At 64.2% G+C, this 56777-nt stretch carries 55 protein-coding genes (2 of these 55 running past the window's edge); 32 read left to right on the forward strand and 23 right to left on the reverse strand.

Annotated features, from left to right (window positions below):
• A protein-coding gene (locus tag CK230_RS19640) for an SRPBCC family protein (protein WP_095818796.1) crosses the window boundary here: on the forward strand, nucleotides 1–33 show its end. Its footprint begins 447 nt before the window's first position; the window shows 33 of its 480 coding nt (coding positions 448–480); its start codon lies off the left edge, out of view; the stop codon is at nucleotides 31–33.
• Nucleotides 34–131: 98 nt separating this feature from the next.
• On the opposite strand, the gene CK230_RS19645 is transcribed toward CK230_RS19640, so the two are convergent.
• The 8 genes from CK230_RS19645 to CK230_RS19680 all read right to left on the reverse strand — a co-directional run bounded on the left by CK230_RS19645 (nucleotide 132) and on the right by CK230_RS19680 (nucleotide 8831).
• Nucleotides 132–485 (reverse strand): SnoaL-like domain-containing protein, encoded by a 354-nt coding sequence (locus CK230_RS19645; RefSeq protein ID WP_095818797.1) that lies wholly within the window; start codon nucleotides 483–485, stop codon nucleotides 132–134.
• 264 nt (nucleotides 486–749) lie between these two features.
• A complete protein-coding gene (locus CK230_RS19650) occupies nucleotides 750–1727 on the reverse strand; it encodes a 2-dehydropantoate 2-reductase (RefSeq protein WP_095818798.1) in 978 nt (325 codons plus the stop codon).
• The gene (locus CK230_RS19655) at nucleotides 1727–3256 is read right to left on the reverse strand and encodes an acyl--CoA ligase (RefSeq protein WP_095818799.1); all 1530 of its coding nucleotides are present in this window, start codon (nucleotides 3254–3256) and stop codon (nucleotides 1727–1729) included. Before CK230_RS19655 ends, CK230_RS19650 begins: the two co-directional genes overlap by 1 nt.
• A 49-nt stretch (nucleotides 3257–3305) precedes the next feature.
• Nucleotides 3306–4892, reverse strand: coding sequence for a gamma-glutamyltransferase (gene ggt / locus CK230_RS19660; protein ID WP_095818800.1), 1587 nt, complete (start codon nucleotides 4890–4892; stop codon nucleotides 3306–3308).
• Between the two features lie 21 nt (nucleotides 4893–4913).
• Entirely contained in the window at nucleotides 4914–5714 is an 801-nt protein-coding gene (locus CK230_RS19665) for an ABC transporter permease (RefSeq protein WP_095818801.1), read from the reverse strand.
• Nucleotides 5711–6634, reverse strand: coding sequence for an ABC transporter permease (locus CK230_RS19670; protein ID WP_095818802.1), 924 nt, complete (start codon nucleotides 6632–6634; stop codon nucleotides 5711–5713). Before CK230_RS19670 ends, CK230_RS19665 begins: the two co-directional genes overlap by 4 nt.
• Nucleotides 6631–7713 (reverse strand): ABC transporter ATP-binding protein, encoded by a 1083-nt coding sequence (locus tag CK230_RS19675; protein ID WP_095818955.1) that lies wholly within the window; start codon nucleotides 7711–7713, stop codon nucleotides 6631–6633. Before CK230_RS19675 ends, CK230_RS19670 begins: the two co-directional genes overlap by 4 nt.
• A gap of 77 nt (nucleotides 7714–7790) precedes the next feature.
• Nucleotides 7791–8831 (reverse strand): ABC transporter substrate-binding protein, encoded by a 1041-nt coding sequence (locus CK230_RS19680; RefSeq protein ID WP_095818803.1) that lies wholly within the window; start codon nucleotides 8829–8831, stop codon nucleotides 7791–7793.
• A gap of 228 nt (nucleotides 8832–9059) precedes the next feature.
• On the opposite strand from CK230_RS19680, the gene CK230_RS19685 reads away from it, so the two are divergent.
• A complete protein-coding gene (locus tag CK230_RS19685) occupies nucleotides 9060–9761 on the forward strand; it encodes a GntR family transcriptional regulator (protein WP_176480152.1) in 702 nt (233 codons plus the stop codon).
• Between the two features lie 17 nt (nucleotides 9762–9778).
• On the opposite strand, the gene CK230_RS19690 is transcribed toward CK230_RS19685, so the two are convergent.
• From CK230_RS19690 to CK230_RS19715, 6 genes are all read right to left on the reverse strand, one after another.
• Nucleotides 9779–10864, reverse strand: coding sequence for an ABC transporter ATP-binding protein (locus CK230_RS19690; RefSeq protein WP_095818805.1), 1086 nt, complete (start codon nucleotides 10862–10864; stop codon nucleotides 9779–9781).
• A complete protein-coding gene (locus CK230_RS19695) occupies nucleotides 10854–11462 on the reverse strand; it encodes a cupin domain-containing protein (RefSeq protein WP_095818806.1) in 609 nt (202 codons plus the stop codon). The genes CK230_RS19690 and CK230_RS19695 overlap by 11 nt, the downstream gene beginning before the upstream one ends.
• A gap of 206 nt (nucleotides 11463–11668) precedes the next feature.
• Entirely contained in the window at nucleotides 11669–12739 is a 1071-nt protein-coding gene (locus CK230_RS19700) for an ABC transporter substrate-binding protein (RefSeq protein ID WP_095818807.1), read from the reverse strand.
• Nucleotides 12740–12766: 27 nt separating this feature from the next.
• Entirely contained in the window at nucleotides 12767–13585 is an 819-nt protein-coding gene (locus tag CK230_RS19705) for an ABC transporter permease (RefSeq protein ID WP_095818808.1), read from the reverse strand.
• Entirely contained in the window at nucleotides 13582–14469 is an 888-nt protein-coding gene (locus CK230_RS19710) for an ABC transporter permease (RefSeq protein ID WP_095818956.1), read from the reverse strand. The genes CK230_RS19705 and CK230_RS19710 overlap by 4 nt, the downstream gene beginning before the upstream one ends.
• 112 nt (nucleotides 14470–14581) lie before the next feature.
• Nucleotides 14582–15865: an FAD-dependent oxidoreductase gene (locus CK230_RS19715; protein WP_095818809.1), complete on the reverse strand. Its 1284-nt coding sequence runs from the start codon at nucleotides 15863–15865 to the stop codon at nucleotides 14582–14584.
• Nucleotides 15866–16059: 194 nt separating this feature from the next.
• On the opposite strand from CK230_RS19715, the gene CK230_RS19720 reads away from it, so the two are divergent.
• The 5 genes from CK230_RS19720 to CK230_RS19740 all read left to right on the forward strand — a co-directional run bounded on the left by CK230_RS19720 (nucleotide 16060) and on the right by CK230_RS19740 (nucleotide 21414).
• Complete coding sequence (locus tag CK230_RS19720; protein WP_095818810.1) at nucleotides 16060–17217, forward strand: fumarylacetoacetate hydrolase family protein; 1158 nt, start codon at nucleotides 16060–16062, stop codon at nucleotides 17215–17217.
• A 270-nt stretch (nucleotides 17218–17487) separates the two neighbouring features.
• On the forward strand, nucleotides 17488–18420 hold the full coding sequence (locus CK230_RS19725; protein WP_095818957.1) for a substrate-binding domain-containing protein: 933 nt from the start codon (nucleotides 17488–17490) through the stop codon (nucleotides 18418–18420).
• 126 nt (nucleotides 18421–18546) lie between these two features.
• On the forward strand, nucleotides 18547–19533 hold the full coding sequence (locus CK230_RS19730) for an ABC transporter permease (protein WP_095818811.1): 987 nt from the start codon (nucleotides 18547–18549) through the stop codon (nucleotides 19531–19533).
• A gap of 4 nt (nucleotides 19534–19537) precedes the next feature.
• Nucleotides 19538–20332, forward strand: a complete 795-nt coding sequence (locus tag CK230_RS19735; RefSeq protein WP_095818812.1) for an ATP-binding cassette domain-containing protein — start codon at nucleotides 19538–19540, stop codon at nucleotides 20330–20332.
• A 59-nt stretch (nucleotides 20333–20391) separates the two neighbouring features.
• Nucleotides 20392–21414, forward strand: coding sequence for a LacI family DNA-binding transcriptional regulator (locus tag CK230_RS19740; protein ID WP_095818813.1), 1023 nt, complete (start codon nucleotides 20392–20394; stop codon nucleotides 21412–21414).
• 353 nt (nucleotides 21415–21767) lie between these two features.
• On the opposite strand, the gene CK230_RS19745 is transcribed toward CK230_RS19740, so the two are convergent.
• On the reverse strand, nucleotides 21768–22556 hold the full coding sequence (locus CK230_RS19745; protein WP_095818814.1) for a methyltransferase domain-containing protein: 789 nt from the start codon (nucleotides 22554–22556) through the stop codon (nucleotides 21768–21770).
• 54 nt (nucleotides 22557–22610) lie between these two features.
• The gene (locus tag CK230_RS19750) at nucleotides 22611–23192 is read right to left on the reverse strand and encodes a TetR/AcrR family transcriptional regulator (RefSeq protein WP_095818958.1); all 582 of its coding nucleotides are present in this window, start codon (nucleotides 23190–23192) and stop codon (nucleotides 22611–22613) included.
• Nucleotides 23193–23440: 248 nt separating this feature from the next.
• On the opposite strand from CK230_RS19750, the gene CK230_RS19755 reads away from it, so the two are divergent.
• From CK230_RS19755 to CK230_RS19765, 3 genes are read left to right on the forward strand one after another with little or no spacing between them, the layout of a single operon-like run.
• Nucleotides 23441–23680, forward strand: a complete 240-nt coding sequence (locus CK230_RS19755) for a hypothetical protein (RefSeq protein WP_095818815.1) — start codon at nucleotides 23441–23443, stop codon at nucleotides 23678–23680.
• Entirely contained in the window at nucleotides 23674–26871 is a 3198-nt protein-coding gene (locus tag CK230_RS19760) for a multidrug efflux RND transporter permease subunit (RefSeq protein ID WP_095818816.1), read from the forward strand. The genes CK230_RS19755 and CK230_RS19760 overlap by 7 nt, the downstream gene beginning before the upstream one ends.
• A gap of 35 nt (nucleotides 26872–26906) precedes the next feature.
• The gene (locus CK230_RS19765; protein ID WP_095818817.1) at nucleotides 26907–28055 is read left to right on the forward strand and encodes an efflux RND transporter periplasmic adaptor subunit; all 1149 of its coding nucleotides are present in this window, start codon (nucleotides 26907–26909) and stop codon (nucleotides 28053–28055) included.
• Nucleotides 28056–28126: 71 nt separating this feature from the next.
• Here the strand turns inward: CK230_RS19765 and CK230_RS19770 are convergent, their stop codons facing one another.
• Nucleotides 28127–29056: a LysR substrate-binding domain-containing protein gene (locus tag CK230_RS19770; RefSeq protein ID WP_095818818.1), complete on the reverse strand. Its 930-nt coding sequence runs from the start codon at nucleotides 29054–29056 to the stop codon at nucleotides 28127–28129.
• Between the two features lie 99 nt (nucleotides 29057–29155).
• Between CK230_RS19770 and CK230_RS19775 the strand changes: the two genes are divergently transcribed.
• From CK230_RS19775 to CK230_RS19810, 8 genes are all read left to right on the forward strand, one after another.
• Nucleotides 29156–29947: a 2OG-Fe(II) oxygenase gene (locus CK230_RS19775; protein ID WP_245429979.1), complete on the forward strand. Its 792-nt coding sequence runs from the start codon at nucleotides 29156–29158 to the stop codon at nucleotides 29945–29947.
• A 96-nt stretch (nucleotides 29948–30043) separates the two neighbouring features.
• Entirely contained in the window at nucleotides 30044–30733 is a 690-nt protein-coding gene (locus tag CK230_RS19780) for a GntR family transcriptional regulator (RefSeq protein ID WP_095818819.1), read from the forward strand.
• A 15-nt stretch (nucleotides 30734–30748) separates the two neighbouring features.
• Complete coding sequence (locus CK230_RS19785) at nucleotides 30749–31852, forward strand: mandelate racemase/muconate lactonizing enzyme family protein (protein WP_095818820.1); 1104 nt, start codon at nucleotides 30749–30751, stop codon at nucleotides 31850–31852.
• 1 nt (nucleotide 31853) lies between these two features.
• A complete protein-coding gene (locus CK230_RS19790; RefSeq protein ID WP_095818821.1) occupies nucleotides 31854–33038 on the forward strand; it encodes a mandelate racemase/muconate lactonizing enzyme family protein in 1185 nt (394 codons plus the stop codon).
• Between the two features lie 242 nt (nucleotides 33039–33280).
• Entirely contained in the window at nucleotides 33281–34942 is a 1662-nt protein-coding gene (locus tag CK230_RS19795; RefSeq protein ID WP_095818822.1) for an ABC transporter substrate-binding protein, read from the forward strand.
• Between the two features lie 70 nt (nucleotides 34943–35012).
• Nucleotides 35013–35966: an ABC transporter permease gene (locus CK230_RS19800; protein ID WP_095818823.1), complete on the forward strand. Its 954-nt coding sequence runs from the start codon at nucleotides 35013–35015 to the stop codon at nucleotides 35964–35966.
• On the forward strand, nucleotides 35963–36853 hold the full coding sequence (locus CK230_RS19805; protein WP_095818824.1) for an ABC transporter permease: 891 nt from the start codon (nucleotides 35963–35965) through the stop codon (nucleotides 36851–36853). Before CK230_RS19800 ends, CK230_RS19805 begins: the two co-directional genes overlap by 4 nt.
• Entirely contained in the window at nucleotides 36846–38879 is a 2034-nt protein-coding gene (locus CK230_RS19810; RefSeq protein ID WP_095818825.1) for an ABC transporter ATP-binding protein, read from the forward strand. The genes CK230_RS19805 and CK230_RS19810 overlap by 8 nt, the downstream gene beginning before the upstream one ends.
• A 6-nt stretch (nucleotides 38880–38885) precedes the next feature.
• On the opposite strand, the gene CK230_RS19815 is transcribed toward CK230_RS19810, so the two are convergent.
• Nucleotides 38886–39794, reverse strand: coding sequence for a LysR family transcriptional regulator (locus CK230_RS19815; protein WP_095818826.1), 909 nt, complete (start codon nucleotides 39792–39794; stop codon nucleotides 38886–38888).
• A gap of 130 nt (nucleotides 39795–39924) precedes the next feature.
• On the opposite strand from CK230_RS19815, the gene CK230_RS19820 reads away from it, so the two are divergent.
• From CK230_RS19820 to CK230_RS19830, 3 genes are all read left to right on the forward strand, one after another.
• A complete protein-coding gene (locus CK230_RS19820; protein WP_095818827.1) occupies nucleotides 39925–41583 on the forward strand; it encodes an ABC transporter substrate-binding protein in 1659 nt (552 codons plus the stop codon).
• A gap of 2 nt (nucleotides 41584–41585) precedes the next feature.
• A complete protein-coding gene (locus CK230_RS19825; protein WP_095818828.1) occupies nucleotides 41586–42476 on the forward strand; it encodes a DUF427 domain-containing protein in 891 nt (296 codons plus the stop codon).
• A gap of 85 nt (nucleotides 42477–42561) precedes the next feature.
• A complete protein-coding gene (locus CK230_RS19830; protein ID WP_095818829.1) occupies nucleotides 42562–43326 on the forward strand; it encodes an SDR family oxidoreductase in 765 nt (254 codons plus the stop codon).
• Between the two features lie 65 nt (nucleotides 43327–43391).
• On the opposite strand, the gene CK230_RS19835 is transcribed toward CK230_RS19830, so the two are convergent.
• A complete protein-coding gene (locus tag CK230_RS19835; protein WP_095818830.1) occupies nucleotides 43392–44750 on the reverse strand; it encodes an NAD(P)/FAD-dependent oxidoreductase in 1359 nt (452 codons plus the stop codon).
• Between the two features lie 314 nt (nucleotides 44751–45064).
• Here CK230_RS19835 and CK230_RS19840 point away from each other — a divergent pair, with 314 nt between their 5' ends.
• A complete protein-coding gene (locus CK230_RS19840; RefSeq protein ID WP_095818831.1) occupies nucleotides 45065–45787 on the forward strand; it encodes a helix-turn-helix domain-containing protein in 723 nt (240 codons plus the stop codon).
• 145 nt (nucleotides 45788–45932) lie between these two features.
• Here the strand turns inward: CK230_RS19840 and CK230_RS19845 are convergent, their stop codons facing one another.
• The 4 genes from CK230_RS19845 to CK230_RS19860 all read right to left on the reverse strand — a co-directional run bounded on the left by CK230_RS19845 (nucleotide 45933) and on the right by CK230_RS19860 (nucleotide 49797).
• Nucleotides 45933–46973 (reverse strand): DUF3445 domain-containing protein, encoded by a 1041-nt coding sequence (locus CK230_RS19845; RefSeq protein WP_095818832.1) that lies wholly within the window; start codon nucleotides 46971–46973, stop codon nucleotides 45933–45935.
• A 9-nt stretch (nucleotides 46974–46982) separates the two neighbouring features.
• A complete protein-coding gene (locus tag CK230_RS19850; RefSeq protein WP_095818833.1) occupies nucleotides 46983–47948 on the reverse strand; it encodes a PDR/VanB family oxidoreductase in 966 nt (321 codons plus the stop codon).
• Entirely contained in the window at nucleotides 47945–48541 is a 597-nt protein-coding gene (locus CK230_RS19855; protein WP_095818834.1) for a dimethylamine monooxygenase subunit DmmA family protein, read from the reverse strand. Before CK230_RS19855 ends, CK230_RS19850 begins: the two co-directional genes overlap by 4 nt.
• A 122-nt stretch (nucleotides 48542–48663) precedes the next feature.
• A complete protein-coding gene (locus CK230_RS19860; RefSeq protein WP_095818835.1) occupies nucleotides 48664–49797 on the reverse strand; it encodes an aminomethyltransferase family protein in 1134 nt (377 codons plus the stop codon).
• 298 nt (nucleotides 49798–50095) lie between these two features.
• On the opposite strand from CK230_RS19860, the gene CK230_RS19865 reads away from it, so the two are divergent.
• The 10 genes from CK230_RS19865 to glnT all read left to right on the forward strand — a co-directional run.
• On the forward strand, nucleotides 50096–50383 hold the full coding sequence (locus tag CK230_RS19865; protein ID WP_095818836.1) for a hypothetical protein: 288 nt from the start codon (nucleotides 50096–50098) through the stop codon (nucleotides 50381–50383).
• 10 nt (nucleotides 50384–50393) lie between these two features.
• On the forward strand, nucleotides 50394–50771 hold the full coding sequence (locus CK230_RS19870) for a hypothetical protein (RefSeq protein WP_095818837.1): 378 nt from the start codon (nucleotides 50394–50396) through the stop codon (nucleotides 50769–50771).
• 36 nt (nucleotides 50772–50807) lie between these two features.
• Nucleotides 50808–50969 carry a hypothetical protein gene (locus tag CK230_RS19875; RefSeq protein WP_095818838.1) on the forward strand — a complete coding sequence of 54 codons (162 nt, stop codon included), beginning with the start codon at nucleotides 50808–50810 and terminating at the stop codon, nucleotides 50967–50969.
• 12 nt (nucleotides 50970–50981) lie between these two features.
• Entirely contained in the window at nucleotides 50982–52388 is a 1407-nt protein-coding gene (locus tag CK230_RS19880; protein ID WP_095818839.1) for an amino acid permease, read from the forward strand.
• Between the two features lie 46 nt (nucleotides 52389–52434).
• Nucleotides 52435–53124: a hypothetical protein gene (locus CK230_RS19885; RefSeq protein WP_095818840.1), complete on the forward strand. Its 690-nt coding sequence runs from the start codon at nucleotides 52435–52437 to the stop codon at nucleotides 53122–53124.
• A complete protein-coding gene (locus CK230_RS19890; RefSeq protein WP_095818841.1) occupies nucleotides 53121–53450 on the forward strand; it encodes a hypothetical protein in 330 nt (109 codons plus the stop codon). The genes CK230_RS19885 and CK230_RS19890 overlap by 4 nt, the downstream gene beginning before the upstream one ends.
• Before the next feature lie 86 nt (nucleotides 53451–53536).
• Nucleotides 53537–54433, forward strand: a complete 897-nt coding sequence (locus CK230_RS19895) for a glutamine amidotransferase family protein (protein WP_095818842.1) — start codon at nucleotides 53537–53539, stop codon at nucleotides 54431–54433.
• A 19-nt stretch (nucleotides 54434–54452) separates the two neighbouring features.
• Complete coding sequence (locus CK230_RS19900) at nucleotides 54453–55184, forward strand: GXGXG domain-containing protein (RefSeq protein WP_176480158.1); 732 nt, start codon at nucleotides 54453–54455, stop codon at nucleotides 55182–55184.
• Nucleotides 55185–55190: 6 nt separating this feature from the next.
• Entirely contained in the window at nucleotides 55191–56519 is a 1329-nt protein-coding gene (locus tag CK230_RS19905; RefSeq protein WP_095818844.1) for an FMN-binding glutamate synthase family protein, read from the forward strand.
• A 35-nt stretch (nucleotides 56520–56554) separates the two neighbouring features.
• A protein-coding gene (glnT, locus tag CK230_RS19910; RefSeq protein ID WP_095818845.1) for a type III glutamate--ammonia ligase crosses the window boundary here: on the forward strand, nucleotides 56555–56777 show its beginning. 1085 nt of this gene lie beyond the right edge of the window; the window shows 223 of its 1308 coding nt (coding positions 1–223); its start codon is at nucleotides 56555–56557; the stop codon falls past the right edge of the window.

Here is a 56777-nt window from a genome sequence, read left to right on the forward strand (position 1 = left end):
GACCAGCTTGCGGCGTATGCGAAGACGATTTGAGATCGCAGACACATGGCGGCCAGGGTATTGTCCAGCCGCCATGCCTGGTCTTTCAATTCAGGTCGCGAAAGCAATGAGCCGCCTGAGGCCGTCCGGCTTCAATAATAAAAGCGCTCTTCGCTAATCTTGCCGTTCTTGACCGTGTAGAGGCCAACCTCGTCCATCTTGACGCGTTCGCCGGTGGACTTGGGCGTCACGTCGAAGCTGAAGCGCAAGGCGAACTGGTCGCTATTGACATAGGGACCCTCGACCGAACCACCGTGAACCTCATGGTTCGCTTCCCACCATTCACCCTTCTGCTTGACGGCCTCCTTGCCGTTGCACACGGCCGTTGGTCCCTCCATCGCTTCGTAGCTGACGATGTCGTCGGCATTGTATTTCGCGGCGGCGCCGTGGCTGTCGCCCCGCTTGAGAAGTTCGGTGAAATCCTTGGCAATGTCGGCAGTGGTCATGATTTCCTCCCGGTTTGGACCAGACCTCAAGTAGGAACCGATCGTTCGCTTGCCACTGCGGGGCCGTTTTGCAGGTGACAATTCGTGTCAGGATCGTCGCGTCTGGAACTATGACGCGGCCATCAGCCGGCCAGCGGTTGAGTTCCCTGCAGATCGTCAGGCCGCAAGCTGTGAATGAGGACGAACTCGCTATTAAGATCTTGTCCAGAACAAAACAGGAACATCGACAAGAGTCAAGGGCGAAGGATCTTCGCGTCTATGAAGTCAATAACATCCGCGCTCGATCGCCAGCCGCCGCACCAACGCCAGCACGCTGTCAATGGTCGGCGTCGGCTGGCCGGTCAGGCGTCCGAGCTCCTGCACGGCCGTGACCAGCGCGTCGATCTCCATAGGGCGGCCGCGCTCGAGGTCCTGCAGCATCGAGGTCTTGTGCTCACCGACATCGCCGGCGCCCTTGATGCGTCGGTCGACGGGGATGAGGAAGCGCACGCCGAGGCTCTCCCCGATCGCCTGCGCCTCCAGCATCATGGCGCGGGCGACGGCGCGCGTGGCTTCGTCGGCGACGATCGCGGCGAGCGTGCTGCCGGTCAGCGCCGAGATCGGGTTGAAGGTGAGGTTGCCCCAAAGCTTCACCCAGATCTCCGAGCGGATGTCCTCGCGCACCGGCGCCTGCAGCCCGGCTTTCACCATCTCGCGGGCCAAGGCGGTGGCCCGCTCGCTCTTCTCGCCCGACGGCTCGCCCAGCGAAAAGCGCGTGCCTTCGACATGGCGGATCAGGCCCGGCGCATCAACCTCGACCGCGGGATAGACGACGGAGCCGATGACGCGCTCCGGTCCAATGCGCTCCCAGATCGTCCCGCCGGGATCGACCGCATCGAGCCGCGTGCCTTCGAGCGCGCCGCCGGCCTTGTGGAAATACCACCAGGGCACGCCGTTCTGCATGGTGACGACGGCTGTCCCCTCGCCCAGCAGCGGTGCTATCTGGTCAAGGGCCGGCGCCAGCGAATGCGCCTTCAGCGCCAGAACGACATAGTCCTGCACGCCGAGGTCCTCGGCGCGCGCAGCCGTCCTCACCCGCGCGACTGTCTCGTTGCCGCCCTCGATCAGGCGAAGCCCATCCGCCTTGATCGCCTCCAGATGCGCACCCCGCGTCACGATCGACAAATCGACCGAGCCGGCGATCGCCAGCTTGGCGGCAAGGTAGCCGCCGATGGCGCCGGCGCCAAAGACCGTGATGCGCATCAGCCGAGCCCGAGTTTTGCGGCGAGACCGATGCGCTGCAGCTTGCCGGTCGCGCCCTTGGGAATCTCGTCGAGGATCACCACCTTACGCGGCACCTTGAAATCGGCGAGCCGGGTGGCGGCGAAACCGCGAATGTCGGCCTCGCTGGCGCTCTGGCCTTCGCGCAGCACGACGGCCGACGCCACCTCTTCACCCAGCTTGTCATGCGGCATGGCGAAGGTGACGACCTGCGCCACCGCCGGATGATCCATCAGCACCTCGTCGACCTCGAGCGGCGAGATCTTTTCGCCGCCGCGGTTGATGATCTCCTTCAACCGGCCAGTGACGCGCAGGTAATTATCCTCGTCGAGCACGCCCTGGTCGCCGGTGTGAAACCAGCCATGGGCGAAGGCGCTGGCATTGGCGTCCGGGTTCTTTTCGTAGCCCGCGGTGACGTTCGGGCCGCGAATGACGATCTCGCCGATCTCGCCAGCCTTGAGCAGCCGTCCGTCCGGCGCCATGACGGCGACTTCCGGGCCAGCCGACGCGCCGACGCTGCCGGGCTTGCGCAGTCCGGGCGGCAGGCGATTGGACGCCATCTGATGCGCGGCCTCGGTCATGCCGTAGGATTCGATCACCGGGCAGCCGAAGGTCGCTTCCAGTTCGGCCATCACTTGCGCCGGGAGCGATGCAGACGACGAACGGATGAAGCGCAGCTTCGCCTCGGCGAGCTGCTCCGGATTGCGGGCGGCGCGCGGCAGGATCGCCTGATGCATGGTGGGCACGGCCGTGTACCAGCTTGGCTTGGCCTCGCTGAGCCACTGGAAGAAACGCAGCGCGTTGAAGCCCGGCGTGCAGAAGACGCTGCCGCCGGCGGCGAGCGAGGAAAGCACCGCAGCGATCAGGCCGTGGATGTGGAACAGCGGCATGATGTTGAGGCAGCGATCGGCCGGCGTCAGGCCGAGCGTCGCGCCTATATGCGCGGCCGAAGCGGCGAGATTGGTGTGGCTGAGTGGAACCAGTTTCGGGCGCGACGTGGTGCCGGAGGTGTGTAGGAGGAGTGCAATGTCGCCGTCCTCGGCCGGTCCGGATGAAACCGGTGATCCAACCGGCTCGCCCTCGATCTTGAAAACGCCGGCCGGCGCGCCTTCCGGCACGACCAAACGCAGCACCGGGATGCCGAGGCGCTCGGCGACTTCGACCGAAGGGCCCTGCTCGTCCTTGCCGACCAGGATCGCCTTGACGCCGATATCGGTCAGATAGAAATCGAGTTCGTCGGCGCGGTAGGCCGGATTGAGCGGAGCGGTGGACGCGGCCGCCGCCAAGGCAATAAAAGCCGTCGCCATCTCCGGGCCATTCGGCAGCACAATGGCGACGCGGTCGCCACGACCGATGCCCAGCACGTTGAGCCGCGCCACAGTATCGCGGATCAGGTTGCGCAGCCCGCCATGCGAGAGGGCCGTCCGTTCGGGCGCGGCGATGGCCGGCGCGTCTTCAGCGCCGGATGCGAGGCGATGGGCGAGATCGGTGGCGTTTTCGCTGTTTATCATGGTTCCAGACTATGTTTCGAACGATCGGCTCATGTCCAGCAAGGCCGGCTCAATATCCGAGCGCCAGGCCGTCCTTGCGCGGATCGGACGCGCCGGTCAGCGTGCCCTTTTCCCAATCGATGAGCACCGCCTGTCCGCCGCCCAACGGGTGATCGGGCTCCACGACACGATGGCCGCGGCGACGCAAGCCCTCGATGGCATCCGCACGCACGCTTCGCTCGGCCTCGACGACGTCGTGGTTGTAGAAGACGCGTGCAGCGTCGATCGCCTGCTGCGGGTCCATGCCGAAGTCGATCATGTTGGTCAAAAGATGCACATGGCCGAAGGGCTGGTAGCCGCCGCCCATGACACCGAAGGGCATCATGGCGCGGCCGTCCTTCGTCATCATGCCCGGCATGATCGTGTGCATCGGCCGCTTGCCGGGCGCGATCGCGTTCGGGTGCTTGGGATCGAGGCGGAAACTGGAGCCACGGTTCTGCAGCACGACCCCGGTCTTCGGGCCGACGACGCCGCTGCCGAAGGAATAATAGGTCGAGTTGATGAAGCTCACCGCGTTGCGGTCGCGGTCGACGACGCTGATATAGACTGTGTCGCTGCCAGGGAGATCGAGACGCGGCAGGTCGGTCATGGCGCGCTCGGGATCGATCGCGGCGCGCAGCCGGTCGGCATAGGCGCTGGAAAGCAGCGCCTGGACGGGCACGTCGACATGATCCTGGTCGGCGAAAAGCGCATCGCGATCCTGGTAAGCGAGGCGTCCTGCCTCGATCTCCAGATGCAGACGTTCGGCGCCCTCGGGATCCAGCCTGCCGAGGTCGAAGCCCGAGAGCACGTTGAGCATCAGAAGCGCGGTCAGGCCCTGGTTATTCGGCGGCATCTGGTGGATGTCGTGACCGCGATAGGACGTGCTGACCGGGGTCCGGTAATCGCCCTTTGTGGCGGCGAAATCGTCGAGCGTGTGCAGCCCGCCGAGCGCACGAAGCCTGCCGACCAGATCGTCCGCGACCGCGCCTTCGTAGAAACCGGCGCGGCCCTTTTTCGCGATGATGCGCAAGGTCTCCGCCAGTTCCGGCTGGCGATGGATGTCACCCGCCTTTGGCGGCTTGCCGCCCGGCAGGAAGATGCGCGTTGCCACCTCGTCCGCCGACAGATCAGTCTCGGGGTCGTGCCAGTCGAAGGCGACACGGTCGTGCACGACATACCCTTCTTCCGCGTAACGAATGGCCGGAGTGAGCGCGTCGGCCAAGCCCTTGCGGCCATGATCCTCAAGCAGCCGGCACCAGGCGTCGACGGCGCCAGGGATGGTGACGGCATGCGGGCCCTGCTTCGGCAGTTCGCTGAACCCCTTGTCCCGGTACAAGTCGACGGTCGCAGCGGCGGGCGCACGACCCGAGCCGTTGAAAGCGATCACCTCGCCCTGCCCTTTCGGGCAATAGAGCACAAAGCAGTCGCCGCCGACGCCGGTCGACTGCGGCTCGACCACGGCCTGCACCGCGGCCGCGCAGACCGCGGCGTCCATCGCGTTGCCGCCGGAGCGCAGCATGTCGATGGCGGCAAGGGTGGAAAGCGGATGCGAGGTCGCGGCCATCGCCTCGGTGGCGCGGACCGGCGAGCGGCCGGGAAACTGGAAGTCACGCATGCTGTTTTAGGTATCCTTGAATCAACGTCCGCGGCCGAAAAGCTGGGCGGCGGACAACAAGACGATCGATAGCACGATCAGGCAAGTCGAAATGGCGGCGATCGTCGGATCGATCTGGTCGCGCAGCGCATTGAACATGCGCCGCGTCAGCGTCGTGGTCTCGCCGCCGGAGATGAACAGCGACACCACCACCTCGTCGAAGGAGGTGATGAAGGCAAACAGCGCGCCCGAGACGATCGAGAAGCGGATTTGCGGCATCGTCACCTGGAAGAAGGCGGAGAAACGGTTGGCGCCGAGGCTCCGCGCCACCATCTCCTGGTTCATGTCGTAGGACCGCAGCCCCGAAAGCACGGTCAGCACGACCAGCGGCAGCGCCTGCACGGTGTGCGCGATGACGAGGCCGGTCAGCGTGTTGTTGAGGCCGATGCGGGCATAGAGGAAGAAAGTGCCGATGCCAATCAGAATGACCGGGATGATCAGCGACGCCGTGAGCAGCGCGTTGATCAAGCCGGTCAGCCGCAGCGTGCGGGCGTTGATGGCGTAGGCGGCCGCGGTGCCGAGCAGCGTCGCGACGATCGCCGTCATCACCGCCGCCTTGACCGAGACGATGGTGGCATCTCGCCATTCAAGCGAGCCGAAATAGCTTTCGTACCAGCGCAGCGACCATTCCTGCGGCGGGAACTCCAGGAGCGAGGAGCCGGAGAAGGACATGATGACGATGATCACCGACGGGGCGATCAGGAACAGCATGACAAGGCCGCCGAGCGCGTAGAGCCAGAGTCGTTGCCGATGCGAGATGGGCAAGGCGTTTTCCATGCTCATCGCCGGCTCCAGACCCCGGTGGCGCGGGCGCCGAGCAGCCAGTGGAAGAGGCCGAGCAGCGCCAGCGTGACGCCAAGCAACACCACGCCGAGCGCTGCGCCCGCGCCCCAGTTGGAATAGAGGCTGGTGGTCTGCTCCATGCGCATCGCCCACATGATCACCTTGCCGCCGCCCATCAGCGCCGGCGTGACGAAAAAGCCGAGGCAAAGCACGAAGACGATGACCACACCCGAGGCCAGGCCAGGCAGCGACAGCGGGAAGAAGATCTGCCGGAAGGTGGCCGCCGGGCTGGCGCCGAGATTCATGCCGGCGCGCAGGCAGTCGACGTCGATGGTCTTCATCGAGGCGTAGAGCGGCAGCACCAGGAAGGGCAGCATGATGTGGGTCATGCCGATGACGACGCCGGCGAAATTGTTGGCGAGCGGCAGCGGCTGGGAGATGACGCCGAGATCCATCAGCCACGTGTTCACCAGCCCCTTGCGCTGCAGGATGACCAGCCAGGCATAGGTGCGCACCAGCACCGAGGTCCAGAACGGCAGGACGACGAAGATCAGGCAAATCGACGCCGCGCGACGCGGCAGCTGCGACAGCATATAGGCCAAGGGATAGCCGAGCAGTATGCAGGCGCCGGTGACGGTGAAGGCCACCTTGAAGGTGGTGACGAAGGTCTTGATGTAGGACGCCTGCTCGAAGAAGCGCGCGTAATTGGCGGCACTGAGCTGACCGCTCTCATCGAACAGCGAAAGCCAGAACAGCCAGCCGATCGGGACGATGATGACGGCGAAGACCAGGAAGAGCCCAGGCGACAGCAGCGCGAGCATGCCGCGCGCTTCCCGTCGCGCATCGGCGTTGAGCGCATCGCCATTGAGCGCCCCGTCGCGGCGGGAGGCATGATCGAGACTGGCGGATGCGAGGCTCATTGGTCGGCCACCAGAACGACGTCCTGCGCATCGATGCCGAGCGTGATCGGCTCGCCCGGCGCCGGCAGTTTCGCCAGCACGTCGGAACGGCAATAGTCGCGCAACGTCACCTGCCGGCCATCCCTGAGCGTCGCGTAGCAGACGAAGCTGTCGCCCTGATAGATGACGTCGCCGACGGTCGCCGGCAGCAGGTTGACGCCGCCGGCCTCGTCGGCGTCGGCGACCAGGCGCAGCTTTTCCGGCCGCACCACCATGAGATGCCGGCCGGCGGACGGCGCGGTCGTGGTCATGCGAAGCTTCCTGTCCTCGTACCAGACGCTGCCGTTGCGGCTCTCTACGGGAACGAAGCTGGACTCGCCGATGAAGCCGGCGACGAACTTGGTCTGCGGCCTGGCGTAAAGAACCTCGGGCTGGTCGATCTGCTCGATGCGACCGGCATTCATGACGGCGATGCGGTCCGACATGGTGATCGCCTCACGCTGGTCGTGCGTGACGTAGACCGTGGTCATGCCCAGCCTGCGATGCAGGTTGCGCAGCTCGATCTGCATGTGCTCGCGCAGGCTCTTGTCGAGCGCCGACAGCGGCTCGTCCATCAAAACGATGCGCGGCTCGAAAACGATGGCGCGGGCCAGAGCCACGCGCTGGCGCTGGCCGCCGGAGAGCTGGTCGACACGGCGCTCGCCAAGGCCTTTCAACTGCACCAGGTCCAATGCCCGCTCGACGCGTTCCGCCGTTTCGGCCGCCGATACGTGGCGCTGCTTCAGCGGAAAGGCGATGTTGTGGAAGACGTTCATATGCGGGAACAGCGCATAGTTCTGGAACACCATTCCGATGTTGCGCTTGTGCGGCGGCATGGTGATGATCTCCTCGCCACCGACCTTGATGGAACCGGCATTGGCCCGCACGAAGCCGGCCAGGATCATCAACAGCGTCGTCTTTCCCGAGCCGGACGGTCCGAGCAGCGTCAGGAATTCGCCCGCCGCGACATCGAGGCTGAGATCGCTGAGGATGGAGACAGCACCGAAGCGCTTCTCGATACCGCTTATGCCGATGGGCAGCGCGGACTGCGCGAGAGACAAGAGCATCTCCTTCAACTCCGGATCATTTTGCGAACGATGCGGAGTGGCGCCGCGAGGACGCCGCTCCAGTACGATCGTCATTGCTGGATCAGGTTGTTGAATTTCTCCGTCGCCTCGACGAGGGTGTCGCGCCAGAAGGCGGGATCCTGCAGCACCTGCTTCTTGACGTTGTCCGGCGCGGAATTGATGTCCTTGATGCGCTCGGGCGGGATCTTGCCGGTCTCGAAGGCCTTCTCATTCGCCGGGCCGTTGTCGACATAGAGCGGCAGGTTGGCCTGGAGGTCGGGGCTGACGAACTTTGCCAGCGCCTTCATGGCGAGGTCCTTGTTCTTGGAACCCTTCGGGATGACCATGCAGTCCGCGGTGAGCACGCCCTGATCGAAGGAGAAGCTGACCGGGGCACCGCTCTTCTTCAGCGTACCGGCTCGGCCGTTCCAGATGCTCGCCATGTCGACCTCGCCATCCTTGACGAGCTGCATGGCCTGCGCGCCGGAGGTCCACCACGCATCGATATGACCCTTGACCTTGTCGACGGATTGCAGCGCGCCGTCGATATCGACCGGATAGACCTTGTCGATCGGAATGCCCTTGGCCAAAGCGGCGACGCTCAGCGTTTCCGTCGCCTGGCTGCCGGAGAGCGCGCGGCGTCCGGGGAATTTCTCGACGTTCCAGAAATCGGCCCAGGTTTTCGGGCCTTTGTCGCCGAAAACATCGGTGCGGTAGATCAGCACGACGGACGTGTAGGAGATGCCGACCCAGTCGTCATGCACGAGCTTCGGGTTGATGCCGGTCTTGTCGATGACGCTGTAGTCGAGCTTTTCGAACAGGCCTTCCTTGGATCCGCGGGCGCATTCGTCGGCGCCAAGCTCAGTGATGTCCCATTTGACGGCGTTGCCGGTGACCTGCAGCCGCACATCGTCGAGGCCGTTGGTGGTGTCCTGCTTGATAGTGATGCCGAGTTCCTTGGCCGTCGGATCGAAGAAGGCCTTGGTCTGCGCTTCCTGATAGGTGCCGCCCCATGAGGCGACGGTGATGGTGTCGGCGGCCGATGCCGGAACGGCGGCCGATGCCAGCAGCCCGGCGAGCGCCAGGCCATTAATGCAAAGTCTCTTCGTCATTTTCGCTTCTCCAACCGGTGTTCCCGTTATCGTTGATTTGGTATGCGAATTTGTATACAATTTTGAGTGTAATTCGCCGAAAGCCGATGTCAACACGGGGCTTCGGTATTTTGATGGTGGAGAAGCAGGGCAGCTCGGAGCGGCCGCGCGTCGCGACAGGGTCTGTTCAAGCAGGCGCTAAAAGGCACTACACTGCGATTCCATGACTGACCGTTGGAGGCGGGACGTTTGAGCAAGGAGAGAAAGAACACGCTGCGCGACTCGGTGTTCGAGAAGCTGAAGGCGTTGATCATCACCGGCCAGATCCCGCCGGGCGGCCGCGTCACGGAAAACGAGATCGCCGAGCGCCTGAAGGTGAGCCGCACGCCGGTGCGCGAGGCCTTCAACCGGCTGGAACGCGACGGCCTGGTGATCGGGCGGCCTCGCCAAGGCTATGTCGTGGCCGAATTCAACATCACCATGTTTCGCGAGGCCTTCGAAATCCGCGAAATGCTTGACGGGCGGGCGACCGAGCTGGCGGCAGCCAACGCGACCGCAGCCGACAAGGCGAGACTGCATGAGATGCTCGCCGAATGCGAGCGGCTGGCGGCGATCCCGGATCGAAGCACGCGGGAAAAATTCGAGGAGCTTCAGGTCGGAATCGACCTGCACCGGGTGATCGCCGAAATCAGCGGCAATGAGATGCTCCACGGCATGCTTTGCGGCATCCTCGACAAGTGCCAGCAATATGTGTGGACCGAGCTTCTGTGGCTGAACGAATGGAAGCTTACCCGCGAGGAGCATGCCGGCATCGTCGACGCGATCTGCGCCGGCGATGTCGCTCTGGCCGGCGAGCGCGCCCGCGCGCATGTGCGCGCCTCACGCGAGAACATCCTGCGGCTGCTGCAGGCCAAGTCCGACTATCAAGGATTCTTCGCCAAGGCCTCGTGAGCCTTGGGCCCTGCCCGTCAGCTGGAAAGCATGGGGCAGTTGGCGCCACGGCGCAGGCTGACATGCGCCACGTCGCCGACGCTGAATTGCGAACCGTCGGCGCGCCGCGGGGCGTCGATGACGATCGATGTGCCCTGCCCGAGCTCGGCATGAAGGCGCAGCGTGCGGCCGTGGAAGACGACGCCGCTGACCCGCGCCGGCGCGGTGCCGTCGCCGGCTTCGCCTGCAACCAGAAGATCTTCCGGGCGCACGCCGATGGTGCGCGTGTCGCCGGCGGCCGGCGTCTCGCCACTGTCTGCGGTGGCCTCCAGCGGCAGCTCGCCGGCGGCGAAGCGCAGGCGCTCGCCATCACGGCCGACAAAGCACGACTGCAACAGGTTCATCGTGCCGATGAAGGAGGCGACGAAACGCGTCGCTGGACGGTCGTAGAGCATTGCCGGCGCGGCGGTCTGCTCGATGCGACCCTTGTTCATGACGACGATGCGGTCGGAGATCGACAGCGCCTCGGTCTGGTCATGCGTGACCATGACGAAGGTGGTGCCGAGCCGCGATTGCAGCCGCTTCAGCTCGACCTGCATCTGCTCGCGCAGATGCGCGTCGAGCGCCGACAGCGGCTCGTCGAGCAGAAGCACGCGCGGCTCGCAGACGATGGCGCGGGCTAAAGCGACGCGCTGGCGCTGGCCGCCGGAGAGTTCCGAGACGCGGGCGCGCAGCTTGTCGGCGAGGCCGACCATGTCGAGCGCGTCGCGGACGCGTTTTGCCTGCTCGGCGCCGGACATTTTGCGCAGCGACAGGCCGAAACCGACATTGGCCGCGACATCCATGTGCGGGAACAGCGCGTAGTCCTGGAAGACGGTGTTGACTGGACGATCGAAGGGCCTCAAGCCCGTGATGTCGCGGCCTTCGAGCAGGACATTGCCGCTCGACGGGCTCTCGAAGCCGGCGATGACGCGCAGGCTGGTCGTCTTGCCGCAGCCGGAAGGGCCAAGGAGGGTCAGGAACTCACCCGGAGCGATATCGAGATCGACGGCATCGAGGCCGACCACGCCACCTGGGAAGACTTTCGAGACTTTTTGCAGTCTTACGAGCGCGTCAGGCGCCATCGCGCACCTCGGACGGTTTTGTCGTGTTGACCCAGAGGATCTGGCAGCGCTCGGCGCCGGGGTTGCGGAAGGCGTGCAGCAGCGTGCTCTTGAAGGCAAAACTGTCACCGGCTTTCAGCACATAAGTCGTGGCATCGACCACCAGCTCGACCTCGCCAGTCATGACGAAACCGAATTCGTGGCCGGCATGGGCGTAGGCTTCCGCTGTGCCGCCGCCTGCCTCCACCGTCACCAGCATGCCGGTGAGCGTCGCCGCAGGTGGCGACAGCAGCGCCTTGGCGATGCCTTCGGATTTCACTGGAATCTGCCGCCGCTTGTCGGCGCGCACGCAATAAAGGTCGTTGACCGCCTCGTTGCCGTCGGTGATCAGCGCGGAAGGCTCGATGTCGAGGGCGGCGGCCAGCGGCCAGATCACCTTGACGCGCAGCGAGGACATGCCGCGCTCGATCTGGCTGAGCGCGCCGATGGAGATGCCGGCTTTTGCGGCAAGGTCGGCGAGCGAGAGGTTACGCTCAAGGCGCAACGCCCGCACGCGCCGGCCGACGCGGATGTCGGCATCGTCTTTCGACCTTTCGGCGGCTTCGTCAAAGACATCCATGCAATGGTCCTCGTTGTCTTTCCACCGACGCGGCGCTGCGCCGCCAGGCTCCCCCTTCTCCCCTTGTGGGAGAAGGTGTCGCCGAAGGCGACGGATGAGGGGTGCTCCAGGGAACGCCAACGTCTCACTCCGCTGGATCACCCCTCATCCGTCTCGGCGCTGCGCGCCGATCCACCTTCTCCCACAAGGGGAGAAGGTAAGAGCGCTCATCCCCCGGCCTTCACTTTCTCGAACATCTTGGCCACATCGTCATTCTGCTTCATCGGGCCGGTGAAGATGGTGCTCTTCAGCATCACGTCCGGGTCCGCCGGCAATTGCAGCTTGTCCAGTTCGTCCTTCGACACGCCGGCGAAAGCCGTGGCGAGCGAGCTGCCATAGCCGTAAGACTGGATCAGGAACTTGCCCGAGTCGGTGTCGAGCCGGCTGTTGATGAAGTCATAGGCGAGATCGACGTTCTTGGCGTCCTTGAGCATGACGAAGCCGCAGGCCCAGGTCAGCATGCCTTCCTTCGGCTTCATGAACTCGACCGGGACGCCCTGCTTCTTGAGCGACGTGGCCGACGCGTTCCAGGTCATGGCGGCGACCAGCTGGCCGCTGGCCAAAGCCTGCTCCACCGAGGTCATGTCGGTGGTGTAGCTCGACAACAGCGGCCGCTGCTCGCGCAGTTTTGCCGCCACCTTGTCCATCTGGTCCGGCGTCATGTCGAAGGGGTTCACGCCCGCCAGAAGTGCTGCGACGATGGGCGTGTCATGCACGGCGTCGATAGTCGCCATGCGGCCGGCATATTGCTTGTCCCAGAGAAGGTTCCAGCTCGCCTCGGGATTCTTCACCAGATCGGTGCGGTAGAGGATCGAGGTGTTGCCCCAGTCCCACGGCACCATCCACACCTTGCCGTCGCCAGCCTGCAGGTCGGGCAGGTTCTTGAACACCGGGAAGATCGAATCCCAGTTCTTGATACGCTTGGTGTCGATCGGCTGCAGCAGGCCTTCCTTGTTCCAGCGCGCCACCTTGTCATAGCAGGGATGCGCGATATCGGGCCGGAAGCCGGCCTTGACCTTGGTGAAGGCGTCGTCGTCATCGCCGAAGATCGACGCCTCGACGCCGTCCGGATGCGCGGCAAGGAAGCTCTTGTTGAAGTCGGGCAATTCATAGCCCGACCAAGTGAAATATTGCAGCTTGTCGGCGGCAAAAGCGACCGTCGACGACAGCGCCATGGCCAGGGCCGCGAGACCCGCCAGGGCCTTGCGGCCGGTTATCCATTTCAGGTGCATAGTCATTTTCGTTCTCCTCTTCTTTGTTGTGCTTCAGGCTGGATTGCGGCGCGCGGCGCCGAGGCCGCGATGGCGCAGGATTTCGGCGGTGCCGGCGATGATGAACGAGACAGTGAGGATCACCGTGCCCAGCGCCATCACGGTCGGCAGCGAGCGCGGAAAACGCAACTGGCTCCAGATGTAGAGCGGCAGCGTCGGCTCGGTGCCGGCGAGGAAGAAGACGACGATGAACTCGTCGAAGGAAATCAGGAAAGAGAGCATGAAGGCCGACAGCACGGCGGGCGCGCTCAGCGGCAGCATGACACGGCGGAACGTCGTCCAATCGGAAGCGCCAAGATCGAGCGCCGCCTCGCGAATGGTTTTCGGAATGGCAGCGAAGCGGCTGCGCATCACCACCACCGTCGTCGGCAGCGCGACGAGGATATGGCCGAGCACGATCGAGATGCGCGATGGGCCGAGGCCGATGAGGTTGACCAAGATCAGAAGCGAAATGCCGACGATGACGCCGGGGATCAGGATCGGCAGCCGGGCGATGGCGCTGATGGTGGCGGCGAGTGGCGAGCGGCCATAGAGGTCCATATAGGAGACGGTGATGCCGCAAAGAGTCGCCCCGGAAGCCGCGATGACGCCGATGACCAGGCTGTTGGCCAGGGCGCCGGAGAGCACCGGATTGCCGTAGAGCGTGCGGTACCAGTCGAGCGTGAAGCCCTGGAGCGGAAACGCCGCCTGGATGGAATTGTTGAAGGAAAACAGCGGGATCAGCAGCACCGGCAGATAGAGGAAGACGAGATAGGCGAGCACGTAAAGGCCGAGCCAGCGGCCGTCGCTGTTGGTGTTGGCCCGCGTGCTCATGTGCGGCTGCCGAACCGGCGGTCGGCGCCGCGCGCGACCAGCACGACGCATAGGATCACCAGCATGACGCAGACCGAAAGGGCGGCGCCAAACGGCCAGTCATTGGCCTTGCCGAACTGCGACTGGATCAGCGTGCCGATCATGGTGCTGGCCGGACCGCCGACCATGGCCGGCGTGACATAGTCGCCGACCGTCGGCACGAAGACGACGAGCGCCGCCGCCAGCACGCCCGGCATGGAATTGGGCAGCACGACGCGGCAGAACGATGTGAAGGGCCGCGCGCCGAGATCGGAGGCGGCTTCGAGCAGCGACTTCGGGATCGTGTCCAGCGCCACATAGATCGGCAGGATGGCGAAGGGCGCGTAAGCGTGGGCGAGCGTGACCACCACCGCGGCCGGTGTGTTGAGGAAGGCAAGCGTCGGCTCCTTCCAAAGGCCGCTTTCGATGAAAGCTGAGTTCAGCACGCCGTTATAGGCGAGCACGATCTTCCAGGCGAAGACGCGCAAGAGATAGCTGGTCCAGAAGGGCAGCGTGACCAGGAAGAGCAAAAGGTTGCGGCGGCGGCCGGCATGGAAGGCGAGGTAGTAGGCGACCGGATATGCGGTCGCAACGGTCGCGAGCGTCACCAGGCCGGCAATCACCAGCGAGCGCAGCGTCACCGTCCAGTAGAGCGGATCGGTGGCGACGGTGAGGAAATTCTGCGCCGTCAGGCCGACGCCGAGCAGCGAGCCGTCATTGCCCCTGAAGGCGAGGAAGACCACAAGGCCGAGCGCGAACAGGATCAGGAAGAAGGTGACCAGCCCGCCCGGCAGCAGCATGGCGAAGCGGAAGACCGGCGAGATGCGGTTTTCCGGCAACGGCCGTGCTGCAACGATGGTCGACATGTTCATGGCCCGTTTGGCGAAACTGCCCATCGGAATTCTGAAATCGCCTAATGTTTTTTCATATTCATGAAACTGTCAAGCTGAATCGCTTGTGCGCTGCACGCGTTCGGCGTCAGCGTTCGAATGCGTCGAGCATCCGGTACCAGGTGATGGCCGCCGCAACGCCGATCTGGCGAAAGGCGTGGAACGGCACCGTCCGGATCGGCGACAGCGGGAACGGCAATTGCCTGGTATCGCAGCTGGCAAGATAGTTCGCCATGCGTTTGCCGAGCGCGCTCATCAGGCCGACGCCCCTGCCCTGGCAGCCGACGACCGCGAGCAGGCCTTTCTCCGGTTCATGCAGATGCGGCAGGTGATCCGGCGTCAGCGCGACGCGGCCGAACCAGCGCTTTTCGATGGCGATGCCGTCAAGCGCCGGATAGAGGCGGATGAGCGCGCGCTCGCAATGTGCCCAGTCGGCCGCGCTTGAGGGCAGCGCCATGCGCCCGCGGCCGCCCAGCACCATGCGGCCATCGGGGCTTTTGCGATAGTAGACGAGGATGCGACGCGAATCGGAAACGGCTTGCCCGCCGGGCAGGATGCTTGCTGCAAGCTCCGCCGGCAGCGGCGCGGTCGCGATCTGGAAGGAATGCAGCGGCACGATTGTTTGCGCGAGGCCGGGCAACAGGCCGTCCGTATAGGCGTTCGTGGCGAGCACCACCGACTTCGCTCGCAATTCGATGCCGCTCTCTGTCGAAACCCTCCAGCCGCCGGCCTCCTTGGCGAGCTTCACCACCCGCTGTTGCTCGGCGATGCCGGCGCCAGCCGCCGAGGCCACGCGGGCCAGTTCGAGCGTGTAGGACAGCGGATCGATGACGCCGGCGCGGCGATCGAGCCAGCCGCCGAGATAACCCCTGGCGCCGGTCATCGCCGCGATCTCGGCCTTGTCGAGCAGCTCGACATTGGCGCCGCGCGTGCGCCATTGGCGATCGCGGTTGGCCGCCGCCTTCAGCGCGGTCTCGGTGTGCGCCGCCTGGATCCAGCCGTTGCGCGTGAACGGCACGGCCAGCTTCTCTTCGCGGATCAGATCGAACACGGCGTCGGCCGTCGAGGCGGCGAACGCGACCAGGGCTTCGCCGCGCTCCTTGCCGAAATGCTCGATTAGCCATTCCGGGTCGTATTTGAGGCCGGGAATGACCTGGCCGCCATTGAGGCCGGAAGCGCCCTGCCCGATCGCACCGGCGTCCAGCACCTGGACCGACAGACCGGCGCGTGCCGCATGCAAGGCCGTCGACAGGCCCATGATGCCGCCGCCGACGATGATCGCGTCCAACGTGCCGCCGGATGACAGTTCGGACCGGAACGCCGGCACCGTTTGGGGTTTTTGCCACACCGGATCGGAGAAGGCTGCGGGCAAAGATCACCTCGGCGCTAGGACTTCGTGAAAATCCTATTGGCGATTTCATGAATTTGAAAGAGCGCTCGATAGGCCAGACAGGTCCTGGCTATGTGACAGCACAGCCATTGGCCCATAAACCTTGGCATCGACGGGATAGACGTTCGCGCTAAATCCGGGGAAAGTGCCGCGCGACAATCGAGAGGAATGATGCCATGACCGATCCGACCCGCCTGCCTGCCGAGGGACTTTTCGTCGGCCGCGCCAGGACCAGCACCGCTTCTCATCCGCTGGTGGTGACGGTGCGGGACGGCGAGGTCATCGACATCACCTCGAGCGCGGCGCCGACGGTGCGCGATCTTTGCGAGTTGAAGGATCCGGCTGACTATCTGCGTTCGGCCAAGGGCAAGGCGATCGGCGCGCTCGCCGACATCGCCGCGAACAGTTTTGAGGCCACGCGTGACGCCACCAAGCCCGTCCTGCTGTCGCCCGTCGACCTGCAGGCGGTGAAAGCTTCCGGCGTCACCTTCGTCGTCAGCCTGCTCGAGCGTGTGATCGAGGAGCAGGCGCGCGGCTCGGCGGAGAAGGCCGACGCCATCCGCGCCGACATCGCCGGGCTGATCGGCCATGACCTCTCCAAGCTCAAGCCCGGCTCGCCGGAAGCGATGGAGATCAAGGCCAAGCTGATTTCGCGCGGCGCCTGGTCGCAATATCTGGAAGTGGGCATCGGCCCGGACGCCGAGATCTTCACCAAATGCCAGCCGATGGCGTCCGTCGGCTTCGGCGCCGATGTCGGGCTGCATCCCGTCTCCACCTGGAACAATCCGGAGCCGGAGATCGCCATGATCGCCGACAGCTCGGGCCGCATCGTCGGCGCCACGCTCGGCAACGACGTCAATCTGCGCGATGTCGAGGGACGCTCGGCGCTGCTTCTGGGCAAGGCCAAGGACAACAACGCTTCGGCGTCGCTCGGGCCGTTCATCCGGCTGTTCGACGAGACGTTTTCCATCGCCGACGTAAAGCGCGCCACCGTGCGGCTCAGCGTCGAGGGCGAGGACGGCTTCTCGCTGGAAGGCGCGAGCTCGATGGCGGAAATCAGCCGCTCGCCGGAAGAACTGGTCAAGGCGGCGATGGGGCCGCATCACCAGTATCCCGACGGGCTGGCGCTCTATCTCGGCACCATGTTCGTGCCCTCCAAGGATCGCGGCGAAAAGGGCAAAGGCTTTACCCACAAGGTCGGCGACATCGTCACCATCTCGTCGGAAAAGCTCGGCGCGCTCACCAATCGCGTGCGCCTGTCGCCGGATTGTCCGCATTGGACCTACGGCGCCAGCCACCTGATGCGCGACCTGGCCAAGGCGGGCCTTATCTAACGCCGCACCAGAGGGCCATTGCCTGGAGGTCAATCCGCGCGGCGGATGAGCCGATGGGGCCGCTTGCCCGCGAAAATCATCGCAGCTGATGCAATCTGATGGGATTGCTGATGGCGCGCGAAGCTGTGCCAACATCCATTGGCGATGGAGCCTTGCCATCGTCTGAAAAAGGGAATGCTCTGGACGTTCCGGTCGGCGCTGGCAGGAGACGTGGACAAAGGCCGCGTCGCGCCAATCCAGGAGGAGAGTTTCAACATGGGAGGAAATCGAATGCTTTCGCGGCTAAGACTGCTCGTGCTTGGCTTGATCGCGCTCATCGCCATTCCGGCGATGGCTGAGGCCAAGACGTTCTACTGGATTTCACATGGCGGTCCGGCCGACCCGGTCTGGACCTATTTCCTGGCCGGCGCCAAGCAATGGGCAAGCGACACCGGCAACAAGGTCAACACGTCGTTCCACAATGGCGACGTTGCCTCGCAGCAGGAGGCGATCCGCGCCGCCATCTCGGCCAAGGCCGACGGCATCGTGACCACCAGCCCCGATCCGGGCAGCCTGATCGAGCTGGCCAAGGAAGCGCGCGCGGCCAACATACCGATCATCAACTTCAACACGCCCGACCCGAAAGCCAACTTCAACGCCTATGTCGGCGGCGACAACGTCACCTTCGGCAAGCACTGGGCGCAATACCTGGTCGACAAGGGGCTAGTGAAGAAAGGCGACTTCGTCTGGATGCCGGTCGAGGTTCCCGGCGCCACCTATGGCGTGCAGGAAGAGGAAGGCATCAAGAGCGTCTTCGAGCCGCTCGGGATCACCTATGAGATCACCGAGGCCACGCTCGACCAGGCCGAAGTGATCAGCCGCATGGCCGACTACCTCACCGCGCACAAGGGCAAGGTGAAGGCGATCATCGGCCTCGGCGACCTCGTCACCGGCTCGATCAAGCGCGTGTTCGACCAGGTCGGCGTCAAGGCCGGCGAGATCCCGGTCGTCGGCTGGGGCAACTCGCTCGACACCACGCAGGAAGTGCTGAACGGCTACGTCAATGCCGCGCAGTGGCAGGACCCGCAGGCGACCAGCTATGTGGCGCTTTCGCTGGCCAACATGGCCGCGAGCGGCATTCCCCCGGGCTTCAACGTCATCACCGGCGCGCTCTATGAAAAGGACACCGCCGGCGTCTACGACAAGATCCTGTCCGGCAAATAAGTCCCCGCGCGATTGACCAGCGCCGCGCTTTCCACCTGAGGCGCGGCGCTGGATGCTACCGCCGCCGGAGCCGCCGCCATACGCGGCGCGTAACCCGGCCAGTTTCAATCATGTCGCGGGTATCTCGTGGAAAATCGTTCCTTCGTCCAGCGCCTGATCGGCAGGTCAGAATTTGGCCCCCTTGTCCTGCTCGTCGTCGAGCTGGTCGTGTTCTGGGCCATCAACCCGGACTTCCTGTCGCCGCAGAACATCTCCAACATCCTGGCCTTCACCGTCGAGCTCGGCCTCATTGCGCTGGCGATGACTCTGTTGATGACATCGGGCGAATTCGACCTTTCCGTCGGCTCGCTGTTCGGCTTCTCGCCAGTGTTGATGTGGACGCTCTACAACAGCGGCGTCACCTCGCTGGAGGTGGGCCTGCTGATCGCGCTGATCGTTGCCGCGCTGATCGGGCTGGTGAATGGCTGGTTCGTGACCCAGCTCAAGATCCCGTCCTTCCTCGTCACGCTCGGCATGCTGCTGGTCGTGCGCGGCACGGCGCTCTTCGTCACCGACGGTTTTCCGCAGCGGACCTGGAGCGCCGAAGGCAGCTGGCTGGCGAACCTCCTGGTCGGAGACTTCTATGTCGGTCCGTTCCGCATCTATGCCTCGCTGTTCTGGTTCATCGGCGCTGCGATCATCCTCGGCTATGTGCTGACGCAAAGCCGGACCGGCAACTGGATCCAGGCCGCCGGCGGCAATCCCAACGCGGCGCGTGCGCGTGGCGTCAACGTCAACCGCGTCAAGGTCGGCCTGTTCGTCCTGTCGGCGGTGATGGCCTCGCTCGCCGGCGTGATCTCGTCGCTGCGCACCTCCGCGGCCAACCCCAATAGCGGCACCGGCTACGAGCTCGAGGTCATCGCCATGGTGGTGATCGGCGGCACGGCGCTGACCGGCGGGCGCGGCACCATCATCGGCACGGTGCTCGGCATCCTGATCCTGCGCGTGATGCGCAACGGCATCGTGCTGATCGGGGTGCCGGGGCTCGCCTACAACATCTTCATCGGCGCGATCATCCTCGGCATGATGGCGCTGCACTCATGGCTCGAACGCCGGCACCAGGCAGGGACTTAAGACGATGGCCGAGCCTCTGATCCGCATGACAAACATCCGCAAGTCCTACGGGCGCGTGCAGGCGCTGGTGGACGCCAATTTCCACGTCAATGAAAAGGAAATCGTCGGCCTGCTCGGCGATAACGGCGCCGGCAAGTCGACATTGATCAAGGTGCTGTCGGGCGCCGTGCCGCTGACCAGCGGCGACATCTTCGTGCGCGGCAAGAAGGTCAATTTCCGCAGCACCAGCGACGCAATCGCTGAGGGCATCGAGACGATTTACCAGGACTCGGCGCTGGTCACACAGCTGTCGATCGCGCGCAACCTGTTCCTCGGCCGCGAGCCGATCAAGGCGCCGCGCTTCCTCAACCGCATGGATCAGGAGGCGATGAACGCGGTGGCGCGCGACCTTCTGCGGCAAGTCGGCATCACCAAGAACATCCCGCCGACGACGCCGATCGGCTCGCTGTCGGGCGGCGAGCGGCAGGCGGTGGCGATCGCGCGCGCCATGCATTTCGACAGCGATCTCATCATCCTCGACGAGCCGACCAACAATCTCGGCGTCGCCGAGACGCAAGGGGTGCTGAGCTTCGTGCGCAGCGCCCGCGACTCCGGTCATTCCTGCATCTTCATCGCCCACAACATCCACCACGTCTTCCAGGTGGTCGACCGCATCGTGGTGATGCGCCGGGGCAAGGTGGTGGCCGACGACATCGATCCGAAGAAGACGACGGTGGCCGAGGTCGAGCGCGTCATCACCGGCATGTCAGACAAGGAAATCCGGGATGCGATCGCCGACGGCCGGGAGTCGCATGGCTGATTTCGGCTGACATTGACTTGGCGTGACAGGGGCTCGCATCCCATCCTATGACTGGACCCATGAAAGCCACCGTAGCCGACATCGCCAGAAGCTGCGGCCTGTCGACCGCGACGGTCGACAGGGTGCTGAACAACCGCCCGGGCGCGAGCGCCGCCAACCGGCAGCGGGTGCTGGAGGCGGCCAAGCAGCTCGGCTATCTGCCGACGCTCGATCAGGTCGTGCTGCCGTCGAAGCCGGCGCATCTGGAATTCTTCCTGCCGATCGGCTCCAACGCCTTCATGGCCGACCTTGCCCATCACATCGAAGACTATGCGGCGCGCCTGCCCCTGGTCGCCTCCTGCCGCATCCACAACCTTGCCGGCATTTCGCCCGGCGCGCTGCAGGGCGCGGTGGAGAATCTGTCGCTCAAGGCCAATGGCGTCGGCGTCATCGCCGTCGACCATCCGCGCACACGCAACATCCTGCGCGAGCTGGTCGAGGCCGGGATCAGGCTGGTCACGCTGGTCTCGGACGTGCCGGCCGCGCCCCGTTCGGCCTATGTCGGCATCGACAACCGCGTTGCGGGCCGCACGGCGGCGCTGCTGATGGGCCGCTTTCTCGGCGGCCGCACCGGGCACCTGGCGATGGTGGTCGGCTCGCGCTCCTATCGCGGCCATGAGGAGCGCGAGATGGGTTTTCGCTCGGTGCTGAGCGAAGAGTTCCCCAACCTCACCGTGTCCAGCGCCGTCGAGATCAACGACGAGCCGGACGCCAGCTACCGCGCGACGATCAAGGCGCTGCACGACGAACCGGATCTGCTCGGCATCTACTGCGTCGGCGCCGGACGCTCCGGCGTCGCCAAGGCGCTGCTAGAAGCCAAGCCGCGCAGGAAGCCGGTCTTCATCTGCCACGACCTGACCAAGGAGACACGGCGCTATCTCGTCGATGACCTCGCCGACGTCGTCATCGACCAGAATGCGCGGCTGATCGCTGAGCAGTCCGTGATCCGCCTGCTCGGCTCGATCGCCTCCTCGGCCCCCTATCTGACGAAAAAATTCATCGAGCCGCGGCTGATCTTCAAGGAAAACGTGCCGGTGCAGTAGACCGGCGACCGGTCCCGGCGGATGGTTCCTCGGATTTGTCTGACGATTGATCTCGCGTTTCTGCACAGCAGCTATGCACGTTTCGCAATTGCCGAATCGTTAGGCACCCCGTATTTATCTGGGTGTCGGCCATCTCCTCCTCCCAGATGTGATGCTGACGCTGAGTGCGGTACACCTCCTCCCGTGCCGTATTCGAAATCAAGCCCGCTGCCACCTCCTCCCGGCAGCGGGCTTTTTCTTTGCGCCCCAAAGGGGGAGAAGCCAGCCCATCTGATGCTGAGCAGGCACGGGCTATCTCTTTGATTTAACGCAATTCCGGGCGGAAAACCGCTCACACTTTTCCTGGAATTGCTCTAGCCTTTCGCTGTCACCAGATTGGAGCTGAGCTCGAAAGCGACTCCCGATCCATCGGCGTAGGATTGCAGCACGGGCGCACTCCCGCTCACGATATCCTCCGCGATGCGCTCGCGTTCGTGAACGGCCATTGCCTTACCGGCAGCACTCATGCCGACCAGCGCCATCGTGTTCAATCGCAGAAGGGGTGCCCGGTCCTCAAAGCGTATCCTGCGCGATATTGTCCTTGATCGAACGTCGTGGAAGCCGGCGTCCCGGAGCAGCGCCTCGAGCAGCGCCGCATTGCCAAAGCTGTGGCGCAGGTCGGCGATTGGGCCGAGGAGCCGCTCGGCGACGCGGCGGAGTTCTCGAAAGAAGGGGATTTCCTCATCGGAGCGCCACGTGGCAGCTGCCAACCGGCCGCCCTGCGCCAAAGCTCGCCGCATCTGCGCAGCCGCGGCGGGCTTGTCGGGAAAGAACTGCAGCCCCTGCTGACAGACGACCACGTCGAACTGCTCTCTGTCGCGGAGCGGCAGCGCACCGGCGTTACCTATGCGCCAATCGATGTCTGGCGCCACGGTGCGCGCGACCGCAAGCATATCCGCGTTGATGTCGATGCCGACAACATAGCCGGCGGCACCGAGCCGTTCCCTGGCAACGCGCGCGACTATTCCCGTGCCGCAGGCGATGTCCAACACGCGGTGGCCTGGAGAGAGCTTCACCTCATCGAAGGTCGCTTCGGCCCAAGGGCGGAAGAGAGGCGCCACGAGCCAGCGCTCATACATCTCCGGAAAACTTGCCTGACCCATCGTCTAGCGCCCGTTTCCGGGACAGCATAACAGAATCAGGACGAGGCGAAGAGATCAGCGCGCCCGGAACGATGCGATCAGGCTTTCGGCCATGCGCACGAATTGCGCGCTCGGGCCTTCGGCGCCGACGCTCTGCATCGAGACGCGCGCGCCTTCGAGCAGCAGCGACAGCGTGTCGGCGAGAAGCTCGGCTTGGCCGATGCCGGCATCGCGGCAAAGCGCAACCAGCTTTTCGCGCTGGGCTTCCTTCAGCTCCTTGATGACGCGCCTGGCCGGGTGATCGGCCTCGGTGAGCTCGACGGCGGCATTGGCCATGTCGCAGCCACGGCTGTCGACGCTGAGCAATTCCGAAGCCTTCTGGACCCAGGCATGCAACTGGGCGAGCTTGTCGCCGGGATGCCTGGCCTCGAACTCGTCCCATATCCTCGAAGCCTTCGCCGCCGTGGCGCGCAGGCATTCGATGACCAGATCGTCCTTGGATTCGAAGTGACGGTAAAGCGTCATCTTGTTGGTGCCGGCAGCCTCGGTGATTGCGTCGACGCCAACGCCCTTGATGCCGTGCTTGTGGAACATGTCCTGCGCCGTCTCCAGGATCCGATCCCGGGGGCGGGAACGCTCCGCAACGCCGTCAGTCATCATGCTCTCCTTTCGTCGTTTCCAAAAAAACCGAGGTCACCTCTTGACTAGGGTGTTACCGGTCTGTAACTTTTAGATGTTACTTACTGGTAACACCTATATCACTCTCCGTCAAACGACAAGGCCCACCGATAGCCTGCCAGAGTGAGATAGGACGAAAAAATAGCCTGTCATGCGGCTCCGGCCGGTGAAAAAAGAGAAAAGCGGTCCGTGATCAATTGATGCGGACCGAGCAAGGAGCCGCTCCTATGCAAAAGCGCAAATACCTGACGATCGACGAAGCCGTCCGGGATCCGATGATCCGGCTGGTGATGAAGGCGGACGGGATCGACCCCAAAGCCTTCGAGCGGATGCTGCGCCAGCGCGCGGCGGAACAGGCGCCGGACGATGAAGTCCTGCCATCCTTCCTGGCGGATTCCGGCTCCGGCCGGGCCCGGCGCCTGCGCCATTTCGGAAAAACCTTCGGCGAGGCGTCCGCATCATGGTAAATTTCTTCGTTCACCGTCCGATCTTTGCATCGGCGATCGCCATCATCATGGTGCTCGCCGGCGCGATCGCTTATTTCCTGCTGCCGGTCTCGCAGTTCCCCGACATCACGCCGCCGCAGGTCGTGGTCAGCGCCCATTATCCGGGCGCCAGCGCGCAGGTCGTGGCCGATACGGTCACCACGCCGCTCGAGCAGCAGATCAACGGCGTGCAAGGCATGACCTACATGTCGTCGACGAGCTCGAATGACGGCTCCTCGACCATCACCATCACCTTCGATGTCGGCTATCCGCTGAGCACGGCGGCAGTCGACGTGCAGAATCGCGTCTCCCAAGCGGCATCCTCCCTGCCGGCAATCGTCAACCAGGGCGGCGTGACGATCAAGAAGCAGAACCCCAATTTCGTGCTGATCGTCGACCTGACCTCGCCGGACGGCTCGGTCGATCCGGTGGCGCTGAGCAACCTTGCCTATCTGCAGGTGGTCGATCCGCTGAAGCGCCTGGCGGGCGTCGGCGACGTGCAGATCTTCGGCGAGCGCCGTTATTCGATGCGCGTCTGGCTCGATCCGGACAAGCTGGCCAATCTCGGCATCACCGCCGTCGACGTGCAGAACGCCATCGCCGAGCAGAACGTGCAGGTGGCGGCCGGCAAGATCGGCCAGTCGCCGGCGCCCGCCGGCACCGCCTTCGAGATGCAGGTCAACGCGGTCGGCCGCCTGAGCGACCCCAAGGAATTCGGCGACATCGTCGTGCGCGCCAATTCGCAGAACGGCTCGCTCGTGCGGCTGCGCGACGTCGCCCGCATCGAGCTCGGCGCGCTGCAATATTCGTCATCCGCGTTCTTCGGCAAGGACCCGACCGTGGTGCTTGCCGTCTACCAGATGCCCGGCTCCAACGCGCTCGACCTGCAGCAGCGGGTCAAGGACAAGATGCAGCAGCTGTCGCAGCGGTTCCCGAAGGGCGTCCACTACGCCATGCATTACGACACGACACGCTTCGTGTCGGCCTCAATGCATGACGTGCTGATCACGCTCGGCGAAGCGCTGGTGCTGGTCGTGGCGGTGGTGTTCATCTTCCTGCAGAGCTGGCGCACGACCATCATTCCGACCATCGCCATTCCCGTCTCGCTGGTCGCGACCCTGGCGGTCATGTACATGCTGGGCTTCTCGCTCAACATGCTCTCCCTGCTCGGCATGGTGCTGGCGATCGGCCTCGTCGTCGACGACGCCATCGTGGTGGTGGAGAATGTCGAGCGACAGCTGGAGGCCGGGCTGAAGCCACTTGCCGCGACGCGCGCGGCGATGGCCGAGGTGACCGGGCCGATCATCGCCACCACGGCGGTGCTGATGGCGGTGTTCGTCCCCGTCGCTTTCATCCCCGGCGTTTCCGGCCGGCTCTACAACCAGTTCGCGCTGACGGTGGCGATCTCGGTCGGCATCTCGGCCTTCAACTCGCTGACGCTGTCGCCTGCGCTGAGCGCCGCGTTCCTGCGCCATCGCGGCGAAACGCAATTCGTGCTGTTCCGCTGGTTCAATGCCGGCTTCGACTGGCTGTCGCATGCCTATGCGCATGGCGTGCGCATCCTGATCAAGCTTCGCTGGATAATGCTCGGCCTGTTCGCGGCCGGCCTCGTCGCCACCTATTTCGTCTGGCAGAAATTGCCTTCGACCTTCCTCCCCGTCGAGGACCAGGGCTATTTCTTCGTCGTCATCCAGCTGCCCGACGGCGCTTCGCTCGAACGCACCGACGCGGTGGCCCAGAAGGCGCGTGACATCCTGCAGAACACGCCCGGCGTCGACATCGTCGGCTCGATCAGTGGCCTGAACTTCCTGACCAGCGCCGCGCAGTCGAACTCGGCCGTGGAATTCGCCATCCTGAAGCCGTGGGACGAGCGCGGACCTGACCAGAACGCCTCGAAGCTGGTCGCCGATGTGCGCAACAAGCTGTTGCAGATCCCGGAAGCCTTCGCGCTGTCCTTCGATCCGCCGTCGATCCCGGGCCTCGGCACCACCGGTGGTTTCGAGTTCCAGGTGGAGGATCTGTCGGGACGCGGTAGTGCCGCGCTCAACGACGTGACGCAGGCGCTGATTGCGGAAGCCCGCAAGCAGCCGGAGCTCAACCCGCAGCAGCTGTTCTCGTCCTTCTCGACCTCGACGCCGCAGTTCAACTACGACCTCGACCGCAGCAAGGCGAAGCTTCTCGGCCTCAACCTGCCGGATGTCTTCAACACGCTGCAGATCTATCTCGGCTCGCTCTACGTCAACGACTTCAACCTGTTCGGCCGCACCTTCCGTGTGACCATCCAGGCCGACAAGGACGCGCGCGCCGACGCGACCGACATCTCGCGGCTCTATGTGCGCAACGCCTCGGGCGGCATGGTGCCGCTGAGCACGCTGGGCAAGCTGGTGCCGATCGTCGGACCGGAGACCGTGCCGCATTACAACAACAATGCCTCGGCCCTGATCAATGGCGGCGCTGCCCCCGGCTTCTCGTCCGGACAGGCTGTTGCTGCCATGGAGCGGGCGGCGGCCAACGTTCTGCCGCGCGACTTCGGCTATGAATGGACAGGCATCACCTTCCAGGAGCTCAAGGCCGGATCGATCGCCTCGGTCGTGTTCGGGCTGGCGATTGTTTTCGTCTTCCTGATCCTGGCGGCGCAGTATGAAAGCTGGGCGATGCCCTTCATGGTGCTGCTCGCCGTGCCGCTCGCCCTGTTCGGCGCCTTCGTGGTGCTGCTGCTCCGCGGCATGCAGATCGACGTCTACTCGCAGATCGGCTTCGTCATGCTGATCGGCCTCGCGGCCAAGAACGCGATCCTGATCGTCGAGTTCGCCAGACGGCGACGTGAGGAAGGCCTGACCATCGTCGAAGCGGCGATGGAAGCGGCACGGCTGAGGCTGCGGCCGATCCTGATGACCGCCTTCGCCTTCATCCTCGGCGTGCTGCCGCTGATGTTCGCGACGGGCGCGGGCGCCGCCAGCCGGCAGTCGATCGGCACCACCGTCTTCGGCGGCATGGTGGCGGCGACCATCCTGTCGCTGGTCTTCGTGCCAGTCTTCTACGCGGTGATCGAACAGCTGCGCGAGCGCGGCGAGAAAGAACCAGCCAAGGGACACCACGACGCCCCTCAGCAGCAAGACATTGAACCGACCGCCGAGCCGGCGCTTCAGCCGCTCGCCCAGGCGGCTGAATAGCTCGCCCAGGCGGCCGAATAGGATTGGAGACCAAAATGCGTAAATGGAAAATCGCTTTAGGAACGGCCGTTGCGCTTGGCGCGATCTCGGTGGCAAGCGTCCACCTGCTGAATCCGGGCTATCTCGGCGGCGGCACGGCGGGCGCAGCGCCCGCCCCGGCGGCCTTCGTCATGCCGGTGCCGGTGGTGAACGTCGTGAAGAAGACGCTGCCGATCTATCTCGACTACGCCGCGCGAGTCGAGTCGATCCGCAGCATCACGCTGCAGGCGCGCGTGCCGGGCTATCTGCAGGAGCAGACCGCGGCCGACGGCAGCGACGTGAAGCAGGGCGACATGCTCTACCGCATCGCGCCCGATGACTATCAGGCCGCGCTCGACCAGGCGAAGGCGCAGGTGCAGCGCGATACCGCGACGCTCGAATACGCAAAGTCCAATCTCGGCCGCGGTAGCGACCTCGCCAAGGCCGGCTATCTCGACAAGGACAGCTTCGACCAGCGCACCAGCAATCTGCGCACGGCCCAGGCCGCCCTTGCCGTCGACCAGGCGGCGGTGCGGACGGCCGAGCTCAACCTCGGCTATGCCGAGATCAAGGCGCCGTTCCCGGGCCGCATCGGCCGCAACCAGGCCTCGGTCGGCACGCTGGTCAGCGTCGCCGGCACGGTGCTCAACACGCTGGTGCAGCTCGACCCGATCTATGTGACCTTCAACCCGAGCGAGACCGACCTGGTGCAGATCGAGCAGGCCAAGGCCAATGGTCCGGTCGCCGTCGACGTGCTGTTGCCCGGCGATACGGTGCCCAGCCAGAAGGGCGAGCTGACCTTCATCGACAACACGATCGACCACTCGACCGGCACGATCACGGCGCGCGCCACGATCGGCAACGCCAAGTTCACACTGCTGCCTGGGCAATATGTGCGGGTGCGGCTGCATGTGAAGGAGCAGCCCAACACGCTGATGGTGCCGCAGGTGGCGCTGGGTTCCAGCCAGCTCGGCAAGTACCTCTATGTGCTGGGCAAGGGCAACACGGTCGACCAGAAACTGGTGTCGCTTGGGCCGACCGACGGCGACCTGATTTCCGTGACCTCCGGCATCTCCGAGACCGACCAGGTGATCACGGGCAATCTGCAGAAGATCGGACCCGGAATGCCGGTTTCTCCCTTGCCGCAACCGAAACCGGCCAGCTGATAACCCCCATCAGTTCCGGTCCGACGGCGCCCTCGGCTCCCACGTCGAGGGCGCCGTTTCGTTTTGAGTTGTCAGGCGGCTCCCGATGCCGGTTCCGTGCGGGGCCTGCCGGGATTGCTCGCCAGCAATTCGACGAGGCCGGCAATGTCGGCGCGTTCCGCCTTCGCCGGCAGCATGAAGGCGCAATAAGGCTGACCGAGGCGGACGGAGACGGAAGACAGCGCGATCAATCGGCCGGCTTCGACATCCGCGTTTGCCATCACCTTCTGTCCCAAAGCTATGCCCAGGCCCAGCCGCGCGGCGCCGATCGCCAGGCTGGACAGGCCGACCCGGCGGCCATGCGACGGGTCGGGCGCGCGGCTGCCGCCGGCGGCCGCGAACCAGTCCGCCCAGCTCGGATGCGAGGCATAGTTCGGACCCCAGTTGGTGTGAATGAAATGGCTCTCATGCACATCGGCCAGATCGGCGGCGCCGTGGCGTTGCCAGAAGTCGGGCGACGCTACAGGCAGCACCTCGTCATGAACCAGCCGCACCATCTTCAGCGCCGGGTAGTGATAATCGCCATAGGAGATGCGCAGGTCGATGTTCTGGCGCACCACATCGACGGGATCGTCCTCGACCCGGACATCGATCGCCATTTGCGGAAAGCCGTCGAGCAGCACCGCAAGCCTTGGCGTCAGCCACAACTCGGCCAGGGAGAACGGCACGCTGACCACGAGGCGCGTCCGCAAGCCGCCTTCCAGCATGCGCCGGCCGACCGCAGCGATCTCGCCCAACGCCCGCGCCGTCTGCGGATAGATGGCATGACCGGCATCGGTCAGCGCGATACGGTTGCCGTTGCGCATAAAGAGCTGCTTGCCGAACCAGTCTTCCAGATTGCGGATCTGCTGGCTGACCGCGGCCGATGACACACCGAGCTCGGTAGCGGCAAGCGTGAAGGAGCCGGCGCGGGCCGCGACCTCGAAAGCCCTCATCGCATTCAATGGCGGAAGCTTTTCCACGTTTTGCCCCCGAAAGATTTTCTTGGCGGAGCCTAACAATTTTCCGCGTTGCGGCAAAGTTTTCCTTGCGGTAGTGATTTCAGATTTTTGGAGGACGCAATGATCGAAGACATTCTCGACCTGGACCGCTATCCCCTGAACCGCGAGGGCAGCCCTGAATGGCAGCGCCTGGTGGACGATTCCAAGGCGGCGCTCGCGGCAAACGGCATGTTCAACCTGGAAGGCTTCCTCCGCCCCGGCATCGCCGAAAAGGCGGTCGCGGAGATTCGGCCGGTGATGGACACCCGCTCGCATGTCCACAAGCGCATGCACAACATCTACTTCAAGCCGTCGATCCCGGAGCTCGCACCGGACCATCCGGCGCTGCGCAAGGTCGAGACGATCAGCCATACGGTCTGTGCCGACCAGATCCCGGGCAGCACGGTTTTGTCGATCTACGAATACGAGCCGATGGTGCGGTTCCTGGCGGCGGCGATGGACAAGCCGCAACTGCATGTCATGCAGGATCCGCTCGCCCGCGCCAACGTCATGGGTTACCGCGCCGGCGAAGCGCTCAACTGGCATTTCGATCGCTCGGAATTCACCACGACGCTGTTGCTGCAAGCGCCCGAGGTCGGCGGCGATTTCGAATACCGCACCGACCTGCGCTCGGACAGCGACCCGAACTATGACGGCGTGGCGAAGCTGCTCGAGGGGCGCGACCCCGAGGCAAAAATCCTGCGCATCAAGGCCGGAACGCTGAACGTCTTCCGCGGCAAGAACACCGCGCACCGCGTCACCACCGTTGAGGGCAATCGTGAGCGCATGATCGCGGTGTTCTCCTACTACGAACGTCCCGGCGTGATGTTCACCGATGAGGAGAGGATCGGGTTCTACGGACGTGCCGCCTGAGGCTGCGATTTAAAATCCGAGCTTGTGGAAATCAGCTCTTGTTAGATTGTCGACAATCTGCTTGTCTTGCGGAAATTCCTCCCGGGGGGTCGTCCCATGGCAAAGCTGGATTTCAGTCCGATCGCGGATACGACGCGCAGGGCGGAGATCGTCGCCCTGCTCAGGCGCGCCATCCTGACCGGACAGCTGGAACCGGGGCAGAAGCTCAACGAGCTCAGGATTTCCGAGCAGATGCGGGTCAGCCGCGCGCCGCTGCGCGAGGCGATGCGCGAGTTGGTGCAGGAAGGCATCCTGACCAGCATCGCCTATGCCGGAACCTTCGTCATCGACGTCACCGCCAAGGACATCATCGATGCCTATTCCCTCAACAAGGTGCTCGATGAATTCGCCATCGAACTCGCCTGGCCGCAGCGCGACGCGCGCTTCTTCGACGAGCTTGACCGCCGCCACGAGGCGGTGAAGCAGGCGACGCGCGCGAAGAACACCACGCGCCAGATCGAAACGGCGTTGCAGCTGCATGGGTTGATCTATGAGTGGGCCGACAATTCGGTGCTTCTGGAGACCTGGCAGCGGCTGACCAGCCGGCTGCAGATGTACTTCGCCCTGCATCAGCGCGCACGCAACGAGCCGGTGCCGGCCGAGGATGTGCACGAAACCTATGTGGCACTGCTCAAGGACTCGGACATGCGCGCCGCCCAGTGCCATGCGCGCGAGCATATCGACCTCGATTTCGAGGAGCTTCTTGCCTATGCGCGCGGCCTCGAAAAGCGCGCATCGAAGAACTGACAGACGGACAGCAAAGTGAAGATCAAGAGCATCAAGGCCTACCATGTCGTCCAGCCCTTCGTGGACGGGCCTTACCGCATGTCCAAGGGGCGCGTCGCCGACTGTTTCGACGCGGTGATCGTCGCCATCACCTCCGACAGCGGCGTGACCGGCTGGGGCGAGATGGCGCCGCTCGGCAACTTCTATTCGGCCGCGTTCCCGGCGGGCACCCGAGCCGGTGTGCCGGAAATCGCGCCGCATCTCATTGGCCAGGATCCGCGCGGTCTGGCCGGCATCGGCCGGCTGATGGACACGGTGTTCAAGGGCCACACCTACATCAAGTCGGCGCTCGACATGGCGTGCTGGGATCTCGCCGCTCGTGCGGCCGACGTGCCGCTGGTGACAATGCTCGGCGGCCGCGAGAGCGACATGGCGGAGACCTATCGGGTCGTCACCCACGGCACGCTCGACCAGATGGCCGCGCTTGCCAAGCGGATCATCGCCGAAGGCTGCCGGCGCCTGCAGGTCAAGGTCGGCGGCAATGTGCATGACGACATCGAGCGGGTGACGACGGTTGCCTCGGCGGTGCCCAAAGGCACGGTGATCTTCTGTGACGCCAATGCCGGCTGGACGCCCTACCAGGCCCGCCAATTCGCCGACGCCACGCGCGGCATCGACTACACCTTCGAGCAGCCCTGCACGACGCTGGATGAGAACATGTCGGTGCGCCGCATGCTCGACAAGCCGATGGTGCTCGACGAATCGGTCACGTCGCTAGGCGAGATGCTGGAAATCCATCGCAGGGGCGCCGCCGACGGGCTGACGCTGAAGATCTCGCGGCTGGGCGGCGTGACGCAGACGCGGCTGATCCGCGACGTCGCCGTCGATCTCGGCTTCATGATCACGGTCGAAGACACGGGTGGCGCCGAGATCGACACCGCCGCGATGGCGCATCTGTCGCTGTCGACACCGGCGGAGCGCCGGCTGCACGCCATCGCCTTCCACGAATGGGTGACGGTGCGCACGGCAAAGAATGCACCACCCGTGACCGGCAGCCATATGGGCATTCCTGACGGCCCCGGCCTCGGCATCGATGTCGACCCCGGCCTGCTCGGCGAGCCCTTCTTCGAGATCGGCTGACATGAAGATCAGGCGCGTCAAGGCGACACCGATCAACTACCGGCTGGAAGCGCCTTACGTTTGGGTCTTTGGCGAGCTCGACGGCTTTTCGCCGACCATCGTCGAAGTCGAGACCGAGGATGGGCCTGTCGGCATCGGCGAGGCGCCGACGCCGGGCGCGGCGGCGGTCATCAACGACGTGCTGGCGCCGAGACTCGCCGGTCGCGACGCCTTCGACATCGCCGGCGCCGAGGAAGTCTGCCTGCCGTTCTGGAGCGGCGTGCAGTCGATCAACGACCGCACCCGCATCATGGCCTTCGGCGCCATCGAGATGGCGCTGTGGGATCTGCGCGGCAAGGCGTGGAAGCAGCCGCTCTATCAACTGCTCGGCGGCGCGGTGCGCAAAGACATTCCCTTCACGGACTATTTCTCACTGCGCGGCGATGGCGCCAGGGTGAAGGGCGAGAAGACGCCGGAAGAAGTCGCCGACTATTGCTTCGAACTCCACGAGCGCCATGGCACGACCTTCTTCGAGGGCAAATTCTCGACGCAGGACCCGAGGGTCTCGATGAAGATGGTCGAGCTGATCCGCAGGAAGCTCGGCGACAAGCCGATGATCCGCGTCGATTCCAACCAGGCCTATTCGCTGGCGACCGCCAGACAGTTGGCGCGACCGCTGGAAGAGCTCGGCGTGCGCAACTGGGAAGACCCGGTGGCGACGATCGAGGAGATGCGGGAGTTGCGCAGGCATACCTCGATCCCGTTCTCGACCCACAACATCGACATCGCCCGCGCTATGGAGCTGAAGGTGCCGGACGCCTTCGTCGGCAACCCGACGGCGCATGGCGGCATCAACCGCATGCTGCGCTTCGTCGGCGCCTGCGAGCATGCCGGCATCGACTATTGGTGCTACAGCGGCGACACTGGCATCGGCAGCGCCTGCTACCTGCATCTGTGCGCCGCGCTCGGCTGGATCAGGGAGCCCAACCAGTCGCTGTTTCGCATGCAGCCGATGGACATCATCGAGGAAGGCCCGTTCGCGCCGAAGAACAATGTTGTGCCGGTGCCCGAGGGCCACGGCCTCGGGGTCACTCTGTCGCAGGAAAGGCTTGCCGCCTGCAATCGCGATTTCGTCGAAAATGGCCCCTGCAACAAATATCACGACCCGGAAAAGCCCGGGACCTACCGCCGACTGCCGCTGATTTAGGAGGACGTCGAAAAGCTAGCAGAACTTATCCGGAAAAGGGCGGCCACAAGTCGCCTGGCCGACAGACAATTCATCAAGAAAATCTGACTTTTCCATCCCAACCAGCGGATGGACCGGTCGGAGCCGCATGCTACTGTACGTCGACCGATACTGACGAGAGCGGGGAACAGGAGAACTCCACGGCACTCGTCAATTTGAAGGCACTCGCCAACCACAACAAACTGGGGAAAGGGCTCAGACCCATGAGCAAGAACTATCGCATTCTCGATCTGCTGCGGCGCGGCCGCACGCCACTTGAAAACCATCTCATCGACGGCCTTGTCGACGGCCGCATCAGCCGCCGCGAATTCGTGCGCCATGGCAGCCTGCTCGGCCTGTCGCTGCCGCTGCTCGGCCGCGTCGGCATGGCCGCGGGCTTCGGCGCGGCGCCCTCGCTCGCGCGCGCCGGCGCGCCCGGCGCCACCATCCGCATTGGCAGCAGCGTGCCGGCAGCGGCGATCGATCCTGTGACCATCGCCGACGCCGGCGGCCTGCTCGTCATGCAGCAAGTGGCCGAATTCCTTTGCGTCGACGGCCCGGACCTGGTGCTGAAGCCGGCGCTGGCGGAAAGCTGGAAGCCGAATGCCGACGGCACGGTGTGGACCTTCACGCTGCGCAAGGGCGTGAAATTCCATTCGGGCGGCGAGATGAAGGCCGAGGACGTGATCGCCAGCATCGACCGGCTCGCCGATCCGGCCAATTCGTCCAACGCGCTGTCGGTGTTCACCGGTATCCTGCAGAAGGGCAACACCAAGAAGGTCGACGATTACACCGTCGAATTCCATCTCGACGCGGCGAACGGCAACTTCCCCTACATGGTGTCGTCCGACAACTACAACGCCGTCATCATCCCGGCGAGCTACAAGGGCGACTACGAGAAGAGCTTCGACGGCACCGGTCCGTTCAAGCTGGAAAAATACACGCCCAAGGTCGGCGCCTCCTTCGTGCGCAACGACGATTACTGGGGCGACAAGGCCTTGCCGGATCGCACCGAGTTCACCTTCTTCACCGACATCCAGCCGCAGATCCTGGCGCTGCAGGGCGGCCAGATCGACATCATCAACCAGATGCCTGTGCTGGCCGGCGTCGGCCTGCTCAACGATCCGAATGTCGACATCATCAGCCTCAAGTCGGTGGCGCATCAGCAGTTGCACATGCAGTGCGATGCCGATCCGTTCAAGGATCCGCGCGTGCGCCGCGCGATCGCGCTCAGCATCGACCGCAAGAAGCTCGTCGCCGGCCTGATGAAGGGACGCGCCCAGGAGGGCAACGACAGCCCGTTCGCCGGCGTTTATCCGTCGACCGACCCGAGCGTGCCGCAGCGCGAGCAGGATATCGCGCAGGCCAAGCAGCTGATGGAGGCCGCCGGGGCCGGCAAGGGCTTCAAGGTGACGCTGACCACGGAGCGCTATCTGGAAATCCCGGAATACGCCCAGCTCATCCAGAACTGGGTCAAGGAGATCGGTATCGAGCTCGAGCTCAACATCCTCGACCAGGGCGCGTATTACGGCGATGCGGTGTTCGGCAAGTCGAACTGGCTGGATTCCGTGATGGGCATCACCGACTACGGCCATCGCGGCGTGCCGAACGTCTATCTCGCCGCGCCCTTGAAGAGCGAAGGCACCTGGAACGCCGCGCATTTCAAGAACAAGGACTACGATCAGCTGGCGACCAGCTATATCGCGGCCCTCGACCTCGAGGCGCAAAAGGCCACCGCGGGCAAGATCCAGAAGCTGCTGCTCGAGGAAACGCCTGTGATCTTCGGCTATTTCTACGACTACCTGACGGCGACGGCGAAAGGCGTGACGGGCGTGCAGCCCACCGCCATGTCGCAGCTGTTCCTCGACAAGGCGTCGAAGGCCTGACGAGAGCGAACAAGCATATCCCTGACAGCCGGCTCTCCACGGAGAGCCGGCTCCAATAGGAGTATTCGCCATCCTCGTCTTCCTCGTCCGGCGCCTGGCTCTGTCGCTCGTCACGCTGTTCCTGCTCAGCGTCATGGTCTTCCTTGGCGGCCAGGTGCTGCCGGGCAATGTCGGGCGCGCCATATTGGGGCCGTTCGCCGATCAGCGCGCCGTCGACGCGCTCAACCACTCGCTCGGCGTCGACCGGCCGCTGCTCGTTCAGTACGGCACCTGGATCTGGAATTTCCTGCATGGCGACATGGGCACGTCCTACATTTTTCGCGCGCCGGTCGCGCCCTTCGTCATCGATGCCTTGGGCAATTCGATGAAGCTGGCGCTGGTCGCCTTCGTGCTGGTGGTACCGATCGGCATCCTTGGCGGGGTCATTGCCGCGCTGAACCTCAACCGGCCGCTCGACCGCATCATCAGCCTCGGCGGCCTGTCGGTGACGGTGCTGCCGGAATTCGTCACCGGCATCATCCTGATCCTGATCTTCGGGGTGTGGCTGCGCTGGCTGCCGATCGCCGCCGCCTGGCCGAAAGGCGCCGGCTTCTTCACCCAGCTCTATTACCTGATCCTGCCCTCGCTGCCGCTGTTTTTGGTGCTGTTCGGCTATATCGCGCGCATGGCGCGCTCCGGCATGATCGAGGCGTTGGATTCCGACTACACGCGCACCGCGGTGCTGAAAGGCCTGCCCTGGCGTACGGTGATCTGGCGGCATGTGCTGCGCAACGCGCTGCTGCCGACCATCACCGTGATCGCCACCCAGACCGGCTATCTCATCGGCGGCCTGGTGGTGATCGAGACACTGTTCCGCTACCAGGGCATCGGCTCGCTGATCTTCACCGCCGCGCGCGGCAAGGATTTCCCGATGCTGGAAGCCGGCATTCTCACCATCGGCATCGTCTATGCGGTGGCGACATTGGTCGCTGACTTCCTTTATTCGGTGCTCAATCCGCGCATCCGGCTGGGAGCAGAACAATGAGCGCGACCGACACGCCCGCCAGCCTGCCGGCGCCTTCCGCGCCCGACACCACACGGCGCAGCCCCTGGGGCGAGGTGCTGCATTCGCTCTTCAGGTCCGGCACCTTCCTGACCGGGCTTTTCATCCTGTTGTTCTGGGTCGTCTGCGCGCTGTTCGGCCAGCACTTCGTGCCCTACGATCCGCTCGAAAGCGACATCATCAACTCGCTGACACCGCCGGCGGCCGACCACTGGTTCGGCACCGACCAGCTCGGCCGCGACGTCTTCTCGCGCGTCATCGTCGGCTCGCGCGACATCCTGACGGTGGCGCCGCTGGCGACGATCCTTGCGACCCTTGCCGGCACCGCGCTCGGCCTCGTCATCGGCTATTTCCGCGGCATCGTCGACGACATCGTCAGCCGCGTGCTCGAAGCCTTCATGGCGATCCCGGTGGTCATCATCGCGCTGCTCGCCATCGTTGCGCTCGGCACCTCGAAGATCACCGTCATCGTCGTCATCGGCCTGAGCTTCGCACCGATCATCGCACGCACCGTGCGCTCGGCGGTGCTGGCCGAACGCGAGCTCGACTATGTCGCCGCGGCAAAGCTGCGCCACGAAGGCGCGCTGCACACGATGTTCGTCGAGATCCTGCCCAACGTCATCCCGCCGATCCTGGTCGAGACGACGGTGCGGCTGGGCTACGCCATTTTCGCGGTGGCCACGCTCTCCTTCATGGGCTTCGGCATCCAGCCGCCCTCGCCCGACTGGGGCCTGTCGATCTCCTCCAATTACGGCATGATCGGCGGCGGCTTCTGGTGGACGGTGCTGTTCGACGCCTTGGCCATCGCCTCGCTGGTGATCGGCGTCAATCTGGTGGCCGACGGCGTGCATGGAGCGTTCAATGACTGAGCCAAGCCACCCCGCCAACGCGCTTGAGCTGAAGGACCTTTCGGTCGCCTATCGGGTCGGCCGCCGCGACCGCGCGGTGCTGCGCAACGTCAACCTAACCATCAAGGCCGGCGAGGCCTATGGGCTGGTCGGCGAATCCGGCTGCGGCAAATCCACCGTGGCGCTGTCGGTGGTGCGCTACCTGCCGCGCAACGGCTCGATCACCGGCGGCTCGATCGCGCTCGACGGCAAGGATGTGATGAAGCTCGACGCGGAAGCGCTGCGGCGCGCCCGCGCCGACAGCGTGTCGATGGTCTATCAGGACCCCGGCAAGGCACTGAACCCGTCGCTGCGCATCGGGCGCCAGCTGACCGAGATCTTCGAGCTTGCCGGCGTCACCGGACAGGCGGCCGAGGACAAGGCGCTCGCCATGCTGAACCGCGTGCGCATCTCGGATCCGGCAAGCGTCATGCAGCGCTATCCGCATCAACTCTCTGGCGGCATGCAGCAGCGCGTGGCGATCGCGATGGCCTTGGCCAACGACCCTTCGATGCTGATCCTCGACGAGCCGACGACCGGCCTCGACGCCACGGTCGAGGCCGAGGTGCTCGACCTGATCGGGCAATTGCGGCGCGAGCTGTCGGCCTCGATCCTGTTCATCAGCCACAACCTCGCCGTCGTGTCCAACATGTGCGACCGCGTCGGCGTGCTCTATGCCGGCATGCTGGTCGAGGAAGGCTCGACCAAGGACGTCTTCAACGATCCGCGCCATCCCTACACGGTGGCGCTGCTGCGCTGCCTGCCGCGCGGCGGCCAGCGCAAGGACCAGGGTCGCCTCGATACCATTCCCGGCTTCCTGCCCGGCATCGGCGCCACTATCGTCGGCTGCGCCTTCGCCGACCGCTGCGCTTTGGCCACCGAGCGCTGCCGCGCCGAGCCGCCGCCGCTCTACGATCCCGGCGGCGGCCGCCTGTCGCGCTGCCACTATCACGACAAGGCGCAGTCGCTGCCGCGCGCCACGCCCGCCGAGATCGTTGCCGCAGCACCCAAGCAGGCGCCACCGGTGCTGCAGGTCGAAGGGCTGAACAAGACCTATGCCAGCCACGGCCGCCCGCTGCGGGCGGTGAAAGACGTCTCGGTCAGCCTGAGGGCCGGCGAGACGCTTGGCCTGGTCGGCGAATCCGGCAGCGGCAAGACCACCTTCGCGAGGTTACTGCTCGGCCTTGTCCCGCCCGACGAAGGCGGCTCGATCGAGCTCGAAGGCAAGAAGCTGGCGCCGCGGCTTGCCAGCCGCTCGGAAGAGCAGGTCAAGGCGGTGCAGATCGTCTTCCAGAATCCGGACTCCGCGCTCAACCGCTCGCATTCGATCCGGCATATCCTCAGCCGTGCCCTGAAGCGGCTGGGCGGGCTCAGCGGCAAGACGCTGGACACGCGCCTCGAAGAGCTGGTCCGCTCGGTGCGGCTCACCGACCGGCATCTCGCGGTCAAGCCGCGCCAGCTGTCGGGTGGCCTGAAGCAGCGCGTGGCGATCGCGCGCGCCTTTGCCGGCGAACCGCGCATTGTGGTGTGCGACGAGCCGACCTCGGCGCTCGATGTCTCGGTGCAGGCGGCGATCCTCAACCTCTTAGCCGACCTGCAGTCGAGGCAGGATGTCAGCTACATCTTCATCTCGCACGACCTCGGCGTGGTGCGCTATCTCTCCGACAAGATCGCGGTGCTCTATCTCGGCCGCATCATGGAGTTCGGGCCGTCGGAGGCGGTGTTCTCCGGTCCGCATCATCCTTACACCGAAGCCCTTCTGTCGGCGGTTCCACAACTCGACCGCACCGAGAGCTCGCGCATCCGCCTCGACGGCGAGATCCCGAGCGCGGCCAACCCGCCGACGGGCTGCGTCTTCCACACCAGATGCCCGCGCAAGATCGGCGCCATCTGCGAGACACAGGAGCCGGAGCTGACGGAGGCCCAGCCAGGGCACACGATCCGCTGCCATATCCCTTACGCAGAACTGGCGCGGCTGCAGAAGCCGAAGGTGGTGGAGCCGGCGTAACAGCAATCAAGGCAGAGGCGCGTCCGCCATGCTGAGGGCGCGGTCGGCCTCGGCGAAGCCGCTTGCTTCGGACCAGTCCTTGACCAGCATGCGGAGACCCTTGAGTGCAATGTCGAGAGCATCGGACGATGCCGGGTTGGCGGGATAGGCGAGATAGATCGGGCGCTGGAACACCGGCGCATCCTCGACGCGCCGCAGCTCGCCGCGCTCGATATGCGCGCTCACCGCGCTGAGCGGCAGATAGGCGGCCGCCTTGCGCGACAGGACGTGCTGCAGGCCGATGAAGACCAGCCCGGCCGAAATCGCGGGCTTCACGACATCGGCAAAGGCGCGGTCGTGCTCGATGCGGAATTCCAGCCCCCAATCCATCAGGATGTAGTTGTCGGTCCATGATCCGGGCTGCTCGGCGTGCTGGACGAGCACCACCTGGTCGACCGCCAAGGTCTCATAGACGATGCCCGGATGCGGCTTGGGCAGATAGAGGATGCAGATGTCGAGCAGGCCTTCGGCGATCTGGTCGATCGCCAGATCCGGGAAGCTGCCTTCCAGCCTGAGCGCCACATTCGGCCGCCGCTGCCGCATCCAGTCGATCCAGGGCGAGGTGATGCTGTCCCAGAGATAGGCGGGCGCGGTCAGCCTGAGCAGCGTCTCATAGCCGTCGGGAACGGCGATATCCTGGCGCGATTGCTCCCAAGTGCGGGTGATCGTCGAGGCATGCGGCAGGAACTGCCGGCCGGCAGGCGTCAGCGTGACGCCGTCGCTGTCGCGCACGAACAGTTTTCGCCCCAGCTGTTCCTCTAGGCCGCGAATGCGCGCGCTGACGGTCGACTGGGCGAGGTTCAGCCGATGGGCAGCGACGGTGAAGCTGCCATGCGCCGCGACCTCCAGGAAACTGCGCAGATTTTCGGTATCCATGGTCCCCTGTCCTTGAGCTACCGCCATCGAAATCTTCGATGGCCTCAATCAAAAAATATCGCTTTCCGGTCGCGGTCAACAATGGCCTAAATGTCAACAAAGCCCCCGCGACAAAACAAGGAATGCCGCCATGCCCAAGCATTTCAGGATGATCGACGCCGCTCGCAAGCAACTCAGCGCAATCGAAAATTCCGCTATCGACGAATTGCTCACCGGCAGGATCGGCCGGCGCGAATTCCTGCGCCATGGCAGCGTGCTCGGCCTGTCGCTGCCCTTCCTCGGCGGCATCGCTTCGGCGGTCGGCCTCGGCGCTCCACAGGCACGCGCCGAAGGCAAGCCCGGCGGCACGGTGCGCGCCGGCGTCGCAGTGCCCGGCGGCGCCATCGACCCGGTTACTTACTATGACAGCGGCAGCTATCAGTTGGTCTTCCAGGTGGCCGAATTCCTGTGCGTGACGCAGCCCGACCTGACGCTGAAGCCGGTGCTGGCCGAAAACTGGTCGCCCAATGCCGACGGCAGCGTGTGGACCTTCAAGCTGCGCAAGGGCGTGAAATTCCACAATGGCGAGGACTTCAAGGCTGACGACGTGGTGGCGACCTTCGATCGTCTCGCCGATCCGAACGGCCCGTCCAACGCGCTGTCGGTGTTCAAGGGCCTCTTATCGAAGGGCGGCACGCGCAAGATCGACGACCACACGGTCGAGTTCCATCTCGACACGCCGAACGGCAGTTTCCCCTATTCGGTGTCGATCGACAATTACAACGCCGTCATCCTGCCGGCGAGCTACAAGGGCGATTACGAAAAGACCTTCGAAGGCACCGGTCCGTTCCGGCTCGAAAGCTATACGCCCAAGGTCGGCGCCAGCTTCGTGCGCAATCCCGACTACTGGGGCGACATGGCCCTGCCCGACCGGCTCGAGTTCAAGTTCTATGGCGATGTGCAGCCGCGGATTCTTGCGCTGCAGGCGGGCGAGGTCGACGTGCTCGACGCCATCCCGCTCGACGTCAGCCAGGTGGTGCTGGGCAACCCCGACATCCAGGTGCTGCGCGTCGCCTCGACCGCGCATCGCCAGCTGCATATGCGCTGCGACATGGCGCCCTTCACCGACAAGCGCGTGCGCCAGGCGCTGGCCTTGTGCATCGACCGTTCCAAGCTGGTCGATGGGCTCTGCCGTGGCATGGCCGCGACCGGCAATGACAGCCCCTTCGCGCCGGCCTTCCCGGTCACCGACAAGTCGGTGGCGCAACGTGCGCAGGACATCGCCAAGGCCAAGCAGCTGATGGAAGCGGCCGGCCTTGGCAGCGGCTTCGATATGACGCTGACGACGCTGCGCTATTCCGACATTCCGGGCTATGCACAGCTGTTCCAGAACTTCGCCAAGGAGATCGGCGCCCGCATCTCGCTCAACATCGAAGATCAGGACAAATATTACGGCAAGGCGGTATTCGGCCAGTCGGACTGGCTGGACAGCCCGCTCGGCATCACCGACTACGCGCATCGCAGCGTGCCGAACGTCTTTCTCAAGAGCCCGCTGGTCAGCGATGGGCCGTGGAACGCGGCGCATTTCAAGAACACCGCCTATGACGGACTGGTCGCCGGCTATCTCAAGGCGCTCGACCTCGACTCCCAGCGCAAGGCCGCTTCCGACATCCAGAAGCTGCTGCTCGACGAGACACCGGTGATATTCAGCTATTTCCCGGACCTCCTGGTACCGGTGCGCAAGACTGTCAGCGGCGTGCCGCCGATCGCCGCCGGCCTGCTGCTCGATCGCGTATCGGTGGCATCATGACCATGAGCGCGCGCAAGAGCCCGGCGGCAAACGACGAGAAGAGGACGACGACCATTCGCAAGCCCCATCTGCGCGGCCGCGGGCCGCATTTCCCGATCCTCGACAGCATCGTGCAGTACGAGTTCGAACCGGGCTATGTCGCCTTCACCCTGCCCTCGCCCAAGCGGATCAGGGTGCAGGTCGGGCCGATGATCGTCGCCGACAGTACCAAGGCGCTGGTGTTCCAGGAGAGCGACCACCTGCCGGTCTACTACTTCCCGATGAGCGACGTGCGCGAGGAGTTCCTGCTGCCCAGCCGCACGACGACGGAAGATCCGTTCAAGGGTGTCGCCACGCATTACTCGCTCAACACCGGCATCACGCTGGTCGAGGACGGCGCCTGGCGCTACCTCGATCCCGTCAAGGGCTGCCCGCCGATCCAGGACTACATCTCCTTCTACTGGCCGAAGATGACGCATTGGTATGAGGAGGACGAGGAGATCTTCGTCCATGCCCGCGATCCGTTCCGCCGCGTCGACTGCCTGCCCTCGTCGCGGCGCGTGCAGGTGATCCTCGACGGCGAGCAGGTCGCCGATTCACGGCGCGGCGTGTTCCTGTTCGAGACCGGACATCCGGTGCGTCACTATCTGCCGATCTCGGACACCAGGCTCGATATGTTTTCGCCTAGCCGCTACATCTCGCGCTGCCCCTATAAGGGCATCTCCAACTACTATCATGTGACGACGCCGAAGAAGCGGCACGAGAACCTGGTCTGGTACTATCCCGAGCCGGTGCACGAGGCCGAGCGGATCAAGGGCCTGGTCTGCTTCCATCACGAGCTGGTCGACAAGATCCTGGTCGACGGGGTGGAAATCCCCAAGGAAGCGACGGCGGCGTCGGACGGGTATTTCTGAGCCTCGATGCCTCCGGCCGGCCAGATCAGGCCGCTTGATCGAGGCGCCATTCAGCGCATACCTTCCGGCAATCAGGGAGGGTACGATGGATCTTTTCAAACTGGACGGCGGCGTGGCGCTGGTGACGGGCGCCGGCAGCGGCATTGGTCAGGCGATCGCGATCGGGTTGGCCGGGGCAGGCGCCGATGTCGCCTGTTTCGGCCATGCCTCGAACGGCGGGCTTGAACAGACTGCCGAGAAAATCAAGGCGCTCGGCCGCAAGGCGCTGGTGCTGACCGGCACGGTGACCTCCGAGACCGACCTCGCGACGGCGATCGATCTGGTGGAGGCCGAACTCGGCGCGCTGACCGTCGCCGTCAACAATGCCGGCATTGCCGGATCGGAAGCGGCCGAGACCATGCCGCTGGAAAAGTGGCGCAAGGTGCACGAGGTCAATGTCGCGGGCGTGTTCCTGTCCTGTCAGGCCGAAGCGCGCGTCATGCTTCCCCGGCGCGCGGGCTCCATCATCAACATCGCTTCGATGTCGGGAACCATCGTCAACCGGGGGCTGACGCAGGCGCATTACAATTCCTCAAAAGCCGCCGTCATCCATATGTCGAAGAGCCTCGCCATGGAGTGGGCGGACCGCGGCTTGCGCGTCAATGTCGTCAGCCCGGGCTACACGCTGACGCCGATGAACAAGCGGCCCGAGGTCGCGGAGGAAATAAAGATCTTCAAGCGCGACACGCCGATGGGGCGCATGGCGGCGCCGGAGGAAATGGTCGGGCCGACCGTGTTCCTGGCCAGCCGCGCGTCCAGCTTCGTGACCGGCCTCGACCTGATCGTCGATGGCGGCTACGTCTGCTGGTAGACTGGCGGGGTGTCCCGTGAGCCCCCCACCTTGCTGACTTAACGAATGTGGCGGAGGCGAAGCGTCTACTCGGCCGCGACGCCTTTCACCTCGAGATAGCTCTCCATGGAATCGTCCAGCGCCTGCAGCCACGGCGTGTGATGAACCGGCGCCATGGTGCCGGTCATCAGCGAGCGGTAGGCGTTGTCGCGGAAGGTCATGATGTTTTCCATCTTGTGGTGCTCCCACTCCATGAAGGTGTGGTTGACCGCCTCGACGTCGAAGCCCGGATAATCGGTCTGGTCCATCAGCTCCTTGGTGTAGTCGCCCTGGAACCAGATCATCTGCTCGGCATCCTCCAGCGTCTCCTCACGCGCCCGCCACTTGGCGCTGTGCTCGGCCATCGCCTCCGCCGAGGGCAGCTTGATGCGGCGCATGATGACGTCGCGCGCGTACCAGGCCTGCGCGTCGAACATGTTGAAGGTGTAGAACTGGTCCTGCATGCCGATGTAGAACAGCTTCGGGTTCTTCTCCCAGACCACACCCTCATAGAGATCGAGCGGCCACATGCGGTTGGCTGTCTTGAGTTTCAAGTCGTCGGTGAGGAAGGGGAAGGAATGCAGATAGCCGGTGCACAGGATGATGGCGTCGACTTCCTTGGTGGTGCCATCCTTGAAATGCGCCGTCTTGCCGACGACCTTCTGCAGCAGCGGGACTTCCTTCCAGTTCTCCGGCCATTTGAAGCCCATCGGCTTTGACCGATAGCTGGAGGTGATCGATTTGGCGCCGTATTTGTAGCATTGCGAACCGATGTCCTCGGCCGAATAGGAGCGGCCGATGATCAATATGTCCTTGCCTTTGAACTCCATGGCATCGCGGAAGTCGTGGCTGTGCAGGATGCGGCCGTTGAAGGTGGAAAAGCCCTCGAAGTACGGCACGTTCGGCACGGAGAAATGGCCGGAGGCGACGACGACATTGTCGAACTCTTCCGAGTAGGTGACGTCGTTGGTGCGATCATGCGCGGTGACGGTGAATTTCTTGGTCTCGTCGGAATAGGTCACCATGCGCACCGGGCTGTTGAAACGCACCCAGTCGCGCAGGCCGGATTTCTCGACCCGGCCCTTGATGTAATCCCACAAAACGGCACGCGGCGGATAGGAGGCGATCGGCCGGCCGAAATGCTCCTCGAAAGTGTAGTCGGCGAATTCGAGACATTCCTTCGGCCCGTTCGACCACAGATAGCGGTACATCGAGCCGTGCACCGGGTCGCCATGCTCGTCGAGGCCGGTGCGCCAGGTGTAGTTCCACAGCCCGCCCCAGTCGCTCTGCTTCTCGAAGCAGACGATTTCCGGGATCTCGGCGCCCTTGTCGGCGGCCGACTTGAAGGCCCTCAACTGGGCCAGGCCCGACGGTCCGGCTCCGATGACGGCGACACGAGATTTCATTGCGGGCCTCCTTATTGATTTCGACTTTTGTCTTGACGCAATTCCGGGCGGACAACGTTCGACAGTTTTCCTGGAATTGCTCTCACGAAACAAATTTCACTCACAGTGATAGTAATTGGGTCTTCGGTGCTGTCAACAAACATCTGCGGCAATGGCGTTTGCGTGAAACGGTTTTTGTGCGCAAAGGCGGCGGTGGTCACGTGCAAGCCGGCGCGTCCTGCAACATACGGTGGCTTGTCGTGGCGGTTGCGCTTCCGTATCGCCACCGCATATGTTCACCTTGAGTGAAATAAATCCGCGGATTCGGGAGCGACATGGCGAACAAGACTGCTGACACAAACCCCGCCGCTGCGGCAGCCCAGGGCAAGGTACCGCCGAAACGCGTTTCGGCCGACGGGCGCACGATCCGCACTCCGCTGACGCAGGACCCGCACGCCATCCGCGACACGCGCGAAAAAGTGCTGGAAGTGGCGATCGGCCATGAGGTTCGCGCCTTCCGCAAGAAGCTCGGCATCACCGTCGCCGATCTTGCCGCGGCAACCGATATTTCGCTCGGCATGCTGTCGAAGATCGAGAACGGCATCACCTCGCCGTCGCTGACGACGCTGCAGGCGCTGTCGCGGGCTCTGGGCGTTCCGGTGACCGCCTTCTTCCGCCGCTTCGAGGAAGAGCACAGCGCCGTCTTCGTCAAGGCGGGCGAAGGCGTCGATGTCGAGCGGCGCGGCACGCGCGCCGGCCACCAGTACAACCTGCTCGGCCATATCGGCGCCAACACCAGCGGCGTCGTGGTCGAGCCCTACCTCATCACGCTGACCGAGAATTCGGACGTGTTCCCGACCTTCCAGCATGCCGGCATGGAGTTCCTCTACATGCTCGAAGGCGAGGTCGTTTACCGGCACGGCAACAACCTCTACCCGATGAAGCCGGGCGACAGCCTGTTCTTCGATGCCGACGCCCCGCACGGCCCGGAAGAGCTGACGCAACTGCCGATGCGGTATCTGTCGATTATCTGCTATCCGCAGAACAGCGCGGGGTGAGACGCTTGGTTCCTCGCCCCACGAAAGTGGGGAGAGGTGGCTCGGCGAAGCCGAGACGGAGAGGGGAGCGCCCTACGAAGGCCCCCTCTCCGTCCGCTTCGCGGACACCTCTCCCCCGCTTTGCGGGGGCGAGGAACCCAAGTCCTCAATCCGGCCCAAACCCCGGTGACGTCGGGCTCCCGTCATCCAGCTTCGAAAGCCACTCGACCAGCGTCGGCCGGTAGCGCGTCAAGCCCTTGTAGGTGGCGAGCTCTTCCGGCAGGTCGCGGATGACGCGGTGCAGGCGGCGCGCCCATTTCGGCTGCGTCACCAGTTCGTCCATCTTGATCAGGTAGCAGCGGATCGGGAAGACGATGCCGTTGGAGCGCGGCAGCCGCCAGAAGCTCTGCAATTCGACGCGCAGATGCACCTTGTCGCCGACATTCTCGGGCGTGACGGTGGCGCGGTCCGGGCCCCATTTGTGATAGTTCTCGGGGCTGGTGTCGAGGCGCGGATTGATGGTCATCGTCCAGTTGAGGCGCCTTGCCGGCTTGCCCTGCTGGATGTTGGTCAGGAATTTCAGCGCCCGGGTGAAGATCCCCTTCTCATGCGCCAGCGGCACCGGCGCGTGCCATTCGAAGAAATTCATGCCGATGTCGAAGTCGAGCGACCAGTCGGCCTGGGTGGTGACCATGCCGGCATCCATCCACAGATTGCCGTCGCGCTGGTCGAGGATGCAGAAATCGCCCTGGCTCTGGCGGGTGATGTATTCCATCGGGCCATAGGGCAGCGTCGAGGTGTCGCCGAAGGTGAAGGTATCGTCGATGCCGAGCGGCCGGTTGATCCAGCGCCAGCGGTCGCCGTTTCGCTCCAGCGTGAAATGCTCGGGATAGCCAAGCGCTTGCTGCTCCATCAGAAGCTCGAGCAGGTCCCAGCCCGCCAGCGTCATATGCGGCAGCGACTGGCAGCGCAGCGGATCCTCGGCCAGCACCAGCGCGCGGTCCTGCATCTCGGCGACATAATGCTCGTCGACGTCGATCAGGTTCTCCAGCACTGAGCCTTTCGGCCCGACGACATGCGGCTCGATGTTGACCGCGTACATGTAGGCGTCTTCGTTGAACGGGAACGGAAAGCGCCTGATATGCTCCGGGCTGTTCCTGAAGGTGTAGTCGTCTCGGAAAGTTTCCTTGCGAAAGGTGATGCCCATTGACGCCTCCTATCTTTCCAGGACCAGCGACTTGCCCTCGAAGCGCGAGACGCAAGGCATGATCTTGCAGCCGGAACGGTGGTCTTCCTCGCTCAGCCAGTGATCGTTGTGGATGAACTTGCCGTCGGAGGAGATGACATTGGTCTCGCACTGGCCGCAGACGCCGCCGCGGCAGAGATAAGGCGGGTCGACGCCGGCGGCCTCGATGGCCTCGAGCAGGCTCTGCTGCTCGCCGACGCGGATCGTCTTGCCGCTGACGGCCAACTCGACATCGAACGGCGCGCCGGGCTGGGGCGCGGCGAAATGCTCGAAATGCACGGTTTCCGGCGGCCAGCCGAGCGCCGCGGCGCGATCGCGCACCCAGTTGATCATGCCAGCCGGGCCGCAGACATAGAGATGCGTGCCGAGCGGCTGCGAGGACAGCAACCGGTCGAGATCGATGCGCTCCTCGCGGTCGTCATGATAGAGCCTGACGCGGTTGCCGTAGCGCTGCTGCAAGACATCGGCATAGGTGCCCAGCGAAGCGGTGCGGCAGGTGTAGTGCAATTCGAAATTGCCGCCGGCGCCCGCCAGCTGCGAGGTCTGCGCCATGAAGGGCGTGATGCCGATGCCGCCGGCCAGCATCAGGTGCTTCTTGGCTCTGAGATCCAGCGAGAACAAATTGACCGGATAGCTGATCACCATCTCCAGGCCGGGCTTGACCTGCCGGTGCATGAACAGCGAGCCGCCGCGGCCGACATCGTCGCGGCGCACCGAGATCGTGTACTCGCGCGTGTCGAGCGGCGAGCCCATCAGCGAATAGGGATTGAGCCTGGTGCGGTCGCCGTCGCGCATCTCGACCACGACATGGGCGCCGCCGGAAAAGGTCGGCAGCAGTTCGCCGTCGCGGCGGCGGAAATGGAAGCGCGTGACGAGTTCGTTGACAGGAACGACGTCGCTGACGACGACGTCGAGCTTGGTGGTGCCGGTGCTCATGGGAAGGCCTCCTCCATCGGAGGTACCTCCGAGCGATCCTCGGCGTTGATGCACACGCCCTGGAAGGCGGCGAGGCGCCGCGAATAGTGATCGCGCACCAGAAGCAGCAGGCCGCAATGCGCGCAGAGCGCCGGCTGCGTCGTGACATTCTCGGTGATGCCCTTGCAGTGCACGCATTGCATGCGCCGCGCCAGCGAGCCGCGATGCTCGGTCTGCATCGAGGTGTGGTCCATGCCGGCTTCGAGCGCCACCTGCATGGCCTGCCCGATCAGCCCCTCGGTGCCGGAAAGATAAAGCCGCAATCCCATATGGGCGTTGGTCAGTGTCTGCTTCAGCCGCGGCAACAGGCTGGCGAAGGACGGCGCGATGTGGAGTTGCGCCGGCTTCAGCGCCTCAAGCGCGGCGATATGCTTGCCCTCGGGACCCGGAATGAAGACGATCTCGGTGCCGTCGAAAAAGCCGGGCGGCGCCTTGCCGGCCATGTCGATGATCGCCAGCGCGCCTTCGGCATCGGCGATGAAGAGATGATGCTTGCCCGGCTGCGGAGAGAGCGTTCCGTAAATGGGCCGGCTGATGATCGTCTTGGCTGCCATTCTACCTTAGATCAGTTGGAGCATGATCTTTTCCGAAAACCGGTTCCCACTTTTCGCTAGCGCGGTCCTTCGGTTCGGGATCATGCTCTGGTACCTCGAAACCCCTCCGCGCTGATGATGCCTCAACCCTTGGCGGTGCGCTTGGTCTTCTTCGGATCATCGAACGGCAGGGGCTGCGCCGTCGCCTTGATCGAGCCGCTCCTGTTGCGGATCTCGAGCTTGGTGTCCTTGACGGCGCAGTCGACGTCAAGACGGGCGATGCCCATGGATTTCTCGACCAGGGGCGAATACATGGCGCAGGTGACCACGCCGACCTTTTTGCCGTCGCGGTAGACCGGGGCGCCTTCGTCGGCCGGCTCCTTGCCGTCGAGCAGGACGCCGTAGATCTTGAAGCGCTCCTTGCCCTTCAACCGGTAATGCTCCTCAGCACCGCGGAAGCCGGTCTTGCCGGGGCTGACGGTGAAGTCGAGGCCAAGCTCCCAAAGCGTGTCGCCGGGGCCTTCGTTCTCGAACGGATATTTCTGCGAATTGTCGTAGGGGTAGAAGAGCAGGTAGCTCTCGACGCGCAGCATGTCGAGCGTGGTGAAGCGGCACGGGATAATGCCGGCGCTCTTACCCTCCTCAAGGATGCGATCCCAGATCGCGCCGGCGTCCTGGCCGCGGCAGAAGATCTCATAGCCGCGCTCGCCGGTGTAGCCGGTGCGCGAGATCATCACCGGGAAGCCGAAGAGCTGCGTCTGCATGTGATGGAAGTAGTTGAGATCGCGGATGCCGGGCACATGCTTGGCGAGATAGTCGACGGCGGTCGGGCCCTGCAGCGAAAGATCGTGCAGATTGTCGTCGAAGCGCAGCGAGACGTCGCGGCCCATAGCCGCCCGCTGCAGTTCCTCATGACCGGTGCCGGAGCCATGCACCACCATCCAGGAGTTCGGGCTGATGCGGTAGAGGATGCAGTCGTCGGTGAATTTGCCGGCCTCGTTCAGCATGCAGGCATAGGCCGACTTGCCGGGATAGATCTTTTCCACGTCGCGCGTGGTGGCGAGGTCGATCAGATGCGAGGCGTGCGGGCCGGTGATGTGGACCTTCTTCAGGCCGGAGACATCCATCAACCCGGCCTTGGTGCGGATGGCGACATATTCCTCGTCGGCATCCTTGTCGTAGGTCCAGGCGGTGCCCATGCCGCTCCAGTCCTCGAGCTTCGAGCCGAGCGCGCGATGGCGATCCGCCAGGGTCGAGAATCTCCAGGATGCCGTCATCCGATCGTCCTCCGTGCAATTTGGGTCGCTTTTAAGCGGTTGCTGTTCCCTGCTCCTGCTTGCTGGCGGAGCTTGGCCTGAATATTGACCGCAAACGGAGAAGCGCTGCAATCCCCTTGAAGCAAATAATTTCATTGTCAGGCAAATTTCTTGACTTGGAACAAACGGCTTACGACGCGTAAATGCGACTTGACAATTCCGGGAATCGGTCGGAATTTATGAAAAAAATTTCACTCTCTAGAAAGAGTGGACGCCCGGTCGATTTCGGGGCCGGACGTCGCCAGAAGGGGAAAAACCGATGTCCGACCTGCAGCAGCGCGTCGAAGCGCTGTACCGTTCCGACGTGCGTGGATCCGTGCTCTTGATCGTATGCCTGTGGGTAACGATCCTCTTCGTCCTGCTGATGACATGGCCGTATATCCCGGACGGCGGGATCAAGCTCGTGGTGGCGGTCGCGGCCGCCGCGGTGCTGATCTTCAACACCGCTGCGATCCTCGCCATGCTCAACCACTACAAGGAGGACAAGGATTTCATCTACGGGCTCGACATCAAGAACGCCGACGCGGCCCGCAACCGTCAATCCTGAGGGAGAAACCATGGCCCGCTACACCCCGCCGCAGCAGAGCAAGGCCGGACAGATCTTTGACATCGCGGTCGTGGTCGTCGCTATTTTCGTGGCGCTCTGGCTGCCGCTGAAGCTCGGCCTCGCCGGAGCGGCGAAGTCGATCGACCCGCTCGACGCCAAGACCTGGGACGCGCTCGGCCAGAACGCGACCATGGCCTCGATCTGGGAGAAGCTCGGCTACACGCCGGAGACGGCGCACGACGTCATCCAGAATCACTTCCACTACATCATCGACTGGCCGACGCTGATCATCATGGCGATCGTGCTGATCGCCTATTTCGTCTTCCTGTTCCGGGCCTCCGACAAGGAATATCGCGAGGTCATCAACGAGAAGTTCGACGACAAATAGATCTTCGACGACGACAAAGAGTCCGGGGAAAACATCATGTGGATGGGACTGTCTTATGTTTGCTGGGGCATCTCGGCCGTGCTTGCGCTGTGGATGCTCTACGACTGGTTCAAGGTCGACACGACCTATTCCGAGGACGTGCTGACCTCCTCGCGCGAAGGCGAACTCGAGGCCGTTTCCGAAAAGCACCGGATCTGAGTGGGGATTGACATGACGGCTGCGGTTGAAACGGCACAAACCACGACAATCCACGGCGACAGGGTCTCGCTGCTACGGGTGCTCGGCCCGGCCCATGTCTGGGCGCTCGGCGTCGGCATCGTGCTGGTCGGCGAGTTCACCGGCTGGAACTTCTCCGCAGACAAGGGCGGCGCGCTCGCCGCGCTGATCGTCTGCTGGATCGTCGGACTGCTCTACACCTCTGTCGCCATGATCGACTCGGAGGTGACGTCCACCGTCGCCGCCGCAGGCGGCCAGTATGCGCAGGCCAAGCATATCGTCGGGCCGCTGATGGCCTTCAACGTCGCGCTGTTCCTTGTGTTCGCCTACACCATGCTCGAAGTGTCCGACGCGATCCTGCTTGGCGACACCATCGTCGCCAAGGCCGGTGTCGAAGGGCTCACGCACAATTCCTTCATTGCCGCCACCATCGTGGTGCTGGCATGGCTCAACTATCGCGGCGTGCTGATGACGCTGAACGTCAACTTCGTCATCACCGCCATCGCCTATGTCTCGATCGTCATCCTCTTCTTCTCGGTCAGCCCATGGACGCAAGGCGCGGTGCTGAAGCTCAACGAGCTGGTCACGCCCGGCAACGCGCTGCCTTACGGCTGGATCGGCGTGATCGCCGCCTTCCAGTTCGGCATCTGGTATTATCTCGGCATCGAGGGCACGACCCAGGCCGCCGAGGAAGTGCGCTCGCCGGCGCGCTCCCTGCCCTACGGCACGATGGCCGGCATGATCACGCTTTTGATCGCCGCCGCCATGACCTGGTATGTCTGCGCCTCGATGATGCCGTGGGAATATCTCGGCATCACCTATTATCCGCTGTGGGACGCCGGCAAGCTGAGTGGCAGCCCGCTCTTGGAAAACCTGCTGTTCATCGCGACGCTTCTGTCGGCGCTCGCCTCGGCCAATGGCTGCATCAACGACGCGGCGCGCGCTTGGTTCTCGCTCGGCCGCGACCGCTATTTGCCGAGCTGGTTCTCGGCGGTGCATCCGAAATACCGCACGCCCTATCGCTCGATCCTGTTCCTGTTGCCGATCGCGCTGGCCTTCGCCTTCATTGCCGACCTCAACCAGGCGATCACCTTCTCGATTCTGTCGGGCGTGCTGCAATACACCTTCATGAGCATCAACATCATGATGTTCCGCAAGAAGTGGCCGCTTGGCTCGATCCGCCGCGGCTACACGCATCCCTTCCATCCGCTGCCGGCAATCGTGCTGTTCTGCCTGTGCATGGTGACGTTCTTCGCCATCTTCCTCGGCTTCGGCTCGCAGCTGATCGCGATGACGGTGTTCTATTTCCTGATCTCGCTCTGGTTCCACTTCTACCGGTACAAGTTCGTGCGGCGCGGCGACCAGTTCTCGATGCCGTGGCCGAAGCCGCAGGGTTATTGAGTGGAGTGAAGGCCCGCCTTTCGATGGCGGGCCGTGGCGTGTCGAAATGTCGGAGCTGACGTCGTTATTGCTTGCCGGGGCGATCGCATTGGCTGTCGTCGCCCATATTGCCTGGCTCGCGCACGCGAGCCGCAATAGGGCGAAGGTGGCCTTGGCCGCCGATTTGGCCAGCGTCCTCAGCGTCGTCGCGGATGCCGACGACATTTCCGACGGCACGGCCGGCGTCGTCACCTGGGCCGGCACGTGGAACAGCCAGCGAGTCCAAGTGCGCACCATCGTCGACACATTGGCGACGCGAAAGCTGCCGACGCGCTGGCTTAGCGTTTCGATCACCGAGCCGGTCGCGGTGCCGGGTATTTTCGACATGATGATGCGGCCGAATTCGGCAACGACGTTCTCCAATTTCGACCATCTGCCGCATACGCTGCCGAAGGTGCTCGGGTTTCCCGCCGACGCGGTGCTGCGCACCGACCGCAAGGGCGTCGCCTTCCCGCAGGATCTGATCGCCGCGCATACCGACATTTTCGCCGAAGGTCGCGCCAAGGAATTGCTGATCACGCCGAAGGGCGTGCGCATCGTCTGGCTGCTGGCCGAGGCCGAGCGTGCACGCTACGGCGTGTTCCGGCAGGCCGCGTTCGGCGACGCCAGGATCGGTCCCGCTGTGATCGAACGACTGCTGGAGGCGGCATCGGGCCTTCTCGAAGCGATCAACCGGCGCGAAAGGCAGGCGGCATGAGCGACGGAACCGGCACCTCTGCTCCCTTGAATCCCTATCTCGTGCTCGGCGCGGCGACCGTCTTGCCGGCAAGCGGCCACGTCATGCTCGGAGTGCCGGTGCGCGGCCTGCAGTTTCTGTTCTTCATGGTGATCCTTGGCTGGGTGACGACCAAGTTGGCGCCGGCCGACGCCAGCTTCATCGGCCGCCATGCCGGCGGCTTCTTGATCTATGCGCTGTCGGTCCTCGACGCCTACCGTATCGCACGCATCCGCCATGCGATCTGGGTTCACAAGGCGCGCCCGGACAGCGATAGTGCCGAGGGCGATGCGCCATCGAACATATAACGCCAGGAAAATTTCTTTCATACCATTGAATTAAGCAAACGCATTCGGTACATCATTTTGAGAGCCAGAAAACATCGGAGGCTGACATGTGCGGAATCGTCGGACTTTTCTTGAAGGACAAGGCGCTGGAACCGAAGCTCGGCGCTATGCTGTCCGAGATGCTGGTGTCGCTCAGCGACCGTGGCCCGGACAGCGCCGGCATCGCCATCTATGGCGCGGCCACCGGCAATGAGGCCAAGATCACCGTGCAGTCGCCGAAACCCGACAGCGATTTCCGCGGCCTCGACGCCGAGCTCGCCAAGGCGATCGGCGCGCCGGTCAGCGTCGCGGTCAAGTCCACCCACGCTGTCATCAGGACGACGCCGGACAAGGTCGACACCGCGCGCGAGGCGTTGCAGACGCTCAGACCGAACATCCGCATCATGGGCGCCGGCGAAGCCGTGGAGATCTACAAGGAAGTCGGCCTGCCGGAAGCCGTCGTGGACCGCTTCGACGTGCGCTCGATGACCGGCACGCACGGCATCGGCCACACCCGCATGGCGACCGAATCGGCGGTGACGACGATGGGCGCGCATCCCTTCTCGACCGGCGCCGACCAGTGCCTGGTGCACAATGGTTCGCTCTCCAACCACAACAATATGCGGCGCGAGCTGATCCGCGACGGCATGAAGTTCGAGACCGAGAACGACACCGAGGTGGCCGCCGCCTATCTCTCCAACCGGATGGCGCATGGCAAGAATCTCGGCGAGGCGCTGGAAGGCACGCTCTCCGACCTCGACGGGTTCTTCACCTTCGTCGTCGGCACCAAGAACGGCTTCGGCGTGGTGCGCGACCCGATCGCCTGCAAGCCGGCCGTGATGGCCGAGACCGACCAGTATGTCGCCTTCGGCTCGGAATATCGCGCGCTCACCAAGCTGCCCGGCATCGACAATGCGCGGGTCTGGGAGCCGGAGCCCGCAACCGTCTACTTCTGGGAGCACTGAGCCGATGCCGGCAAACACAATGTCGAAAGCCGAGCGCGATCAGAGCCATGCCCATAGTCAGGCATCACGCGTCTTCGACCTCTCGCAGCATTCGCTGCGCGAATTGAACGAGGCGCTGCACAAGCTGACGCCCGGCCCGAACGAGACCGCCTGGGAAGTGCTTAACCCAAAGGGCAGCCATTCGGTGGCCGTCGGCGTCGACCAGCCGGTCAGCATCGATGTGCGCGGCAGCGTCGGCTATTACTGCGCCGGCATGAATGACGGCGCCGCGATCACAGTGCATGGCTCGGCCGGCCCGGGCGTCGGCGAGAACATGATGTCGGGTTCGATCGTCATCAAGGGCGATGCCAGCCAGTATGCCGGCGCCACCGGCCGCGGCGGCCTGCTGGTCATCGAGGGCAACGCCTCGTCGCGTTGCGGCATCTCGATGAAAGGCATCGACATCGTCGTGCACGGCAATATCGGCCACATGTCGGCCTTCATGGCGCAGTCCGGCAACCTCGTGGTGCTTGGCGACGCCGGCGACGCGCTGGGCGATTCCATCTACGAGGCGCGGCTCTTCGTACGCGGCAAGGTGGAAAGCCTCGGCGCCGACTGCATCGCCAAGGAGATGCGGCCGGAGCATTTGGAGTTGGTGCAGGGGCTGCTCGACAAGGCCGGCGTCATCGGCGTCAAGGCATCGGAGTTCAAGCGCTACGGCTCGGCCCGCAAACTCTACAATTTCAACATCGATAACGCCGACGCGTATTGAGGCAAGATGACCTACCGCAACCCGCCGACGACGCCGCGCAAATCCGCGACCTTCGACGACTACACGCTTTCCGAAATCCGCCGCGCGGCCGCGACCGGCATCTATGACATCCGCGGCGCCGGCGCCAAGCGCAAGCTGCCGCATTTCGACGACCTCCTTTTCCTCGGCGCCTCGATCTCGCGCTATCCGCTCGAAGGCTATCGCGAACGCTGCGACACCTCCGTGGTGCTCGGCTCGCGCCACGCCAGGAAGCCGATCGAGCTGAAGATCCCGATCACCATTGCCGGCATGAGCTTCGGGTCGCTTTCCGGTCCGGCCAAGGAAGCGCTCGGACGCGGCGCCACGCTTTCCGGCACCTCGACCACCACCGGCGACGGCGGCATGACCGAGGAAGAGCGCGGCCACTCCAAGCAACTGGTCTATCAGTACCTGCCCTCGCGCTACGGCATGAACCCTCGCGACCTGCGCCGTGCCGACGCCATCGAAGTGGTGGTCGGCCAGGGCGCCAAGCCAGGCGGCGGCGGCATGCTGCTTGGCCAGAAGATTTCCGACCGCGTCGCCGAGATGCGCACGCTGCCCAAGGGCATCGACCAGCGTTCCGCCTCGCGTCATCCCGACTGGACCGGGCCGGACGATCTCGAGATCAAGATCCTCGAACTGCGCGAGATCACCGACTGGGAAAAGCCGATCTACGTCAAGGTCGGCGGTGCGCGGCCCTATTACGACACCGCGCTCGCGGTAAAGGCCGGCGCCGACGTCGTCGTGGTCGACGGCATGCAGGGCGGCACGGCCGCGACGCAGGAAGTGTTCATCGAGAATGTCGGCCAGCCGACGCTTGCCTGCATCAGGCCGGCGGTGCAGGCGCTGCAGGATCTCGGCATGCACCGCAAGGTGCAGCTCATCGTCTCCGGCGGCATCCGCAACGGCGCCGATGTCGCCAAGGCGCTGGCGCTCGGCGTCGACGCGGTGTCGATCGGCACGGCGGCTCTCGTCGCGCTCGGCGACAACGATCCGCGCTGGGAAGCGGAGTACAATGCGCTGGGCAGCACGGCCGGCGCCTATGACGACTGGCACGAGGGCCGCGACCCGGCCGGCATCACCACGCAGGACCCCGAATTGATGAAGCGGGTCGACCCGATCGCGGCCGGACGGCGGCTGGCGAATTATCTTAAGGTGATGACGCTGGAGGCGCAGACGATTGCCCGCGCCTGCGGCAAGAACAGCCTGCACAATCTCGAGCCCGAGGATCTCGTTGCGCTCACCATCGAGTCCGCCGCCATGGCCGGCGTGCCTTTGGCCGGCACCAGCTGGATACCGGGGAAGAACGGCTTTTAGGACAACTTCCAAGACCACATAAGCGAGGAACTATAATGGGGAACGATCTCGCCGCATTCGCCAAGGAGAACGGCGTCAAATATTTCATGATCTCCTACACCGACCTGTTCAGCGGGCAACGCGCCAAGCTGGTGCCGGCGCAGGCGATCGCCGACATGCAGAAGGACGGTGCGGGCTTTGCCGGCTTCGCTACATGGCTCGATCTCACGCCGGCGCATCCGGACATGCTGGCGGTGCCCGATCCGGACTCGGTGATCC

It is taken from the genome of Mesorhizobium sp. WSM3859 (assembly GCF_002295065.1).
Taxonomy (GTDB): Bacteria; Pseudomonadota; Alphaproteobacteria; order Rhizobiales; family Rhizobiaceae; genus Mesorhizobium.

What these genes read in the sequence shown, in the direction of transcription:
- CK230_RS19645 (WP_095818797.1), bottom strand. Translation starts at nt 485, where the DNA reads ATGACCACTGCCGACATTGCCAAGGATTTCACCGAACTTCTCAAGCGG.
- CK230_RS19650 (WP_095818798.1), bottom strand. Translation starts at nt 1,727, where the DNA reads ATGCGCATCACGGTCTTTGGCGCCGGCGCCATCGGCGGCTACCTTGCC.
- CK230_RS19655 (WP_095818799.1), bottom strand. Translation starts at nt 3,256, where the DNA reads ATGATAAACAGCGAAAACGCCACCGATCTCGCCCATCGCCTCGCATCC.
- ggt (WP_095818800.1), bottom strand. Translation starts at nt 4,892, where the DNA reads ATGCGTGACTTCCAGTTTCCCGGCCGCTCGCCGGTCCGCGCCACCGAG.
- CK230_RS19665 (WP_095818801.1), bottom strand. Translation starts at nt 5,714, where the DNA reads ATGAGCATGGAAAACGCCTTGCCCATCTCGCATCGGCAACGACTCTGG.
- CK230_RS19670 (WP_095818802.1), bottom strand. Translation starts at nt 6,634, where the DNA reads ATGAGCCTCGCATCCGCCAGTCTCGATCATGCCTCCCGCCGCGACGGG.
- CK230_RS19680 (WP_095818803.1), bottom strand. Translation starts at nt 8,831, where the DNA reads ATGACGAAGAGACTTTGCATTAATGGCCTGGCGCTCGCCGGGCTGCTG.
- CK230_RS19690 (WP_095818805.1), bottom strand. Translation starts at nt 10,864, where the DNA reads ATGGCGCCTGACGCGCTCGTAAGACTGCAAAAAGTCTCGAAAGTCTTC.
- CK230_RS19695 (WP_095818806.1), bottom strand. Translation starts at nt 11,462, where the DNA reads ATGGATGTCTTTGACGAAGCCGCCGAAAGGTCGAAAGACGATGCCGAC.
- CK230_RS19700 (WP_095818807.1), bottom strand. Translation starts at nt 12,739, where the DNA reads ATGACTATGCACCTGAAATGGATAACCGGCCGCAAGGCCCTGGCGGGT.
- CK230_RS19705 (WP_095818808.1), bottom strand. Translation starts at nt 13,585, where the DNA reads ATGAGCACGCGGGCCAACACCAACAGCGACGGCCGCTGGCTCGGCCTT.
- CK230_RS19710 (WP_095818956.1), bottom strand. Translation starts at nt 14,469, where the DNA reads ATGTCGACCATCGTTGCAGCACGGCCGTTGCCGGAAAACCGCATCTCG.
- CK230_RS19720 (WP_095818810.1), top strand. Translation starts at nt 16,060, where the DNA reads ATGACCGATCCGACCCGCCTGCCTGCCGAGGGACTTTTCGTCGGCCGC.
- CK230_RS19725 (WP_095818957.1), top strand. Translation starts at nt 17,488, where the DNA reads ATGCTTTCGCGGCTAAGACTGCTCGTGCTTGGCTTGATCGCGCTCATC.
- CK230_RS19735 (WP_095818812.1), top strand. Translation starts at nt 19,538, where the DNA reads ATGGCCGAGCCTCTGATCCGCATGACAAACATCCGCAAGTCCTACGGG.
- CK230_RS19740 (WP_095818813.1), top strand. Translation starts at nt 20,392, where the DNA reads ATGAAAGCCACCGTAGCCGACATCGCCAGAAGCTGCGGCCTGTCGACC.
- CK230_RS19745 (WP_095818814.1), bottom strand. Translation starts at nt 22,556, where the DNA reads ATGGGTCAGGCAAGTTTTCCGGAGATGTATGAGCGCTGGCTCGTGGCG.
- CK230_RS19750 (WP_095818958.1), bottom strand. Translation starts at nt 23,192, where the DNA reads ATGACTGACGGCGTTGCGGAGCGTTCCCGCCCCCGGGATCGGATCCTG.
- CK230_RS19755 (WP_095818815.1), top strand. Translation starts at nt 23,441, where the DNA reads ATGCAAAAGCGCAAATACCTGACGATCGACGAAGCCGTCCGGGATCCG.
- CK230_RS19760 (WP_095818816.1), top strand. Translation starts at nt 23,674, where the DNA reads ATGGTAAATTTCTTCGTTCACCGTCCGATCTTTGCATCGGCGATCGCC.
- CK230_RS19765 (WP_095818817.1), top strand. Translation starts at nt 26,907, where the DNA reads ATGCGTAAATGGAAAATCGCTTTAGGAACGGCCGTTGCGCTTGGCGCG.
- CK230_RS19775 (WP_245429979.1), top strand. Translation starts at nt 29,156, where the DNA reads ATGATCGAAGACATTCTCGACCTGGACCGCTATCCCCTGAACCGCGAG.
- CK230_RS19780 (WP_095818819.1), top strand. Translation starts at nt 30,044, where the DNA reads ATGGCAAAGCTGGATTTCAGTCCGATCGCGGATACGACGCGCAGGGCG.
- CK230_RS19790 (WP_095818821.1), top strand. Translation starts at nt 31,854, where the DNA reads ATGAAGATCAGGCGCGTCAAGGCGACACCGATCAACTACCGGCTGGAA.
- CK230_RS19795 (WP_095818822.1), top strand. Translation starts at nt 33,281, where the DNA reads ATGAGCAAGAACTATCGCATTCTCGATCTGCTGCGGCGCGGCCGCACG.
- CK230_RS19805 (WP_095818824.1), top strand. Translation starts at nt 35,963, where the DNA reads ATGAGCGCGACCGACACGCCCGCCAGCCTGCCGGCGCCTTCCGCGCCC.
- CK230_RS19810 (WP_095818825.1), top strand. Translation starts at nt 36,846, where the DNA reads ATGACTGAGCCAAGCCACCCCGCCAACGCGCTTGAGCTGAAGGACCTT.
- CK230_RS19815 (WP_095818826.1), bottom strand. Translation starts at nt 39,794, where the DNA reads ATGGATACCGAAAATCTGCGCAGTTTCCTGGAGGTCGCGGCGCATGGC.
- CK230_RS19820 (WP_095818827.1), top strand. Translation starts at nt 39,925, where the DNA reads ATGCCCAAGCATTTCAGGATGATCGACGCCGCTCGCAAGCAACTCAGC.
- CK230_RS19825 (WP_095818828.1), top strand. Translation starts at nt 41,586, where the DNA reads ATGAGCGCGCGCAAGAGCCCGGCGGCAAACGACGAGAAGAGGACGACG.
- CK230_RS19830 (WP_095818829.1), top strand. Translation starts at nt 42,562, where the DNA reads ATGGATCTTTTCAAACTGGACGGCGGCGTGGCGCTGGTGACGGGCGCC.
- CK230_RS19835 (WP_095818830.1), bottom strand. Translation starts at nt 44,750, where the DNA reads ATGAAATCTCGTGTCGCCGTCATCGGAGCCGGACCGTCGGGCCTGGCC.
- CK230_RS19840 (WP_095818831.1), top strand. Translation starts at nt 45,065, where the DNA reads ATGGCGAACAAGACTGCTGACACAAACCCCGCCGCTGCGGCAGCCCAG.
- CK230_RS19845 (WP_095818832.1), bottom strand. Translation starts at nt 46,973, where the DNA reads ATGGGCATCACCTTTCGCAAGGAAACTTTCCGAGACGACTACACCTTC.
- CK230_RS19850 (WP_095818833.1), bottom strand. Translation starts at nt 47,948, where the DNA reads ATGAGCACCGGCACCACCAAGCTCGACGTCGTCGTCAGCGACGTCGTT.
- CK230_RS19855 (WP_095818834.1), bottom strand. Translation starts at nt 48,541, where the DNA reads ATGGCAGCCAAGACGATCATCAGCCGGCCCATTTACGGAACGCTCTCT.
- CK230_RS19860 (WP_095818835.1), bottom strand. Translation starts at nt 49,797, where the DNA reads ATGACGGCATCCTGGAGATTCTCGACCCTGGCGGATCGCCATCGCGCG.
- CK230_RS19865 (WP_095818836.1), top strand. Translation starts at nt 50,096, where the DNA reads ATGTCCGACCTGCAGCAGCGCGTCGAAGCGCTGTACCGTTCCGACGTG.
- CK230_RS19870 (WP_095818837.1), top strand. Translation starts at nt 50,394, where the DNA reads ATGGCCCGCTACACCCCGCCGCAGCAGAGCAAGGCCGGACAGATCTTT.
- CK230_RS19875 (WP_095818838.1), top strand. Translation starts at nt 50,808, where the DNA reads ATGTGGATGGGACTGTCTTATGTTTGCTGGGGCATCTCGGCCGTGCTT.
- CK230_RS19880 (WP_095818839.1), top strand. Translation starts at nt 50,982, where the DNA reads ATGACGGCTGCGGTTGAAACGGCACAAACCACGACAATCCACGGCGAC.
- CK230_RS19885 (WP_095818840.1), top strand. Translation starts at nt 52,435, where the DNA reads ATGTCGGAGCTGACGTCGTTATTGCTTGCCGGGGCGATCGCATTGGCT.
- CK230_RS19890 (WP_095818841.1), top strand. Translation starts at nt 53,121, where the DNA reads ATGAGCGACGGAACCGGCACCTCTGCTCCCTTGAATCCCTATCTCGTG.
- CK230_RS19895 (WP_095818842.1), top strand. Translation starts at nt 53,537, where the DNA reads ATGTGCGGAATCGTCGGACTTTTCTTGAAGGACAAGGCGCTGGAACCG.
- CK230_RS19900 (WP_176480158.1), top strand. Translation starts at nt 54,453, where the DNA reads ATGTCGAAAGCCGAGCGCGATCAGAGCCATGCCCATAGTCAGGCATCA.
- CK230_RS19905 (WP_095818844.1), top strand. Translation starts at nt 55,191, where the DNA reads ATGACCTACCGCAACCCGCCGACGACGCCGCGCAAATCCGCGACCTTC.